The organism is Stenotrophomonas sp. FR010 (assembly GCF_047520755.2).
In the GTDB taxonomy this organism is placed as follows: Bacteria; Pseudomonadota; Gammaproteobacteria; order Xanthomonadales; family Xanthomonadaceae; genus Stenotrophomonas; species Stenotrophomonas sepilia.
Window position 1 is genome coordinate 1 of the sequence record NZ_JAXBQT020000031.1, and the last position, 47,383, is coordinate 47,383.

General features: G+C 62.3%; 48 protein-coding genes. 31 read left to right on the forward strand and 17 right to left on the reverse strand.

The annotated features are described in order from the left end of the window. Positions 1-760: TIR domain-containing protein (locus ACM0PK_RS19925; protein WP_495498539.1), on the forward strand; the 760-nt coding region annotated here is incomplete at its 5' end. 2 nt (positions 761-762) lie between these two features. Beyond that, complete coding sequence (locus ACM0PK_RS19930; protein WP_197621874.1) at positions 763-1,464, forward strand: adenylate/guanylate cyclase domain-containing protein; 702 nt, start codon at positions 763-765, stop codon at positions 1,462-1,464. 168 nt (positions 1,465-1,632) lie between these two features. On the opposite strand, the gene ACM0PK_RS19935 is transcribed toward ACM0PK_RS19930, so the two are convergent. Beyond that, on the reverse strand, positions 1,633-3,597 hold the full coding sequence (locus ACM0PK_RS19935; RefSeq protein WP_024956865.1) for an AAA family ATPase: 1,965 nt from the start codon (positions 3,595-3,597) through the stop codon (positions 1,633-1,635). 101 nt (positions 3,598-3,698) lie between these two features. Then, complete coding sequence (locus tag ACM0PK_RS19940; RefSeq protein ID WP_043033496.1) at positions 3,699-4,775, reverse strand: site-specific integrase; 1,077 nt, start codon at positions 4,773-4,775, stop codon at positions 3,699-3,701. A gap of 104 nt (positions 4,776-4,879) precedes the next feature. Between ACM0PK_RS19940 and ACM0PK_RS19945 the strand changes: the two genes are divergently transcribed. From ACM0PK_RS19945 to ACM0PK_RS19955, 3 genes are all read left to right on the forward strand, one after another. Further along, positions 4,880-5,854, forward strand: coding sequence for a DNA-binding protein (locus ACM0PK_RS19945; RefSeq protein ID WP_049402764.1), 975 nt, complete (start codon positions 4,880-4,882; stop codon positions 5,852-5,854). 148 nt (positions 5,855-6,002) lie between these two features. Beyond that, the gene (locus tag ACM0PK_RS19950) at positions 6,003-6,608 is read left to right on the forward strand and encodes a hypothetical protein (RefSeq protein ID WP_414607774.1); all 606 of its coding nucleotides are present in this window, start codon (positions 6,003-6,005) and stop codon (positions 6,606-6,608) included. 234 nt (positions 6,609-6,842) lie between these two features. After that, positions 6,843-7,871, forward strand: a complete 1,029-nt coding sequence (locus tag ACM0PK_RS19955) for a hypothetical protein (RefSeq protein WP_049402763.1) — start codon at positions 6,843-6,845, stop codon at positions 7,869-7,871. A 589-nt stretch (positions 7,872-8,460) separates the two neighbouring features. Here the strand turns inward: ACM0PK_RS19955 and ACM0PK_RS19960 are convergent. Both ACM0PK_RS19960 and ACM0PK_RS19965 read right to left on the reverse strand, forming a co-directional pair. Next, on the reverse strand, positions 8,461-9,084 hold the full coding sequence (locus tag ACM0PK_RS19960) for a TetR/AcrR family transcriptional regulator (RefSeq protein ID WP_043033616.1): 624 nt from the start codon (positions 9,082-9,084) through the stop codon (positions 8,461-8,463). Between the two features lie 5 nt (positions 9,085-9,089). Next, positions 9,090-9,425, reverse strand: a complete 336-nt coding sequence (locus ACM0PK_RS19965) for a hypothetical protein (protein WP_043033500.1) — start codon at positions 9,423-9,425, stop codon at positions 9,090-9,092. 26 nt (positions 9,426-9,451) lie between these two features. Here ACM0PK_RS19965 and ACM0PK_RS19970 point away from each other — a divergent pair, with 26 nt between their 5' ends. After that, positions 9,452-9,805, forward strand: a complete 354-nt coding sequence (locus tag ACM0PK_RS19970) for a hypothetical protein (RefSeq protein ID WP_043033501.1) — start codon at positions 9,452-9,454, stop codon at positions 9,803-9,805. A 377-nt stretch (positions 9,806-10,182) separates the two neighbouring features. Here ACM0PK_RS19970 and ACM0PK_RS19975 read toward each other — a convergent pair whose 3' ends face one another. The 3 genes from ACM0PK_RS19975 to ACM0PK_RS19985 all read right to left on the reverse strand — a co-directional run bounded on the left by ACM0PK_RS19975 (position 10,183) and on the right by ACM0PK_RS19985 (position 12,406). Then, entirely contained in the window at positions 10,183-11,139 is a 957-nt protein-coding gene (locus ACM0PK_RS19975) for an NADH:flavin oxidoreductase/NADH oxidase (protein ID WP_269213927.1), read from the reverse strand. 52 nt (positions 11,140-11,191) lie between these two features. Further along, the gene (locus ACM0PK_RS19980) at positions 11,192-11,719 is read right to left on the reverse strand and encodes an SRPBCC family protein (protein WP_223224789.1); all 528 of its coding nucleotides are present in this window, start codon (positions 11,717-11,719) and stop codon (positions 11,192-11,194) included. A gap of 177 nt (positions 11,720-11,896) precedes the next feature. Continuing rightward, complete coding sequence (locus ACM0PK_RS19985) at positions 11,897-12,406, reverse strand: lactoylglutathione lyase family protein (protein ID WP_033836000.1); 510 nt, start codon at positions 12,404-12,406, stop codon at positions 11,897-11,899. A 93-nt stretch (positions 12,407-12,499) separates the two neighbouring features. Between ACM0PK_RS19985 and ACM0PK_RS19990 the strand changes: the two genes are divergently transcribed. Further along, positions 12,500-13,408 (forward strand): LysR family transcriptional regulator, encoded by a 909-nt coding sequence (locus ACM0PK_RS19990; protein WP_033835999.1) that lies wholly within the window; start codon positions 12,500-12,502, stop codon positions 13,406-13,408. Here the strand turns inward: ACM0PK_RS19990 and ACM0PK_RS19995 are convergent. Next, the gene (locus ACM0PK_RS19995) at positions 13,368-14,171 is read right to left on the reverse strand and encodes an AraC family transcriptional regulator (RefSeq protein ID WP_043033503.1); all 804 of its coding nucleotides are present in this window, start codon (positions 14,169-14,171) and stop codon (positions 13,368-13,370) included. The two genes, ACM0PK_RS19990 and ACM0PK_RS19995, sit on opposite strands and share 41 nt — an antisense overlap. A gap of 97 nt (positions 14,172-14,268) precedes the next feature. Here ACM0PK_RS19995 and ACM0PK_RS20000 point away from each other — a divergent pair, with 97 nt between their 5' ends. Further along, positions 14,269-15,177 (forward strand): DMT family transporter, encoded by a 909-nt coding sequence (locus ACM0PK_RS20000; RefSeq protein ID WP_414607775.1) that lies wholly within the window; start codon positions 14,269-14,271, stop codon positions 15,175-15,177. A 123-nt stretch (positions 15,178-15,300) separates the two neighbouring features. Here the strand turns inward: ACM0PK_RS20000 and ACM0PK_RS20005 are convergent, their stop codons facing one another. After that, a complete protein-coding gene (locus ACM0PK_RS20005) occupies positions 15,301-15,675 on the reverse strand; it encodes a helix-turn-helix domain-containing protein (RefSeq protein WP_080334755.1) in 375 nt (124 codons plus the stop codon). 470 nt (positions 15,676-16,145) lie between these two features. Then, on the reverse strand, positions 16,146-16,391 hold the full coding sequence (locus tag ACM0PK_RS20010; protein ID WP_043033505.1) for a helix-turn-helix domain-containing protein: 246 nt from the start codon (positions 16,389-16,391) through the stop codon (positions 16,146-16,148). 94 nt (positions 16,392-16,485) lie between these two features. On the opposite strand from ACM0PK_RS20010, the gene ACM0PK_RS20015 reads away from it, so the two are divergent. Further along, positions 16,486-16,764 carry a hypothetical protein gene (locus tag ACM0PK_RS20015; RefSeq protein ID WP_033835997.1) on the forward strand — a complete coding sequence of 93 codons (279 nt, stop codon included), beginning with the start codon at positions 16,486-16,488 and terminating at the stop codon, positions 16,762-16,764. Positions 16,765-16,807: 43 nt separating this feature from the next. On the opposite strand, the gene ACM0PK_RS20020 is transcribed toward ACM0PK_RS20015, so the two are convergent. The 3 genes from ACM0PK_RS20020 to ACM0PK_RS20030 are packed head-to-tail and all read right to left on the reverse strand — an operon-like array spanning position 16,808 to position 21,507. Further along, positions 16,808-19,801 (reverse strand): Tn3 family transposase, encoded by a 2,994-nt coding sequence (locus ACM0PK_RS20020; RefSeq protein ID WP_043033507.1) that lies wholly within the window; start codon positions 19,799-19,801, stop codon positions 16,808-16,810. A 24-nt stretch (positions 19,802-19,825) separates the two neighbouring features. Next, positions 19,826-21,097 carry a site-specific integrase gene (locus ACM0PK_RS20025; RefSeq protein ID WP_414607776.1) on the reverse strand — a complete coding sequence of 424 codons (1,272 nt, stop codon included), beginning with the start codon at positions 21,095-21,097 and terminating at the stop codon, positions 19,826-19,828. Next, positions 21,094-21,507, reverse strand: a complete 414-nt coding sequence (locus ACM0PK_RS20030; protein ID WP_012480230.1) for a MerR family transcriptional regulator — start codon at positions 21,505-21,507, stop codon at positions 21,094-21,096. The genes ACM0PK_RS20025 and ACM0PK_RS20030 overlap by 4 nt, the downstream gene beginning before the upstream one ends. A 90-nt stretch (positions 21,508-21,597) precedes the next feature. On the opposite strand from ACM0PK_RS20030, the gene ACM0PK_RS20035 reads away from it, so the two are divergent. The 7 genes from ACM0PK_RS20035 to ACM0PK_RS20065 are packed head-to-tail and all read left to right on the forward strand — an operon-like array spanning position 21,598 to position 30,303. Next, positions 21,598-23,556 carry a cytochrome c/FTR1 family iron permease gene (locus tag ACM0PK_RS20035; RefSeq protein ID WP_043033508.1) on the forward strand — a complete coding sequence of 653 codons (1,959 nt, stop codon included), beginning with the start codon at positions 21,598-21,600 and terminating at the stop codon, positions 23,554-23,556. A gap of 24 nt (positions 23,557-23,580) precedes the next feature. Beyond that, complete coding sequence (locus ACM0PK_RS20040) at positions 23,581-24,198, forward strand: cation efflux transmembrane domain-containing protein (RefSeq protein ID WP_005413376.1); 618 nt, start codon at positions 23,581-23,583, stop codon at positions 24,196-24,198. Beyond that, on the forward strand, positions 24,195-24,551 hold the full coding sequence (locus ACM0PK_RS20045; RefSeq protein ID WP_012480228.1) for a hypothetical protein: 357 nt from the start codon (positions 24,195-24,197) through the stop codon (positions 24,549-24,551). Before ACM0PK_RS20040 ends, ACM0PK_RS20045 begins: the two co-directional genes overlap by 4 nt. Positions 24,552-24,606: 55 nt before the next feature. After that, positions 24,607-25,884 carry a TolC family protein gene (locus ACM0PK_RS20050; protein WP_043033510.1) on the forward strand — a complete coding sequence of 426 codons (1,278 nt, stop codon included), beginning with the start codon at positions 24,607-24,609 and terminating at the stop codon, positions 25,882-25,884. Next, a complete protein-coding gene (locus ACM0PK_RS20055) occupies positions 25,881-26,831 on the forward strand; it encodes an efflux RND transporter periplasmic adaptor subunit (protein ID WP_021201906.1) in 951 nt (316 codons plus the stop codon). The genes ACM0PK_RS20050 and ACM0PK_RS20055 overlap by 4 nt, the downstream gene beginning before the upstream one ends. An 8-nt stretch (positions 26,832-26,839) precedes the next feature. Continuing rightward, a complete protein-coding gene (locus tag ACM0PK_RS20060; protein ID WP_049402758.1) occupies positions 26,840-30,031 on the forward strand; it encodes an efflux RND transporter permease subunit in 3,192 nt (1,063 codons plus the stop codon). Further along, on the forward strand, positions 30,028-30,303 hold the full coding sequence (locus ACM0PK_RS20065; protein WP_019184735.1) for a hypothetical protein: 276 nt from the start codon (positions 30,028-30,030) through the stop codon (positions 30,301-30,303). Before ACM0PK_RS20060 ends, ACM0PK_RS20065 begins: the two co-directional genes overlap by 4 nt. A 15-nt stretch (positions 30,304-30,318) precedes the next feature. Here the strand turns inward: ACM0PK_RS20065 and ACM0PK_RS20070 are convergent, their stop codons facing one another. After that, positions 30,319-31,416, reverse strand: a complete 1,098-nt coding sequence (locus ACM0PK_RS20070) for a UvrD-helicase domain-containing protein (RefSeq protein WP_043033512.1) — start codon at positions 31,414-31,416, stop codon at positions 30,319-30,321. Beyond that, positions 31,394-32,974: an ATP-dependent nuclease gene (locus ACM0PK_RS20075; RefSeq protein WP_026070029.1), complete on the reverse strand. Its 1,581-nt coding sequence runs from the start codon at positions 32,972-32,974 to the stop codon at positions 31,394-31,396. The genes ACM0PK_RS20070 and ACM0PK_RS20075 overlap by 23 nt, the downstream gene beginning before the upstream one ends. Before the next feature lie 274 nt (positions 32,975-33,248). Here ACM0PK_RS20075 and ACM0PK_RS20080 point away from each other — a divergent pair, with 274 nt between their 5' ends. Continuing rightward, positions 33,249-34,301, forward strand: coding sequence for a DNA-binding protein (locus ACM0PK_RS20080; protein ID WP_021201903.1), 1,053 nt, complete (start codon positions 33,249-33,251; stop codon positions 34,299-34,301). A gap of 20 nt (positions 34,302-34,321) precedes the next feature. Here the strand turns inward: ACM0PK_RS20080 and ACM0PK_RS20085 are convergent, their stop codons facing one another. Further along, a complete protein-coding gene (locus tag ACM0PK_RS20085; protein ID WP_231298593.1) occupies positions 34,322-35,080 on the reverse strand; it encodes a hypothetical protein in 759 nt (252 codons plus the stop codon). Between the two features lie 122 nt (positions 35,081-35,202). Here ACM0PK_RS20085 and ACM0PK_RS20090 point away from each other — a divergent pair, with 122 nt between their 5' ends. The 13 genes from ACM0PK_RS20090 (at position 35,203) to ACM0PK_RS20150 (ending at position 46,481) form a co-directional block, all read left to right on the forward strand. Continuing rightward, on the forward strand, positions 35,203-35,553 hold the full coding sequence (locus ACM0PK_RS20090) for a helix-turn-helix domain-containing protein (protein ID WP_043033515.1): 351 nt from the start codon (positions 35,203-35,205) through the stop codon (positions 35,551-35,553). A gap of 174 nt (positions 35,554-35,727) precedes the next feature. Then, the gene (gene copL / locus ACM0PK_RS20095; protein WP_012480218.1) at positions 35,728-36,147 is read left to right on the forward strand and encodes a transcriptional regulator CopL; all 420 of its coding nucleotides are present in this window, start codon (positions 35,728-35,730) and stop codon (positions 36,145-36,147) included. A gap of 113 nt (positions 36,148-36,260) precedes the next feature. Next, complete coding sequence (locus tag ACM0PK_RS20100) at positions 36,261-38,129, forward strand: copper resistance system multicopper oxidase (protein WP_012480217.1); 1,869 nt, start codon at positions 36,261-36,263, stop codon at positions 38,127-38,129. Then, positions 38,126-39,394 carry a copper-binding protein CopB gene (locus tag ACM0PK_RS20105; protein ID WP_005413421.1) on the forward strand — a complete coding sequence of 423 codons (1,269 nt, stop codon included), beginning with the start codon at positions 38,126-38,128 and terminating at the stop codon, positions 39,392-39,394. Before ACM0PK_RS20100 ends, ACM0PK_RS20105 begins: the two co-directional genes overlap by 4 nt. A gap of 12 nt (positions 39,395-39,406) precedes the next feature. Then, positions 39,407-40,177 (forward strand): c-type cytochrome, encoded by a 771-nt coding sequence (locus ACM0PK_RS20110; RefSeq protein ID WP_005413420.1) that lies wholly within the window; start codon positions 39,407-39,409, stop codon positions 40,175-40,177. Further along, on the forward strand, positions 40,161-40,706 hold the full coding sequence (locus ACM0PK_RS20115; protein ID WP_223224792.1) for a nuclear transport factor 2 family protein: 546 nt from the start codon (positions 40,161-40,163) through the stop codon (positions 40,704-40,706). The genes ACM0PK_RS20110 and ACM0PK_RS20115 overlap by 17 nt, the downstream gene beginning before the upstream one ends. 14 nt (positions 40,707-40,720) lie before the next feature. After that, the gene (locus ACM0PK_RS20120) at positions 40,721-41,245 is read left to right on the forward strand and encodes a DUF411 domain-containing protein (protein WP_012480214.1); all 525 of its coding nucleotides are present in this window, start codon (positions 40,721-40,723) and stop codon (positions 41,243-41,245) included. Between the two features lie 70 nt (positions 41,246-41,315). Further along, positions 41,316-41,666 carry a four-helix bundle copper-binding protein gene (locus ACM0PK_RS20125; RefSeq protein WP_012480213.1) on the forward strand — a complete coding sequence of 117 codons (351 nt, stop codon included), beginning with the start codon at positions 41,316-41,318 and terminating at the stop codon, positions 41,664-41,666. 178 nt (positions 41,667-41,844) lie between these two features. Further along, positions 41,845-42,228, forward strand: a complete 384-nt coding sequence (copC, locus tag ACM0PK_RS20130) for a copper homeostasis periplasmic binding protein CopC (RefSeq protein ID WP_005413416.1) — start codon at positions 41,845-41,847, stop codon at positions 42,226-42,228. 10 nt (positions 42,229-42,238) lie between these two features. Next, positions 42,239-43,168, forward strand: coding sequence for a copper homeostasis membrane protein CopD (gene copD / locus ACM0PK_RS20135; RefSeq protein WP_017354978.1), 930 nt, complete (start codon positions 42,239-42,241; stop codon positions 43,166-43,168). 247 nt (positions 43,169-43,415) lie between these two features. After that, positions 43,416-45,551 carry a copper-transporting P-type ATPase gene (locus ACM0PK_RS20140; RefSeq protein WP_024957401.1) on the forward strand — a complete coding sequence of 712 codons (2,136 nt, stop codon included), beginning with the start codon at positions 43,416-43,418 and terminating at the stop codon, positions 45,549-45,551. Between the two features lie 28 nt (positions 45,552-45,579). Further along, a complete protein-coding gene (locus tag ACM0PK_RS20145; RefSeq protein ID WP_005413412.1) occupies positions 45,580-45,855 on the forward strand; it encodes a hypothetical protein in 276 nt (91 codons plus the stop codon). Positions 45,856-45,929: 74 nt separating this feature from the next. Further along, entirely contained in the window at positions 45,930-46,481 is a 552-nt protein-coding gene (locus tag ACM0PK_RS20150; protein ID WP_031269107.1) for a DUF305 domain-containing protein, read from the forward strand. A gap of 29 nt (positions 46,482-46,510) precedes the next feature. On the opposite strand, the gene ACM0PK_RS20155 is transcribed toward ACM0PK_RS20150, so the two are convergent. After that, positions 46,511-46,717: an arginase family protein gene (locus tag ACM0PK_RS20155; protein ID WP_005413410.1), complete on the reverse strand. Its 207-nt coding sequence runs from the start codon at positions 46,715-46,717 to the stop codon at positions 46,511-46,513. Here ACM0PK_RS20155 and ACM0PK_RS20160 point away from each other — a divergent pair. Beyond that, positions 46,635-47,075, forward strand: a complete 441-nt coding sequence (locus ACM0PK_RS20160) for a TonB-dependent receptor (RefSeq protein ID WP_229298439.1) — start codon at positions 46,635-46,637, stop codon at positions 47,073-47,075. The genes ACM0PK_RS20155 and ACM0PK_RS20160 overlap by 83 nt on opposite strands. Positions 47,076-47,383 lie beyond the last annotated feature (308 nt).

Genomic DNA, 47,383 nt, shown 5'->3' on the forward strand with positions numbered 1-47,383 from the left:
ACTCATCCGTGTACTGCTTGCTGTTGCCCATAAACACCTCGGTCATTGCCATGAATTATGGCGTCCGGATGTCTACGAAAGGCTGGTCGGTCCAGACCACGTCGGCGAAATGGCAGCCATCGAACCGGCGCAACTGCGGGCGGCAACTGTTACTGCACGCGAGCCGACCGTAGTGCTAAAGGTGCCGGAAATCGATTTCAGCAGGATTGCGGATTCACACCCCGTCATCTGGCGGCGGCTGGCCGCGACCCTTTCGCGCCGTCTAAAAGAGCGCAATCACATGATTACCCAACCTCGCGGACAGGTCCGGGTCTTTGTGATGTCGTCGGTGGAGGCGCTCCCTGTCACGCGGTTGCTGGTACAGCACTTCGAGCACGACCCGTTCCTGACGGTGGTATGGGACCACGGGGTGTTCCGCGCCGCCAACTACACACTTGACGAGCTCGAGCGCCAGCTGGAACAGGCAGACTTTGCCATTGCCGTGGCCCACGCGGATGACATGGTCATCAGCCGCGGTGACGAGTGGCCTGTCATGCGCGACAACGTCGTCTTTGAACTGGGTATGTTCATTGGATTCCTGGGGCGTCGGCGCGCCTTCTTGATGGAGCCGCGCGAAGACAAGCTGAAGCTTCCCAGTGATCTCACGGGGCTCACGACCGTCCCCTACCGATACACCCCTGGCCCGGACGCCCGGGCTTTGATTGCACCGGCATGCGAACAAATTCGCTCCCGCATTCTCGAAGCTGGGCCGAGGGACTGACGGTGGCACTGCTGGAAGAGATGACGGCCGCCGTGCAGGCGATAGCACAAACCCGATGGTCTACACGGAGAGGTCAAGTTGTACCCGATCCAGAAGATCTGCGATTGGGCAATGACGCAGTGGAGTTTGATCGTGCCACTGTTTTGTACGCGGACCTGAACGGCTCAACGAATATGGTCGACACCGAAGCCTGGCAGTTGAGTGCAGAGATCTACAAAGCGTTCCTGCACTGTGCAGCGACGATCATCAGGAAAGAGGGCGGCAAGATCACCTCCTACGACGGAGATCGTGTCATGGGCATCTGGGTGGGTGACCGGCAAGCCACGCCGGCGGCTAAGGCCGGGTTGAAAATCAACTATGCGGTCAAGATGATCGTCATGCCAGCGTTGAAAAAGCAGTACCCCGACTGGACAGGTACCGTGAGGCATGTCGTCGGAATCGACAGCAGCCCAATCCGAGCTGCTCGCACGGGTATTCGAGGCGGCAACGACATCGTCTGGGTTGGACGCGCGGCCAATCATGCGGCCAAGCTCACGGACCTGGACCTTGCCCCGTCAACCTGGATTACCGATGAGGTGTTCATCCGGTTGGCTGATGAGTTGAAGTACGGTGGAACGCCGCCGACTCTGATGTGGGAGGCGTTCCGCTGGAACCGGCAGGGTGGTCGCCGCATTCACGGATCAGACTGGGCTTGGCGCGTCTAAAGCGCCCTCTGCGGACCCGGCATTCGCAGGGCCAGCATGGCAGGGAAAGGGCGCACTGTTAGAGGCCGATTTCATGGCGCGGGAGTCAGGCAGCCGAGTCCTGCCCTCCGATGAGTGCGCGCCGGGAGAGGAACCCGCTGCCATTGCGGAGCTCTGGCAGAGGTTCATCTACGCACCGGCCCCTAGCGCCGCATTGATCTCAGCGAAGGCCTTCTCAAAGCGCTCCAGCGTTTCATTGATGGCCGTAGTTTCCGCGGCCAGCACGTGCTGATTCTGGATGAGCCAGTTGGCGGGAGTGAAATGATCCAGGGGCGGAACGGAAGCCCCCATGACATTAAACAGTGCTTCGGCCTGTTTGACCTGGCGCGTCAGGGCACCGTCTTGGCTGAACTGCCGGGCGGAAATTTGCCCTTTTCCCTTCAGACCGTAGGCACCGTTGAGGATGTCGGCGAAGACGGCGGGTGCGAAGAAGTCCTCAATGTCGCTCTCCGCCTTTCCGGTGAAATCCGTGGCTACCAAGACGCCGGAAGTCTTCATGATCTGAGACTCCCTCAGCCGCTGCACCTTGCCTTTATCGCCATTGCCGTAGTCACACAAGGCGACCATGTGGATGCCCTTGCCAGAGAAGAGCGAGGCGAACGATTGCACTTTGTCTATGCCGCCTGTGGGGCAGATCACCCACCGGCTGTCCAAGCCTTGGCGCTTGCGTTGCTTGAGCGCGTGCGATGCCGCCTGAAGATAGAGCACATCCGAAGGTCCTTCGACCAACAGGGTATGCGCTCCCACAAACAGGCTTTGGGTAACCTCGTAACCGAGATGGGCCTGAAGGGGGAACAGCGTGTCCTGATCGACGCTCAGGACGTCCGCGGAGACCTGTGTGCCCTTAACGGTGGGGCGGCGACGCTGGTCGTAGGTGACAACGTCCTCGACGACGCGAACGTCCGCAAGACGATCGGCCGGCACCATAAAGGGCGAGTGGGTGCTGTAGATGACCTGGTGGTCGGGGAGTAGACGCTCAATGATGTAGCGGAGCAGATCAGCTTGCGCCTTTCCATGTAGCGTCAATCCAGGCTCATCCAGAAGGATGATCGCACCGGGGTTCCTCTTTCGCATCTGCTTGAACTGCGACAGGAAGGAGAAGAACCAGACGAATCCGGCGCTGCGCTCAGACAGGGGCACCGAAACCTTGTGGTTGTCATTCCGAATGCGGATTTTGGCAACAGTCCCGCTATTGAAGGGGGCGGGATCCTCGGAGAGGCCTTGGGCAAGCGCTATCTCTACACTGAGCGCGTCGTTCTGACTCCAAAACTCGAAGATCTCATCGGTAATTTCATTGGAGGCGGCTTGGCAACGTGCGTTGAGCTCTTCCAGGCGTGTGCTGGACTGCAATTCGCTGACCGACGTCCCGGCGTACTCGAGGAAGTCGAGGAAAATCTGGTCACCCGGGGAGATCGTCGCGCCGCTTTGGGTGTCACGAGACAGCTTGTCCAGCGATATCTCCCCGGACATGCGATCAAAGTGAGAGGTATAGAAGAACGCCGGCATCCTTTTCTGCAGGATATCGATGGCCGCCAGCACTGGTTTCCCCTTGCGGAAGCCGCTGATGGACCGCTTGACCGCCTGCAATTGGTCAGACGGCTCGGGGTGCGCATCTATCTCGACCACGAGTCGATCCAGCAATATCTTGGAAAACTTCTCCCGCTCTTCGCCTGCCACACCGTGCTGGTCGAGCAGAAACGCGCGCACCACGTTGGGATCGACGTGAATGCTCCAAGTGCTGTGGCCACTGTAATCTGTCGTTACGTCAACGGTCGTACTACTTAACGCGCCGGCACCCAGGACGTCGGCGACCGCCTTTTGGTCTTCGTGGCTGAGCTCCCAGGTCAGGGTGGCAACCGGTGCGGGTTCGTCGTCGTGGCGTTCCTCATACCGCGTGAGGAAGCGGCGGGGGTAATCGCGCACCGTGTCGTAAGCAAACTGGTCGGCGATGGGACGGGTACCAAACAACGCCGTCAGAATTGCAGTCTTGCCCGCCTCGTTCTTACCGACCAAGCAGGTCAGCTCTCCGACATCGAACGTTCCGGAATCCTCTGCAGAACGGAAGTTTCGGATCCGTGCCTTGACTAGCTTCATGCTGCCCCCTGATTCCTGCCGTGGATGGTGCGCGTCTTGTGCAGGATAGGGCCCGAGCGGGGCACATTCAACGCGCACTGCTGGCCGCTCGGGCCGGAGGCTCAGTCCTCATCCATCAGGCGCGCGGCGGGGTTGCTGCCGACGCCGCCCTGCTGGAAATATCCGATCACGCTGGCCACGGAGCGGTGATCGGTCATCGCCATCAGCGCCGGCAGGGCCACCCCACGCCGCGCACCTTCGGTAACAAAGCCCGAGCGCAGGCTGTGGCCGGCAAAGTCCCCGTCCAGACCGGCCAACCGCGCCCGGTCCTTAACGATGGCGGCGACCGCCTTGCCGCTGAGCGCGCCGCCCAATGACCGTGGCCAGACGCGCCGGAACAGGGGGCCGTCGGTAATCTCGGCCACGTCCAGCCAGTCCTGCAGTGCGGTGGCTGCCTCTCCCAGGATGGGCTTGTCGGGGCTGCTGCCAACCACTGGCCCGGACTGCAAGGTTTTTCCGTGATCCAAGCGATAGGTGTAGCCGCCTTCGGGCAGTCGGGTGAGGTGATTCACCGTCGCCTCGGCGACTTCGCTGCGGCGGCGCCCGCCGCTAGCAAAGGCAAAGTAGAGCAGGGCGCGATCGCGCTTCCCCTTGAGCGAGGTGTCGCAGGTGGCCGCCATTGCGCGCAGATCTGCGGCTGACAGCGCGGTCTTCTTGGCCGGGCGCTCGCCTCGTTTGTGAGAAGCCCTGCGCCCCTTGGACAGTAGGGTCCTCACGGCGCGATTCTCGCAAGGGTTGTCTTGGCGGGCCTGCTTGTGGGCCGCCGACAAGACCGCCACCCGGTGGACCAGGCTGGAGAACGCCAGCGGCCCAGGCTTCTTCTTCAGGCCCGCATGCACCAAGGCACTATCCAAGTCTGCAGGCAGATCCCAACGAAGCCCCAAATCGCCTGAGCGCCCCATGTGATCCACGATGAACTGAACCACTGCCGCCGGGGGGACGGGTAGGGCGATGGGCCTGCCATAGCGCCCTTCGAACCAGCCCGCCCAATAGCGCAGGGCGCCGGCGTAGCTGCGAATGGTGTTAGGCGCTTCGGCCTCCTGCAGGATGTCTCGCACCGCTTCTGCGGCGGAAGTGGCCAGCCGCTCCGGAACCAGCCCCGAAACGAGTTCCCCTGACGCAGCAGTGATATTATTCATATGTACTATGTATTGTGCACTATGATTAGGTTGAGCTACATCTGATAAATATGCCTTATCAGACATGGCCTGCCAATTCTCACCGTTCCGCAGAAGGACACCCAATGGCCAAGGGCATCAGCGAACTGGATGTGCACCAGGCAGCGGACGACATCATCGCCGCCGGCGAACGTCCCACCGTCGAGCGAATCCGAGCCCACTTGGGCACCGGCTCGCCCAACACCGTCACGCGTTGGCTGGAGACCTGGTGGCAGACCGTAGGCTTTCGCCTGCGCCAGCGCGCCATTGAGGCGGCGGTTCCAGGCATCCCAGAGCGGGTAGCTCACCTGAGCCAGCGTTTGTGGCAGGCCGCGCTGCAGGATGCCGGCGAGCTCGCTCAGACCCAGCTGGAGTCGACCAGGCACGCACTGGAGGAACGCGAGCGCCTGCTGGAGGAGGACCGGGTGGCCCTGACGCTGGCGATTGAGGCCAGCCAGAAGCGCGAAAGGGAGGCTCAGGTCCAGACTCAGGCCGCCGCCACCACCGCGGAGCAGTTGGCGGCACAGGTCTCCCAGATGACGGCACAAGTACAAGACCTGCTGCGCCAACGCGATGGAGCCTATGGACGGGCGGAGCGACTCGAGCAGGAACTGGATGCCGTACGCCGCAGTCTGGGCGAGGCCGCGGCCGCTCACGAAGAAGAGAGGAGGGCGCTCCAGGCGCACGTCAGGGCAGTGGAGGATCGTGCCCATACGGAGGTTGACCGGCATCGCCAGGCGTTGCGGTCAGCCGAGCAGGAGTGGGGGCGGGAGCGCATGGCCTTGGCCACCTCATTGCGAGAGAGCGAGCAACAAGCCATTGCTGCTGCCAACCGCGAGCAACAGGCATTGCGCCGACTGGAAGGCGTGAACGCGCGGGCTGATGGCTTGGAGGCGCAGCTGACGTCACTGAAGGAAACCACTCGGCAAGTTACCGAGGCACTCCGACAAGGGAGAGCGAACACGGCAACGCCAAGCAGGCAAAGCAAGCCACGCCGCACCGCGCCCAGAAGAGTGGGCGAGCCGACACAAGAACCCAATAGCAGGAAATCTAAGACTTGAGGCCATCCATTCGATCAAGGCTTCTTTCCCCGAAAGACTTGGAGGACGTACACGCCCCCCCCAAAGTTCATCCTCGACCGCGCCCGAGAGCACGGCGCGACAGGCCCCGTACGAACGGTAGAAACCAGCACGCCGGAGGAGGAACGCCATGAAGCAGGGAAGAACTGACAGAGATTGGGCGGTGGTCGCTGTGATGACCTTTGCCGCAGGAGCCGTCTTGACTTGGGCACTCATGAGCAAGCCGAGTCCCAAATCCGCCACGTTAGCGCTTGACTGGCCGGCGTGGGTGCAAGCGATCGGCAGCATCGCAGCCATCATCGCCGCGGGACTGATCCCCCTTTGGCACGCCAGAGTCAGGAGACGGGAGGTCACACAGTCCCTCATAGAGCTGATTTCCTATGCGCGATTTCCAGCGACACTGATGCTGGCGCAGTTCGAGGGAGGATTCGGCGGCCCCCGGCTGATCTTGGCAGATCTGACCCAGCTTCATAAGGCTTTCGATTCAGTCAACTATGTTGACGTGCCGAACCGATCCTTGGCGATTGCGCTGCAGCAATCAGCAACGGCTGTGAGTGCACTTAAGGAGATCCAGGAACTCTTTCTGAGAAAAGAAGAGATGAAAAAGGGGCGGGGGAGCGAGATCGTTAAAAAGTACCTGCTCATGCTCGATAGAGCCGTCGAAGAAGCAATCAAGGCAACCGGTCAGCGGCCTCGAGACTTCAACTACGACACAATCGTGCTGCCTAATGAATAGCCCATGCAAATGCTGTTCGTTACAACTACGCGGTAATAGTCACAAACCTCTCTCTAGTAATCCACTGCCGAGGGCTATCCGGCAAATCGTGCGGAGTCGGAGGGAGTAGCTGGCGTCTGAACGGGGGAACTCGCCTGGCGATGTAGCAGGGGCCTGGTGCACTGGACTGTAACAGAGCAGTTTCACTGTCACCGCGCCTTGTTACGGTAAAGAACCTCCGTTACATTCGCTGCTATGAACGACCTCGACGCCGCAGCCCGCTATCTTCAGGGTCTACTACCCGACATGGTCGGTGAGCTCGAGCCCTGGCCCAGCTCCAAGACGCGCGGCTTACCCCACTTCCTCGCCACCCTATTCGGCCTGGCCGAGCTTGACCTGCTCGGCCACAGGGTGCTGCTGGCCACCGTCCCGGCGCAGACGGAACCGTTGCCACCTTTGCGGCTGATCGCGCAGGTGCATCGATTGGCGGAAAAGGCCGGCTTGAGGGTCATTCTCGTGCTCTCCGGCGTTTCGCCCTACATTCGCTCCAAGCTCATCGAGTCTCGGGTGGATTTCGTTGTGCCTGGTAGCCAACTGTTCGCTCCGAGCTTCCTGATGAGCTTACGCGAGCGCGATTCGTCTCCAAGGGTGCTCACATCCGCTGGGGAGCGGTTGAGCCATCCGGCACAAGCGGTTCTGATCGCGGCCCTGTTGCGGCCCGACTTGGAGGAGCGCGGCATCCCTGGCAGCGTCCCGTGGGTGCCGCTCGACCTGGCGCGCGAGGCAGGCTACTCACGCATGACTGCCTCGCGGGTCGCCCGTGAACTGGTGGCGGCTAACCTCGTCAGCGCCCAGCGCGAGGGGCGGGAGACGAAGCTACGGTTCTTGAAAGCGCGCCGCTCCTTGTGGGCGGTCGCGCTGCCGCGGCTGCGCTCGCCGGTGCTGCGCACCACTTGCATCGGCAAAAGTGGCTTGGACATGCTGCTGGCCGATCATTGTCGTGCTGCGGGAGAAACCGGCCTGTCCGTTCTCACCGAACTGGCGGCGCCATCGCGTCCGATCGCTGCGATCGGACGAGACTGCTTCCGTCGGCATCCGGAGCCGGAATGGTTTCCCGTGGCCGGCGAGGGCTATGCAGACGTGCAGCATTGGGCGTACTCCACCCGCCTGGGTGGCGCGGGCACCGTCGTGGACCCGTTGTCGCTGTACCTGTCCTTGCAGGGACAGGGCGACCCGAGGCTGAACGGCGCGCTGCGGGACCTGCTCGATGAGGTCTTCGTCTGATCGCAGGCGCGCGGGAGCTCGGCGAGTGGTGCCTGAACTCCGGTACCAGTCCGCGGTCATCGGGGCCGTTGCGCTGGCCGTCGTAACGCAGGAAGCGAAGCGGCAAGTGGGGCCACGAAGGATCTGGAACGTGGTGCTGAGCGTGGAGGCGCTGACGCTTGCGTTCGGCCAGCGGTTCTCGGGGGGATATCGAGGCAGCGGCTACGAGGTGCGCCAGCCCTCGGACCGACACTCAACGTTCTATCGCTTCCGGCGGCCTGCGCCCAGAAACTGCAGGAGTGGCCGACGGGTCGTTTCGACCTGATCGTCTGCAGCGGGATGGACGACTAACCCGGGCCGGATGCCCTGCTCGAACTGCGTGACGGTGCGCATGGGGCGACGAAGGACGGTAGCCTGCTGGTGGCTTGCCAATGGCTGCCCATCCTTCAAGTAGCAATGCCTTGGGCGCATGCGCTGGCTAGGATTGTGCCGCGCTGAATCTGCTTCTGGCCGGCAGACGATCACCCTCGAAGTCGCAGGGCTAGGACAACTGATCTCAATCATGGAGGGATAGATGTGGCCTAACCCTTAACAACTCCGTGAGGGCGGCTTACATCGCATCCACAGTGATGCCATGAAGGATCATTGAAGCATGCTGGGACGCAAGTTTGTCCAGCGCAGGTGCATGCGGACTCGAGGTCCCGAACAGCTCGTGGAACAGCACACCCATTACGATCGGAGCCATGATTGAAAAGGCCATGAGATTTGAGTCGCCGGCGCGGACGGTCCCCTTGGCCTGCGCCCGCTCGACAGCGCTTGCCACCAGCCGGATCATGCGAGATGCAACTTCGTCATGCCAGATCCTCGCAAGCTCAGGAAACATTCGGCTCTCCGATAGCACCATTCGCAATGCTGCAGACAAGCGGGCATCGCCACCTGATGAGACCGCTCGCTGGAGGAGCGTCGGGATTAGCTCCTCAATCGACCCGTCGAAGGTCGCCTGTGCCGTCTCAAGGCCTTCCAGATTTGTGGAGATCAACTGGCGCGCTGCGGCTCGAAACAGCTCTTCCTTGGTTTCAAAGTAGAGGTAGATCGTGCCCTTCGCGACTCGTGCGCGCTTCGCGATATCAGAGAGCTTTGCGGCAGCAAAGCCGTTCTCAAGGAAAACATCTACCGCAGCGTCTACAATCTCGAGCGGCCGCGCCTCCTTGCGACGACTCCACTTAGGTTGCATCTCGCTCACGTGCTCAATCTCTTGCCCATGCGGGAATCCCAATAGCGCTGCAGCTCGTCTAGGGACTGCGTTGGCTGTGCCAATCCCACCCAAGTGTCAGGCCGCAGAACGTAGACAGCGTCCTGCTGACGTCCAGCGCGGCCATGTTCTTCGTGCCAGGTAAACTCGCGAAGAGCCATGCCGCGGCTGTCGCACCAGCCCTTTAGTTCAGTACTGGCTCGTCCATAGACATGGACCTGCCAGCCGATTTGCTCTGAGATCGCGTAGTTGTCCTCACCACGCGTCTTCACCCAGGGCAGGCGATCGCCGCCTTCAATCTTTCCAGCCTTGCCCTGGCTCAAGGGGCTATGCGATCTACAGCATCATCATGATCAACGTTGTCTTCCACGTGATCCCGCTGATTCTCGGGGTCGGCTACGGCGCGGGAACGCTAACTGCGATCATCATCTTCATCCCCCTCTGCGCCTGGATGATCTACACATCCTTTGGCGCGGGTCGTATGAGCTATCGAGCACTAGCCCTTTTGGTTGGTGCGGGAGTGTTGTTCCATGCCCTACTCACTATTCCGATGATTCTCCTGCTGCAAGGTGCAATCTCAGAGACGTCCGTAGTCATGATTCAGGTAGCCAACCCCTTTGTGCTGATGGTCATCTTGTCGGCGGCGGAGCGCTCGCGCTTGAGCATGCCGGCAAGGCAGCGTCGGCCAAGTGCCTCTCGCTAGCTCGAGTCTTCTTCGGCGCCTAGTCAGACCTCCCATCCCGTCTCGCTCACGCAGCCGCTTCGGTGACCCCTGGCGGACAAGGCGGAGCAACTTTAATGGTGCCTGTCCCCGCCTGTGTTGAGGCGGGGTAGCAGCTTGCAATGGCGTTAGGGATTCTCGATGGGAGCCAGATCATTTGCCCCTATTGCTCGATGGAGGAGGGGGCTGGCTCGCTCCTATTGAGCCGACGCCTTGCCCGGGCCTTTGTATCTGCTCAGCCAATAGCTGTAAGGCGTGGGTAGCACGCTGGCTGGGAGCTCCTGGCCAAGCGCAATGGCCATTTGGTACGGATAGTGCGGATTGGATAGGTGGGCCCGCCCGATCATCACTAGGTCAACCTAACAGTCCGCTACAACGCGCTCGGCAGTCTGTGGATCATCGATGCACCAACCTGTGGCCACCGGAAGCCCAGTTTCATTAGCAAATCGCTCAGCAAGGGGTGCCAGGAACGCCTGTGTACCCCATGGGACGCGGCCACCAAGAGCACTGAAGCCAATGCTCACGTTGAGCAGATCAAGCCCCAACTCTCGCATTTCTTTGCCAATCTCAATGGAGTCGACCAGTGCTTGGCCATCGCGCGAGTTGTACTCCACAACTCCAAAGCGCGCGGTCAGCGGCAGATGCTCGGGCCAAACCTTACGGACGGCCGCCAATGTCTCCAGCAGGAAGCGTGCTCTGTTCTCCGCACTGCCACCGTAGCGATCCTCCCGCTTGTTGCTGTCGGGGCTGAAGAAGCTCTGCGCCAGATAGCCATGAGCGAAGTGAAGCTCCAGCCATTCAAATCCTGCAGCAAGCGCACGCTTGGCTGCAGCGACGAAATCCGCTTGAACGCGATGAATGTCCTCAACCGTCATCTCGTTGGGAACTCTATCGAGCGAGCCGCCAAAGGCGATCGGCGAGGGACCAAGGATCGCCCATCCTGCGGGATCATCGGCTGCGATGTGGTCATCGCCTTGCCATGGCCGATTTGCACTAGCCTTGCGCCCTGCGTGGCCGATCTGGATGCCAGCTACGGCACCGCCTTGCTTGATGGCAGAAGCGATGGCTGCCATTCCTGGAATTTGCTCATCACCCCACAGGCCAGCACATCCCGGGGTGATGCGTCCTTCCGGAGACACGGCGGTAGCCTCGACAATCACGAGCCCAGCGCCTCCGCGCGCAAGCGCGGCATAGTGGCTGAGATGCCAATCGTTGATACGGCCGTCCTCCGCACTGTACTGGCACATGGGCGGCACCGCGATACGATTCTTAAGAGTGACACCTTTGAGCTCGAATGGGCTAAACAGGGCAGACATAAACGGGGCTTTGGGGAGAGCAAGAGGAGCAAGCACGGGGATTTACTCCGGCTTAGGACGTTGACTTGGCGGCTCGAGCTGCTTCCACCAGGCCGTCCAGCCAATCCTGGTGACCATTGATCATTGGATTCGGCTTGGCCAGACGCAGGGCTTCTGCAGGCTGTCCCTTCTGCGTCTCCTGCGTGAGGATCCGCACTCGGCCACCATCAAGGTCTTCGACAATCCACGCATGATGAACGTCAAGTCGATCGGCAGACCCGGGCTCACCGGCCCAGCCATGCCAAGCGATCCGGCCCGGACCCTCGGAGGTAGGAGCCTCATGCTCGACGCATTGAGCCTCCACGGGGAAGCCAAAGGTTTCAAAGTAGAATCGATCCCCGTTTCGCAACAGAGGGCCGGCGCCATCGTGGAAGCGCACATTGGCTGAATTTCCGTAGTAGGTCGGCCACAGACGTGGCTCTTCAAGCAACGGCCAAACATCAGCTGCGGCAAGGCCGAGGACGATCAGCTCATTCGAGACAAAGTTTTCGGTGTAACCAGGAAGGTAGCCTTCCGGCCAACGAATGCCGTTCATTTTCATCATATGCTCCTTAGGGCTAGCGGCGCGGCTCGCCGATGAATCGTTAAAATTACGTTCGCCAGCTTCTAACTTGCAGACCTCTGACTTCTACAGCCGAGACACTTGCTCCGTACCGTCGTGTCTCAGTTTGGCGAGGACTGCCTGGCAGTCGAAAGCTGGCTGAGGGTGTGCGTGGAGCTAGACGTACGCGCCAGCTGAATACGTAAGCTCGTAGCTGTGGCTGTAGATCTCCAGGATGTTGCCCAGCGGATCCTCCATGTAAACCATCCGATAGGGCTTCTCCCCTGGGAAGTACTCTCGAACCGGCATTCGCTGCTTTCCACCAGCTGCCACAATCCGAGCGGCCAGGCCTTCAACGTCCGGATCCTGAATACAGAAGTGGAAGACGCCCGACTTCCAGTACTCGAAGTTGTTCGCGGGACGCTCGGCGTTATTGAACTGGAAGATTTCGACTCCAACCCGGTCACCAGTGGATAGATGTGCAATGCGGAAGCTGCCCCATCCAGGCCCAAACACATCCGTGCACATCACGCCAATTGCGCTTTCGTCTTCAGCAATCCTGGTCGGCGGCATGACGAGGTACCAGCCCAAGACTTCTGTATAGAAGGAAACCGCGGCATCGAGATCGGTAACAGACAGGCCGATGTGGGAGAAGGCGCGAGGGTAGGGAGGGGGTAGGGCAGGCACGGCACACCACTGAAGAGAGGGGTAGCCGCAAGATTAGACCCTGCAACTCAACCATGATCTGATCCATTTTTATCAGATTGATAAAATATTCTTATGCTGAATGAGCATTGGCTCCGATCCTTTCGGGCTATCGCAGAGGTCGGGAGCTTTACCAGGGCCGCAGGCCAGCTGCAGCTCACCCAGGCTGCGGTCAGTCAGCATGTACGTCATCTTGAGCAACAGCTGGGTGCCCTGTTTCTGCGCAGACCACGATTTATTGAGCTGACGCCGGCGGGAATGGCTCTATTGCAGTACTGCCAAGAGATGGATTCGGCCGATCGCCGGCTTCAAGCCAAGCTCGCGAGCGCGGACAGCGATCAGGGGGAGTTTGCGCTGATAACCCCCGGGAGTGTTGGCCTTGCTCTTTACCCGGTGTTGCTGGACTTCCAGCGCACCCATCCCGGCTTGATCATTCGTCATCGCTTCTCGCCGGACCCAGAAATCCTATCGGCGGTACTGGAGAAGAAGTACGAGGTGGGTCTACTTGCACTTCGGCCGGATGACCCTCGGCTGCGGGCTGAGCCCTTCACCGAGGAGGCGCTTGAGCTGGTAGTTCCGAGAGGTGCCTGCGCGGACAGCTGGGCGGATCTTCAAAAGTTGGGTTTCGTTGATCATCCAGATGGCCAGGCTATGGCCACCCGCCTTCTCGCCCGCAAGTTCCCAGGAAATCCAGGCGTACGCGCGCTTCCTATACACGGCTTCACCAATCAGGTTGCGCTCATCCTTGAGCCGGTATCGCTCGGGCTGGGATTCACTGTCATTCCGCGACACGCCCGTGAATCCTTCGCTCGGCAAGACGCAATTGAGGTGGTTGACTGTGGATCTCCGGTGGTTGACACCCTCTGGATGATCCATCGATCCGAATGGCCACTGTCTGGGCCAGCTAAATGGTTGACCCAACAGCTTCGAGGCCTGCCTCGATTCAGCGGGAGGAGGGCTCCACCTCTCGCTGGAGCGGACTGAGGCCCCTTCTATACTGGTCTGGGGTCCGGCCAGAGTGTCGCTTGAACATCTCACTGAAAGACGTTGAGTTTGCATAGCCCAGATCGTCTGCAATCTGCGTAATTGATCGGTCTGAACCCAAGGCATCAATTGCCCTCAGAAAACGAAGCCGACTGCGCCACTCTCCGAACCCCATCCCTAGCTCGCGCTTTGCCAAGCGCTCAAGTGATCGAACACTAATGTGGTGGCGCTCTGCGACCTCAAGTGCCGACGGAGAGTCCTGAAGGGAGGTCTCGGCATAGCTCAGAATCCGCTTTAGCACGTCACCGCTGGCCAGCGGCAGGAAGCTCGACATCACCGGCGCGGCCAGAATCAGGTCAAGGGCGACCGCGGAGAGTCGCCGGTCTTCTGGCTTAACGGCCTCGCCGATGTCACGACGGGCCAGTTCGTCCAAGATCTCCCTAAGCAACGAGCTAACCGCTAACGCAGTCGGAATGCTGGGCATCTGCGCCGACGCGCCGACCGAAAGGTATGCGGATCGATAAGCAACCGCACCACGGTTTCGGGATGAGTGGTGAACACCAGGCGGAATCCATATCGCATAGTGGGTAGGGGACACCATCCAGTCCTCGCCTACCTGTAACTCCATGACACCCTGCGCAACATAGTTGAACTGCCCCCACGGATGCACACGAGCATCCCAGTCGGAGGGAGGCAAAGTCCCTTGCCGAACGTAGATGTCTCCAGGGATGGAGCTGAACGAGGGGACGGGGTCCATTGCCATGTCGCATTCAAGATGAAGATTGGCGCAAATTATGGATGTAACGAAATTCCGCCAAGTCTACGCTACTGGCTGTTGATATCCAGTATCTGAGGATGCCATGTACTACCTGCTCCCCCTCCTGGCCTGCCTTCTCTGGGGCGCCAACACCATCGTTACAAAGCTCGCTGCAGGGACCGTCGGCCCGGTCGATATTAGCTTCTGGCGATGGCTTGCTGCGGCCATCATCTTGCTCCCATTCGCCCTGCCGCGCCTGAAGTCGAACCTAGCGGTCCTGAAAGCCAATTGGGCACGCTTCCTCGTGCTCGGTGCTTTGGGCGGTGTCATGTTCCAATGCCTGGCGTACTACGCCGCACATTTCACTTCTGCGACCAACATGGGCGTTATCCAGGCACTCATCCCGTTGATCGCTCTTGCCTTGTCGCGCATCTTCATGGGTCACGCAGTCCGCGGTGGCGCAGTGATTGGTTCGATCATCTCCTTGGTTGGGGTGATAGCGGTAGTGTCCCATGATGACTTTGAAGCCTTGGTTTCCCATGGAATCAACAAAGGTGACGCCCTGATGCTGCTGGGCGCTTTGGCTTTTGCCACCTACAATTTGCTGATGCACAAGTGGCGCATTCCCGTAACGCTGATCGAATCCCTGTTTCTTCAAGCCATGTCTGCAACGATCCTGCTGCTACCTCTTTTCCTTGTCGCAGGCACTGGCGTCCAGGGTGGCGCAGCCATCGGCTGCATTGCATTCGCAGCAATCGGCGCTTCGATCATGGCACCGTTGGCATGGATGACCGGCCTGCATCGGCTGGGCTCTGCTCGCGTGGCCGGGTTCTTCAATCTCGTCCCGATCGTCACTGCATTGCTTGCGGTGGTGGTCCTCAAAGAGTCTCTGAGCACCTGGGTCGTGGGTGGCGGTTTGATGGCAGTATTTGGTGTGGTACTGGCGGAGTACGCAGCTCGCAAGAAGCCTGACGAGGTCATGGTCGTGGATGACACCTCGACCAAGCGCTGAAAGACAATTGCATAGCTGCAGTTCAAATGAAAACGGGCCGCTTGAGGCCCGTTCTCCTTGTTCGGGGAACGCTTCTTCGGCTAGCCAGGTTCAAAGGGCCCTCTCCTCAAGGTGAAGTTGCATCTAGACAGCGCTCTTCAGCTGAGTTGGGCACATGCCGGTTAGTCGGCGAAACATTGCAATAAAAGGGGAGGGGCCGCTATAGCCCAGCCGCTTGGCAACATCACCAACTTTGCAGTCGCTCTGGAGGAGAGGGAGGGACGCAGCAAGCTTCAGCCTCTGGCGCCACTCACAACATCCCAGGCCAGTAGCGGCAACCCAGCGTCTTGCAGGAGTCCGAGAGGATACGCCAGCAACTTCTGCCCATTGAACTAGTGACTGGCCACTTCCTGGATCGGCTTGTAGCGCATCGATGATGGGGGCTAACAAGCGCGAAAACGCCAAGAATGCGCGGCCAAAGCTTCTGTTCCGGTAACTCAGCGAATGACCGGGGATCACCCCAAAGCGGAAAGGCTAACAGTAGGAACCGGGGATGCTTCGCGGCCCAGCTGCGCATCTTGCGCTGCCGCCGCCAAGCGATAGCCTTTGCGTCTCGAAGCTTGTGTAGGGCGCAATCCTCCACGTCAGACAGTCGCGCCGAAAGGGTATAGGCCCCGCGACAAGCCCATCGGAGGCATTTAGGGGTTCGCTTTAGCGACCTGTGGAGCTGCTGTGGAGTGGGCCGGAGAAATGTCTTCACATCAACAACTGTAAAGACGTCGCTTCACCCGGATCTACACGAGGGTTCAGACCCCACGGTTCCACAAAACAGCCTAAAGTTTCGACCCGGCACGCCGAGGCCGATCTACGTCACGGATTTCCGGCAGGGCGTGCCCCTTCCATCCGGTTGGCCGTCTGTCACTGGCGTGTGCGCCTGGTCCCGACCGGCCGGCAAGAAGCGCGAACCTACCGCTACACCCTAAGGGGCTTTAGTCTTTGATTCGCTTCTCAAAGTTTGTGATCAACTTGCCCAGCGAAAGGCCTGTCAGGCGGGCGATATCTCTCAGCTCCACCACATCAACCCTTCTCTTGCCTGTTTCGACGTCGCTGATGAATGACTGGCTGCGGCCCAGCATGCTGGACACCTGGGCCTGGGTCAGACCGGCAGCTAGCCGCGCCTCGCGAACAGCCTCAATGAGGGCAGCGTACTCTTTTCGATGGATGGACTTCGACACGACCGCGCCTTGGCTGAGCGGCCTAGAAAGCTATATCCAGTTCTCCGATATCTAAAAACCAGATATTCTGTCTTCTTCATTGACAGGGGGACGCATGAGCGAACAGCCATACCGCTTCATCACCGCGGCCAGAAGCAGAGCAACACTGATCCTGGCAGCATCAGCACTGCTAGCTGCCTGCAGCGGTCCGACAGACAAGAAGATGGTTACGAATGGAACCCAGCAGCAATACCGGCAGTCAATTGACGCTATCGACGCGGAACTCAATGCCCACGAAAGAGCGGCCTTCAACTGGGCAGTCGCTGGGATGAACCTTGAAGAGGGTCGGCAGGGAATCATTACGTACAGGGCCAAAAGCTGCCTAAGCGACTGAATTTCAAAGTTGATTGCTCGTCTCTCGATCAGGTTCTCCCCATCTATGGGGTCTGTTCAAGCACCTTGGCTGTGTAGCTCAGCGGCGCCACTTCCCTTTCAAGATCCAGGTGGTAGTCGCCGAAGCGATTGATGTGGCTGGTCCGATAAGGCGACAGGCCGGCCAGGATCTCGGGCGTCAGTTCAATCCCCTCCTTCCTCATCTCGGCCAAGGTCCGGCTCATGCCTTCCACGTTGTGGAGGATGATCATGTTGGCCACCAGCTGGCTGTACTTGATGATCTTGCGCTGCTCGTGTTGGACGTTCTCAGCAATGATCCCCTGGCTGCCAAAGAACACCCATTTCACGAAGCCGTTGTATTCCTCGCTCTTGTTGGTGGCAGCATGGATCGTTTTGCGGATCTCATTGTCATCAATGTAGCGCAGCAAGAACAGCGTTCGAACGGCCTTGCCAAGTTCCCGGAAGGCGAAGTACAGCTTGTTCTTCCGGCTGTAGGTGCCCAGCCGGCGCAGGATCGAGGACGCGGTGATCTTGCCCAATCGGATTGAGATCACCACCCGCAGCATGTCGTGGAGATGGGTGGCGATCAGTTGCCAGTCGATGCTGTCCCCGAACAGTGCCTGGATGTTCTTATAAGCCCTACCCGGTTCGGGCCGAAAGAATGTCAGGTCCTTGATGTTCCGGATCCGGGGCATCAGCTGGATGCCCAGCATGTGGGCCAGGCCGAAGACCGGATAGCTTTGGGCCTGCGTGTCGCCATGGACGATCTCAGGCTGGATGTCGGAAGTGTTGGCCAACAGACCGTCGAGGATGTAGATGCCCTCGTGCACGCCACAGGGAATGAAGTGGCTGAACGGCGCTACGTATTTGTCGGACACGTGGCAGTAGCCGATGCCACCGTAGCCGCCGTAGCGGATGTGATACTCCGACAGCAGGTTGTCCTCGTAGACGCTCCACTTCGTGCCATCAGCTGATGCGCTCTTGCCGCTGCCCCAATAGCCAGGCAGGTCGAATCTGTTGTAGGTATTGATGACCTCCACGATGGCCTTCTCAAGCACATCCTCGGTCACGTATTTCAGGTTGAGCCAAGCGACTTGGCGCCGGCTGAAGCCCTTGATCGACCGCGCCGTCTGCGTCGGCCCCAGGTTGCAGCCATAGCAGAATAGCGTGGTGATCACACGTCGGGGCAGATCTTCGACCTGGCTCTCGGTGCCGGCGATCGGGCGGAAGAAACGGTGCAGATCCAGCCATTGGCTGGCATCGATCAGGACATCGACGATGCTGGATTCTGGAAGCCGTTCGGCGATGAGGCGATCCACCGTGGTAATCGCGCTGGAGACTTCGGCGCGTTGCCCCTTCCGCAGCACCAGGCGCCCATCCAGGATGTCCGCATGTACGTTCTCCGGGAAACGCGCGTCGACCTCATCGGCCAGGGAGGTCAGTTGTGCACGTAATCCCGCCACGAAAGACTCGGCGTCGGTGGGCAGGCCTGACACCTGGCCGTAGGCTTCCAGTTCCTGGGCCAAGGTGGCTTCATCGACCAGCTGCTCACGGTAGTCATCAAACCGTTCGCTGCTGGGAATGAAGAGATCTCCGGACTTCAGTTCGTCCTTGACCTGCACCAGCACGGCCAGCTCGAAGTACTTACGGTGCATCCAGCCGGCGCCGGCTGCACTGGCCCGCTTGCCGAACACGTGCTGACACCAGAGCTTGGACATCCAGTCAAAGTCCTTTTCCGGGTCCAAACCGAGGGAGGCGACCTCGATCAGCTCACGGCGCTGGTTGCGCAGCGAGAGCACCGCTGCGATCAGCGGCTCCATGCCGGCGTCGTGGCTGGTCGCCCGAAGTTTCATCAGCTCCAGCCCATTGAACAGCAGCGGCCTGACCGCGCCATAGGGCTGCAGCATGAAAGGCAGGTAGTTCTTCCCGGCGTAGGCCATATGTTCTTCGCATTCGGCCAGCAAGGTCGACACTTCCGCTTCCAGGCTGTTGTCGATGGCATCCACGCGCTGACTATCGCTGCCGTCTAGCTGATAGGCCTGCAGGATTTCCTTGAGCTGGCCGATGAGGAAGTCGGCCCGTTTGGCATGTTCGAGCTGGTAGGCCAGCAATTTCTGCTGGGCCGTGTTCTCCAGCCCGCGCACCTGCTTGATGAACAACTCGGCTGCATCATCCAGTGTCTTGGCATGCTGGGCGCGAATGAAGATGGTGGCCAGCGCATAGCGCTTGTCCGGAGCCAGTTCGGCCAGCTCGCTGGCGTCATAGGCCCGAGCCATTGCACGGAACTGCTTGAGCTTGGGCACCGGCACATCGATGGGAGGCAGCTGGTCGGCCAACTGCTGCAGCATGCGGATGTGCTGCAGGTAGAACCGAACTTCCTTGTTGGTGGGCCGGCCGGGCTCGCGCTTGAGTGATTGCCAGCCGGTGAACCTGGACCCTTCCGGTGCGCGCAGCAGTTCGTCGATGAGCGTGCGCGTGGCAGGCGTCAGCGCGTGGCTGATGCTGCGGTAGTAGCCCAGATTGACCCGCTCACGGGCGCCGATGGCGGCCAGCTCCAGAGTGCGGAAACCGGGCAGTTCGTAGCGATGGTGCACCAGCTCTTCGAGCAGGACGTTCACGATGTCCGGGATGGTGTGCTTGGTCTGGGCTGCTCCGGTGGCCACTGTGTCCAGCCAAGCCAAGCCCGATTTATCCAGGGGACGTACCCCGATGAATTGCCGAAGCTGCGGCATATGCCGGCGCTGGCTGCCGGAAGCGTCGTAGCGTTCGAGCTGGTCGGTGTCCAATACGCGCCCGAGTCGGGCGGCCTTGGCGATGTGCTTCCGGATCCGCTCGGGTACGTCGGCCAACAGCGTGAAGTAGCCCAAGCGTTGGAAGAGCTTGAGATGAATCAGTACCGCCAGCTGCGGACCCGGCTGGGTGGTCAGCTGCTTGGCGAATGCAATCTCAGCGGCGGTCGGGGTATAGATCTCCTCCAGTTCCTTGGCGGTGGGATCAGGCTTCAGTCGCGGGTAGGCGGTCTCGTGAAGGGTAGCCATTGGATCCGGAGGGTGTGAGGGGGATCAGTCCCAGTGCCGGCCGTCGTCTGTACTGAGCGACGCTTCCAGGAAGCACTGGTGCGTATCGGCCATGCGGTGCATGTCATCGAGCAACGTGGCCAGGATTTCATCCAGATCCCTTTCGGGATCGGTGGGAGCAGTCAACTGGTACTCGCTGCTGGCGGTGTTCAGGCGCACAGCCTGGAACGGGGCCAAGCAGATCTCTTCAATTCGGCCTCGGGCCTTGGCCGCGCCGCGGCCCGTGCGGGCAAACGGGGTCAGCACCATGCGCAGGCGCAGCTGCAGGGCCGATTTGCCCTCCGGCGCCGGCAGTGCCATCGCCGGTACCGGCACGGTTGGACTGGGCAGGCTTGCTTCAATGCGGTCCCGGGCAAACGGGTCACGCCCGTCCAGGTAACGCATGGCCGACTGCACATCGCGCCAGCCCACGTACTCCATCAAGGCCTTCATGTCCCAGCCTTGGTCGTTGGCCCAGCTGGCAAAGCCGCGGCGCAACGAATGGCTGCTGTGGAGCCCCGCATCGGCAAAGCCTGCACTGGTCAGCAACTCGCGCAGCAGGCGCACCAAGCTGTTGGGATGCAGGCCTTCGGCGCTCACCTGGCCCCATTGGTTGACTGCCCGAAACACCGGCCCTTCTTGCAGGTCGGCCGCCTGCAGCCACGCCTGGGTCGCCTCCACCGGACATAACCGCGACAGCGCCGGCACCTCGTAGGTGACGCCGGCTGCTTGGCGATCACCCTTGCTGCGTGGCAAGAAGCAGGTCATCCCCTGTCCCGGCACCAGCGTGAGATGGGCCACGTCCAGACGCAGCAGTTCATCGCCACGGAATCCCCGCCAGAACCCGAGCAGCACCAGCGCTCGGTCTCGTTGATGGCGCAGCGCCGCCGGCCCATCGCCCCGGGCATGTGCCGCAGCGATCGCCGCGGCCAGCCAGTCATCGAGCTCGACCAGCCGCCGAATCTGGAGCGGCGCGGCTTGCTTGACCTGGCCCGGGTGCAGGGTCTGGATGCCTTTGAGCACCTTGCGCACCAGCGGCGATCGGGTCGGGTCGACAAAGCCGTGGTCGCGGTGCCAAGAGGCGATGGCCGCCAGACGTTGGCGGAGGGTGCTGGTCGCCAAGGTCTGCGCATAAGCGGCCAGGTACCGGGCCACGCTGTCAGGTGTCGCTGGGAGGTGGCCTTGCCATTCAACCTCGAAGTGCCGCAGCGCCGACGCATAGCTGCGCACCGTGTTCTGGCGCGTGGCCGCATCGAGGTAGCGGTCCAGTTCGGTCACTGGCGCGTGGCCTCCACCGAGGTCGTCTGGCGCAGCGTCGACAGGATGGTGCATTCCGCCCGCTGCCCGCCATGGCAACTGGCAATCACCCGTTCCAGCTCGCTGGCCATGCGCTGCAGGTCGGCCATGCGGGCGCGCACGTCGGCCAGATGGCTGCGGGCCAACCGGTCCACGTCCCCGCACGAAAGCTCCTCATCGCCGGCCAGCTGCAGCAGGCTGCGGACCTCCTCCAGGCTGAAGCCCAGGTCCCGGCCACGCGCAATGAAGCGCAGCCGCTCGATGTCGGCCGGGCCATAGACCCGGTAGCCGTTGCCCGTGCGCCCCGGGCGCGGCAGCAACCCGATCCGCTCGTAATAGCGAATCGTCTCCAAGTGGCATCCGCTGGCGTCGGCAGCCTCACTGATTTTCATTCGTAGTACGCTTGACTCCGTAGTAGCTACGGACTTTACGCTGAACCCGTATCCGCCGCCACTCCGGCCGCGGCGCTGCATGTGACGACCATGCCACTGCCCATCGCCTTGATTCGCTACTGCCTGATTGCCTTGCTGATCGGCTGGGTTCTGCCCGCTTCTGCTCAGGCGGAGCCTGCCGCAGCAGACCTGCGCCAAACCTGGCAGATGCTCGATTACATCGCGGTCGACTACCCCGGCGCGGTCCAGGCCGGTCGCGTAATTGCCCCCAACGAATACGCCGAAATGAGCGAGTTTGCCGGCGCCGTGCGCAGTCAGCTGGCAGCATTGCCCAGTGGCCAGAACCAGCAGGAGCTGACGGCCCAGGCCGACCGCCTGGTCCAGGCGGTGGCAGAGAAGGCCGACCCGGCGCAAGTGGCAACGTTGGCGCGCGGGCTCGGCACGACGCTGTTGGCCCGCTACCCGATCGGCGCTGTTCCGGCGAGCGCGCCGAAGACCTCCCAGGCCGCGTCCATCTACAGCCAGCAGTGCGCGGCCTGTCACGGCCCCACAGGTCACGGTGATGGCCCCGCCGCGCAAGCGTTAAGTCCGCCGCCGATCGCGTTCACCGATGCCACTCGCGCCGCGCAGCGAACGCCGCTGTCGTTGTACGAGGTCATTTCCCAGGGTGTGCCGGGTACCGGCATGGTCAGCTTCTCTGGGCTGTCAGAAAGTGATCGCTGGGCGTTGGCATTCTATGTGGGCAGCTTGGGGTACTCCTCGCAAGCCAAGGCTCAAGGTGAGGCGTTATGGCGCACCAGTGCCGAGGCCCATACGCACATTCCCTCGCTCGAAGCGCTGACACGCACGCGAGAGGCCGATCTTGCCACCACGATGCCCGCCGATCAGGCAAACGCGATCATCGCCTACCTGCGTTCGCAGCCACAGGTAGTAAACGAAGCGGTACCAGGAGCCGATCGCTTTGCGGTGGCGCGGCAGCGACTGGCCGCCAGCCAGCGCGCTTACGCTGATGAGGACCTGGCTCAAGCCAAAAAGCTTGCGCTCTCGTCCTATCTGGATGGTGTAGAGCCGCTTGAACCCACGCTGGCCACGCGCAATCCGTCATTGCTGCGAGAGATCGAGACGGCCATGGCAGGCTACCGCGCGCAGCTGGATCAGCATGCGCCCGCGGCTGACGTTGCCGGGCAGGCAGCGCAAATTGCCCAGCTGTTTGATCGCGCGGACGTGGCGCTGCAGGACACCCGAATAGGCGCCAGCACCGCGTTTCTAGGCAGCTTTACCATCTTGGTACGCGAAGGACTGGAAGCGCTGCTGATCGTGATTGGTATCGTGGCGTTCTTGCGTAAAGCCGAGCGGTCTGATGTGTTGCCGTATGTGCATGCGGGTTGGATCTGCGCGTTGTTGGCAGGCGCAGCTACCTGGGCGGTGGCCACTTACTTTGTTGATATCAGCGGTGCGAACCGGGAAGTCACTGAGGGCGTCTCGGCCTTGTTCGCTGCCGCTGTCCTGCTCAGCGTAGGCATCTGGATGCACCAAAAGAGCCTTGCAGGGCGGTGGCAGGAGTACCTGCACGCCAAGCTGACGACTGCGCTGACACGGCGCTCGGCTGTTTTCCTGTTCATGCTGGCCTTTGTCGCGGTGTACCGCGAGGTGTTTGAGACGATCTTGTTCTACATCGCGATGTGGAGCGATCAGGCGTCCACCGCCATCCTCGCAGGCCTGGCGGCGGGAATCGCGGTGTTGGCTGCGGTGGCGTACTGGATGCTGCGCATGAGCAGGCGGCTGCCGATTGGCCGGTTCTTTTCGATCAGCTCGATTCTCATCGCGGTGATGGCGGTCATCCTGATCGGTAAAGGCGTGGCCGCGTTGCAGGAAGCGGGCTGGATCTCTCAAACACCGCTCGCGTTGCCGCGCATCGAGTGGATCGGCCTGTATCCCACCTGGCAGTCGCTGCTGGCGCAGGTATTGGTAGGCACCGCCGCCATCGTGGGGTTCCTCGCCAATGCCCGTTCCGGTGTGCGTAGACAGCCAGGCGCAAACAAGCAATGAAACAACACAGCAGAGGACCAAGACATGAGTGATTGCGGGTGCCACCACGAAGCCAAGAACAAGGAGGAGCGACGCATCCTCTGGATCGCCTTGGTCCTGAATGCAGCGATGGCCGTGATCGGCGGCATTGCCGGCTGGATTGCCCATTCCACCGGGCTGCTGGCTGACGCGCTGGACATGCTGTCTGACGCCACCGCCTATGCCATTGGCCTGGTCGCTATCGGGCGCACGGCGCGCTTCAAGGCCAACGCCGCGTGGGTCAGTGGCAGCGTGCTGCTGGTGCTGGGCGTAGGCGTGCTGGTCGAAGTCGGCCGCCGGGTGATGTACGGCGCCGAGCCGGTCAGCGGTTGGATGATCGGTACCGCTCTGGTCTCGCTGGCCGTGAACCTGAAGGTGCTCCGTATGCTCGCCCCCTTGAAGTCTGGCGAAGTGCATCTGCGAGCGACCTGGCTGTTTACCCGCGCCGATGTGGTGGCCAACGTTGGGGTGATTCTGGCCGGCCTGTTGGTGTGGTGGCTGGCCAGCCCCTACCCGGATTTCGTGATCGGCGCCCTGATCGGCCTGTATGTGATCAAGGAGGCTTTCGAGATCTTGGGTGATGCTCGCCGGGCGCGTGCCGACGCGCGCAAAACGCCTGCATGACAGCGCTTGGCCGGCTGAGCTGTGGCCTGCGCTGGCTGCTGCTGGCGCACTTGGCCGTGGGCCTTGTGACGCAGCCGGTGCTGGCAGTGGTTGGCGAGCTCCATGCTCAAACCCATCTGGCCGCGGCCGACCATGACCCGGCAGTGGCATCACCAGCTTCCGAGCGTGGCGTAGACGCCGCGCTGCACCGGCTACAGCAGCTGGTGCTGTGCTGTAGCCAGGCCGCGCCGGCTCCAGAAATAGTGTTGGCCATTGCTCATATCGGCCGGCATTGGCCGTCGGCGACAGCCCATGCGGACAGATATCGGCATGAGCACCTGCTCGCGCCGTTCCGGCCGCCGATCGCAGGGTGATGCGCGCCGGCGTGCGCCGGATCCCTGTTGGCTATCGAAAATTCTGGAGTACTTCATGCATGTGCGATTGGCGGCCCTGGCCGCGTGGCTACTGTTGAGCGCGGCGGCAACGCCGGCGACAGCAGAAGAGCTGATGACCTTGGACGACGCGTTTGCACGCGTGGCCCAAACCCACCCCGAGCTGCGCCTGGTCGATGCGCGAGCCACGGTGCTCGCTGCCGAGCGCGACCAGGCCGTGCAGCGGCCACCGTGGACGTTGGGGGCGGAGGTTGAAAATGCGCTGGGCACGGGCGCGGCCCGTGGCCTGGACAGCGCGGAGTTGACCTTGAGCCTGAGCTCGGTCCTGGAGCGCGGCGGCAAGCTCGACGCCCGCCGCACCTTGGCCCAAAGCCGGATTGATGCACTGGCCGTGCAGCGCGAGACCAGGCGGCTGGACCTGCTCGCCGAGACGGCGCAGCGCTATTTGGCCGTTGTCGGTGCCGACCGGCAACGCAGCCTGACGAACATGGATGTCGGCCAGCGCCAGCGGACCGTCGCCGCTGCCCGGCAGCGCCTGCAGGCTGGCGCGTCTCCCGAATCGGTGATGCTCACCGCACAAGCAGCACTGGCGAGAGCAGAGTTGACCCGTGATCGGGCCGAGCAGCAGCGCATTGCCGCCCGGCAGCACCTTGCTGCCCTCTGGGGCGAACGTGCTCCGAGCTTCGAGGTGGCCGCGGCGGATCCCATGACCCTGCCGGCGATCGCGTCCATGCAGTCGCTGGCCGAGGAATTGGAGCGCACTCCCGAGTTGGCGCAGTTTGCCGATGCCCGCCGGATCGCGCAGGCACGACTGCAGCTGGCGCGTTCGGCGGCCTCGCCGGACTTGTCGTGGCAGCTGGGCGTGCGCCGCCTGCAGGAGACTGACGACACCGCGCTGGTGGCCAGCCTGTCCATGCCACTGGGCAGCCGCAGCCGCGCGCAGCCGGAGATCCGCGCCGGCGAAGCCGAGCTGGAGGTTCTGACGATCGAGCGCGAGGCCAAGGGCCTGTCGCTGTATTCCACGCTGGTCGAAGCCCATGGTCGCTACACCGTGGCGCAGGCCGAGGTGGCACGGCTGCAAGGCGAGGTGCTGCCGAAGTTGGCCCGGGCTGAGAAGGCCGCCGAGCGCGCCTATCGCGCCGGCGCGATCAGCTACCTGGAATGGGCACAGCTGCAGTCCGAACGCACGGCCATGGCCCAGCAGCAGCTGGACGTGGCGCTCGATGCGCAGCGCGCCCTGATCGAAATTCAACGCCTGACCGGCCAAGCGCTTGTCGCGCCGCCGGCGGCTGCTTCCACCGGAGAGACCCCATGAATCGCTTTTCTTGGACCGCACTGGGCATGGCCCTGATGATGCTGGCCGCCTGCAACGCGTCGGCCCCCAACGAAGCGTCCGAAGGCGGCGCCGCCGCTGAGGGCGAAGAGCACGGCGAGCACGAGGAAGCGCCGCTGGAAACCAAGATTGCCGCCAAAGCTGCGCAGGCAGCGGGTATCCAGGTCGCACCGGCAGGCCCCGGTGAGATTGCTGACGAGCATGAGGTGCAAGGGCTGTTGACCCCGATTGACGGTCGCATCGCGCAGGTCACGGCACGCTTCCCCGGACCGGTCCGCTCCGTGCGTGCGGGCGTGGGTGATCAGGTACGGGCCGGCCAGGCACTGGCCACGGTAGAGAGCAACCTGAGCCTGACCACCTATACCGTCACCGCGCCGATCAGTGGCGTGGTCATGGCGCGCACGGCCGCCGTAGGCATGGCCGCCGCTGAGGGCGCGCCGCTGTTTGAGGTCGCCGACCTGTCCACGCTGTGGGTGGACCTGCACATCTTCGGCGCCGACGCCCAGCACATCGGTGCTGGCGTGCCGGTGACGGTTACCCGCTTGAGCGATGGCGTCACCGCACAGACCACCTTGGAGCGCGTCCTGCCCGGCACCGCCACCGCCAGCCAAAGCACCATTGCGCGCGGCACGGTGGCCAACACCGATGGCCTGTGGCGGCCGGGGTCGGCGGTCAAGGCGCGGGTCACCGTGGATCGCCAATCGGCAGCGTTGGTGGTGCCGATCACGGCGCTGCAGACCGCAGAAGACCAGGACGTGGTCTACGTGCAGCAGGGCGAAACCTACCACACCCGGCCGGTGAAGCTGGGGCGCCGCGACGCCGAACGCGCCGAAGTGCTGGAAGGCCTCAAGGCCGGTGAACAGGTGGTGGTGGCCCAAAGCTTCCTGATCAAGGCCGACATCGAAAAGTCCACCGTGGAAGAAGAATGAGGCCCGCCATGCTCGAACGCCTCATTGGGCTGTCCATCCGCCATCGCTGGCTGACGCTAGTGCTCACCGCTGCGCTGGTTGCGCTGGGCGTGTGGAGCTACCGTCACCTTTCCATTGACGCCACACCCGACATCACCAACGTCCAGGTCCAGATCAACACCCAGGCCCCGGGTTACTCGCCGCTGGAGGCCGAACAACGGGTCACCTTTGCCATCGAAACGGCCATGGCCGGTCTGCCCAAGCTGGACTACAGCCGCTCGCTGTCGCGCTACGGGCTTTCGCAGGTCACCGTCGTCTTCAAGGACGGCACCGACCTGTACTTTGCCCGCCAGCAGGTCGCCGAGCGCCTGCAGCAGATCGCCTCCCAGCTTCCCGAAGGGTTGGACCCGGAAATGGGGCCGATCTCCACCGGGTTGGGCGAGATCTTCATGTACACCGTGGAGGCCGAGCCCAACGCTCGCAAGCCCGACGGCACCCCGTACACGGCCACGGACCTGCGCACCCTGCAGGACTGGGTGATCCGGCCGCAGCTGCGCACCACGCCCGGCGTCACCGAGGTCAACACCATCGGCGGCTTCGAGCGGCAGATCCACATCACTCCCGATCCAGCTCAGTTGGTGGCGCTGGGCTTCACGTTGAACGACGTGGTCGCCGCGGTCATGCGCAACAACCAGAACATCGGCGCCGGCTACATCGAGCGCAACGGACAGCAGTTCCTGGTGCGCGTGCCGGGCCAGCTAGCCAATCTGGAGGCAATCGGCAACATCGTGCTGGACCGGCGCGATGGCGTGCCCATTCGGGTGCGCGACGTCGCTAGCGTGGGCGAAGGCAAGGAGCTGCGCACGGGCGCGGCCACCCAGAATGGCCACGAGGTCGTGGTCGGTACCGCCTTCATGTTGTTCGGCGCCAACAGCCGGGAAGTCTCCCAGGCGGCCGCGGCCAAGCTGGATGCCGCCAACGCCAGCCTGCCTGCCGGCGTCCATGCCAAGGCCGTCTATGACCGCACCGCGCTGGTGGATCGCACCATCGGCACGGTGTCCAAGAACCTGATCGAGGGCGCGCTGCTGGTGGTGGTGGTGCTGTTCCTGCTGCTGGGCAATGTGCGCGCCTCGTTGATCACCGCGGCGGTGATCCCGTTGGCGATGCTGTTCACCATCATCGGCATGGTGCGTGGCGGCGTGTCGGGCAACCTGATGAGCCTGGGCGCGCTGGACTTCGGCCTGATCGTGGACGGGGCGGTGATCATCATCGAGAACTGTCTGCGCCGGTTCGGCGAGGCGCAGCACGCGCTAGGCCGCCAGCTCAACGATGAAGAGCGCTATGACCTGACCGCCTCGGCCACCGCCGAGGTGATCCGTCCCAGCCTGTTTGGCCTGGGCATCATCGCCGCGGTCTACCTGCCGATCTTCTCGCTGTCCGGGGTAGAAGGAAAAATGTTCCACCCGATGGCGATCACGGTGGTGCTGGCCCTGACCGGCGCCATGGTGTTGTCGCTGACCTTCGTGCCGGCGGCGATCGCCAGCTTCCTGCGCGGCCGTGTGGCTGAGCACGACAACCGCCTGATGCGCTGGTCGCGTGCCCGTTATACGCCGCTGCTGGATTGGGCCCTGCGTCGGCGCGTGGTGGTGCTGGCCGGCGCGGCCGTGCTGGTGGTGGGCTGTGGCGTGCTGGCCACCCGCTTGGGTTCGGAGTTCGTGCCGAGCCTGGATGAGGGCGACATCACCTTGCAGCCCATGCGTATTCCCGGCACCAGCTTGGAGCAGTCGGTGGCCATGCAGGAAACGCTGGAGAAGCGCCTGGCCCAGTTCCCGGAGGTGGCCAACATCTTCTCAAAGATCGGCACCGCCGAGGTGGCCACCGATCCTATGCCGCCGTCGATGGCCGACACCTTCCTGATGCTCAAGCCCCGCGACCAGTGGCCCGACCCGCGCAAGCCCAAGGCCGAGCTGGTGGAAGAGCTGGAGGCGGCGGCCAAGGAAATCCCGGGCAGCAACTACGAGTTCACCCAGCCCATCCAGATGCGCACCAACGAGTTGATCTCCGGCGTCCGTTCGGACGTGGCGGTCAAGGTCTACGGCGACAACCTTGACCAGTTGACGCGCCTGGCCAGCCGGGTCGAGCGGGTCATGCGTAGCGTCCCCGGCGCCGAAGACGTCAAGGCCGAGCAGGTCTCCGGCCTGCCGCTGCTGACCATCACGCCAGATCCGGCGGCATTGGCACGGTATGGCCTGAACCCGGGCGATGTGCAGGAAACGGTGGCCACCGCCATTGGGGGCAGTGTTGCCGGCCAGTTGATCGAGGGCGACCGCCGCTTCGACCTGGTCGTGCGCCTGCCCGAAGCGCAGCGCCAAGACCCCGCTGTGCTGGCAGATCTGCCCATTCCGCTGCCGGCAAGCACCAGTGTCGATGAGTCCAGCCGTCTGGCCGCCGGCGCCAATGGGGGGCCTCGCACGGTGCCGCTGCGGGAAGTGGCGAAGATCCAGGTAGAGCGCGGGCCCAATCAGATCAACCGCGAGAACGGCAAGCGCCGCGTGGTGATCACCGCCAACGTGCGCGAGCGCGATCTGGGCGGGTTCGTCGGCGAGTTGCGCACACGCATCGGCCAGGATGTCGCGCTTCCAGAGGGCTACTGGATCGATTACGGCGGCACCTTCGAGCAGCTGATCTCGGCCACCCAACGCCTGGGCGTGGTCGTTCCGGTGACACTGGCGTTGATCTTCGCTCTGCTATTCATGGCCTTCGGCTCGGCCAAGGATGCGGCCATTGTGTTCAGTGGCGTGCCGCTGGCGCTGACCGGCGGTGTGCTGGCACTGGCTCTGCGCGGGATTCCGTTGTCGATCTCTGCCGGCGTGGGCTTCATCGCGCTGTCGGGCGTGGCCGTACTCAACGGGCTGGTCATGATCGCCTTCATCCGCCGTCTGCGCGAACAGGGCGATCCGCTAGACGACGCTGTGCGCGACGGCGCCCTTGGACGCCTGCGACCGGTGTTGATGACCGCCCTGGTAGCCTCGCTGGGCTTCCTACCCATGGCCTTGAATGTCGGTGCTGGCTCGGAAGTGCAGCGGCCGCTGGCCACTGTCGTCATCGGCGGCATCGTCTCATCCACCGCATTGACCTTGTTGGTGCTGCCGGTGCTCTATCGTTGGCTGCATCGCGACCGAGCTCCCCGCGCCGGTAGCACTGCTTTGGAGTCCCCATGAACGAGCTCAACCTGGAACAGGTCCGTGCGGCGATGTTTACCGACCCGGGCGTGAAAGCGGTGGACGACCTGCGCCTGGTCGCCGGTGAGCATGGCCGTGCGATCGCGGCCACCATCACGGTCGCGGCGCCCTCGGTCGACCTGGACCTGGTGCATGCTGTGATTGCCCAGGTCCTGGCCGATCAATTCGGCATCGATCAGATCATGCTGTGTTTCAACGACCCGGGCCCGGTACCGCCGCCGCCCACCGCGGCGCCGTTAAAGAAGATGTGATCGCAGCCCCTGGCTCTATGCGTCTGCGCTGGCAGGCGCATAGAGCTGATGACCCGGCAACGCGCACGCGCCGGCATACACAAAGGCCACGCTTTGCCGCGCCCGGGTGAAGGCCACGTAGTATTTCGGCGGCGCGGTGATACGCGCTGCATCGGCCGTGCGCAGGTACTGCGTCAACGGCCCGTTCGGAAAGATGAGGACCCGACTGTAGGTGCGGCCCTTGCACTGCCCAAAGTTCACCGCCGGCAGTCCGTCGCACGCCTGCCGCCGGTCATGCCGGAGCACGGTGGGGGCGAACTCCTGCATGTACGCGGCCACATCCCCTGGAGCGACGAGGTAGATGCCATCGTGTCCGGTGACCTCGCCATTGCCTGATTGGGTCCGCGGCATCTGCGGATAGAGCGTGTCAGCCATATCGCACAGGGCCTGGACGCAGCGCAGACTGGTGAGGCGGTGATCCAGCCGGCATAAGCCGTCGGCCTCCCAAATCTGAAACAGCGCTGCCAGATTCGGACCACGGTATTGGCTGTACCTTTGCGCATAGTTGGTCGCATACGTGGCTTGGCGCGTATCGCCTACCAACGTGATGGCAATCTCGCTCTTCAACAGCCGTTCGACCAGATCCAGATCAAAGCCGGCCAGATCCTGGACTTCGTCGATGTAGAGCTCGTCGTACATCGCCGCCAATCGCGCCACGACCTGGCCTTGGGTCAGCTCATCGCAGCGCACAGCGAAATCGGCCGCTCGGTCCGAATACATCCGGTTGCCCGCCAGGTAGTGGCGCGCCACCTGGGTGCGTGGGGCGCGGTTGTTGGTGACACCTTCTACGAACAGGATGGTCTCGATGCGAGGCTCAGGGCAAAGCGCAGCCTGGTACGGGCGAATGCACTGGCGCAGCAGAAAGCCATACCAGCTGTGCAAGGTGACATGCGCGGGGACCGCGCCTGCGTGGGCCTCAAACGAGCGCCGGATCTCTTCCAGGTTTTCCAGCGTGTAGGTGACAATCGCGATGCGGCGCTCAGGTCGCTCCAAGGCCTGCCGGACCAGCAACGTGGTCTTGCCCGAGCCGGCTGCCGAGAGCAGGACCCGGTTAGGTGATGGCACGCTGGACATAGTCCGGGAACCTGATCGAGTGCGGGCTATTGAAAATCGCCAAGGCCGTATCGGTCTTATGGCCCTTCATGTACTTGAGCAGCGCCACCTCATCGGCAAAGGCCTTGCCCAGCACGGTATTGAGTTCGGCCAGCGAGTTGGCTTTGATCAGCTGCTCTTCCAGCGAAGGGGCGCTCTCGTCGGAATCGTAATAGATCGCGTTGATGTGCTCGGCATAGCGCTCTTGCACAACTGCGATATCACCGTCGTTGTCGGTGATCACCTTGGCCTGAATCCTCAGTCGATCGGCAATCTGCAAGAAGCGTTTGAATGCCAACGACTTGACCGAAATGATGTCTACGCCGTGAGCCATCGGCGCCACGCCGTGATGGTCACTGTAGGCACGCTGCACGATCAGTTCGTCGGAAGGGCCTTCCACCAGGATCGCCTGCTTGGCCAGGATCAACCGCAGCGTGTCGTGGCCCGGCAGCTTCATGAAATAGTCGTGGGTATCGCTGGGCAGCTGGTCCAGCTTCATCTGGCCTTGCGCGCTGAACAGGATCACGTTGTCCACGCCCAGCTTGTTCAACACGAAGCTGCTGTGGGTGGCGATGATCACCTGCTGGGCGGTGGAGAGGGCCGCAATCTTGTCGATCAGCTGGGTCATGCTGGAATAGGACAGATGGTTCTCCGGCTCCTCGATCAGCAGCACGTGAGCCGCGCCGGCCGCGTGCATCGCCAGCTTCATCTTCACCGCGCTTTGCTCGCCCTTGCCGGCCTGGGTGAACGGGAGCTCATCCAGGTAGGGTGACAGGCTGGTTTCCCACGTTGAGCGCGGCGATGTGTCCACGCCTACCGTCAATGCCCTGTGGCTGATGTCCCCGGTGTGCTCGGTCAAGTAGGCATTGATCGCTGCCACATCCGCTTCTTCGGAAAAGCTCTGCCGCATGCGGCGGAAGCTCAGCGACAGCGAGACGCGCTGCGCAGGCGTCAGTGCCTGCTCGATGATGCCGGCGATATAGCGATCGGCACCGGACAAGGTCTTGATGCCGTGCGTGTCGATGATGGTCGAGTCGAACGGAATACTACGGGCGGTGACGCCATTGTTGGCGAAGGAGTACCAGCGCACCGTGTAGTACTCCACCGGCAGGCTGACCGCGCCCTGGTGCTGCTGCAGGTAGGCGTTGAACTCCTCGCGGTAGTCGTCGTTGAGCTCGACCAGCAGCCGGATGCCGGCGGTATCCAGACGCAGGGAGTTGTTGGTGCCGCGTAACGACGCCAGCGCGGCGTCGGCGCCCAGATAGGCTTCGATGGAGATCCGTGGCGGCGAGGCCGGCGTGCCCGTGGCAAGCGCTCCCAAGTACTCCTGCACCGTGGGCTGGTGGAACAGGTAGGGCGTGAGCTCGTAGGCAAGATTGCGCCCATGCAGCTGGCCGGTGACCACCGCGTGGATGGCCTCCAGCAGGGTGGATTTACCGACCTCGTTGTCGCCCACCACCAGGTTCATGTGGGCATTGAGGGGCAGGTCCAGATGGCGAAACGACTTGAAGTTGTCGATGACGATACGTTCGATCGGCATGCACAGTCCTATGATGGCCAACGGGCTCGGTGGCGGAGCCTGCCTGCACCCTGGCTGGCCTCCTTTCCGCTCTGGGCCATACTACCCAGCGATCGCCGGCCCTGGGCGGTTTCGTACTGCTTGGGACGCCGGGAAGGGTCAGAATCCGCCTTACGCGGGATAATTCAATATTATCCCGTATAACTATTTTCGCCGACGAGCGGTCGTCTACCTGCTTTAATAGTATGTAATTACATGGTATGTAATACATTACGAAATAAAGTGAGGTGGCACGATGGCGCGCGCAGGACTCTATAAGAGTGACGTCCAGAAGGCGCGCGACGCGCTGCTGGCCCAACGCAAGAAGCCGTCAGTCGACGCGGTGCGAGTGGCCTTGGGCAACACGGGCTCCAAGACCACGATCCACCGCTACTTGCGTGAACTGGAAGGAGAGGAAGGCGGCGGTCCGGCGAGGACGGTAGCCGTTAGTGATGCTTTGCAGGACTTGGTTGCGCGCTTGGCCTCGCGGCTCCAGGAGGAAGCAGAGGCCATCCTCACCCAGGAGCGTGAGCGCCATCAGGCTGAGCTCCACAGTCGGCAACAGGCGCTTTCCGGTGCCCAAGAGGAGGCTGCCGCCTTGAGCAGTCGGCTGCAGCGCACCGAAGCAAGCCTGCACCAAGAGCAAGCTGCTCACGCCCTCCTTCAACAGAATCTAGGTGACAGGATCGCGGAAATCGCCCAGTTGAACGAGCGCATCGCTGGCATGACGGTGCGGCTGGCTGATCATGAGGCGCATACGCGTTCTCTGGAGGACAAGCATGCCCATGCCCGGGAAGCGCTTGAGCACTACCGCACTTCAACCAAAGAGCAGCGTGAGCAAGAGCTTCGCCGTCACGAGCATCAGGTCCAAGAGCTGCAAGTAGCCTTACGTCAGGCCAATGAAGCCTTGGGCGCGAAGAATCAGGAGCTGTTGGTGCTGAACCGCGACAATGGTCAATGGCTGGAGCGCCACGGGCGGATTGAGCGTGAGCTTGCCCAGCTACGACAGGCCCACGAAGGCCAACACAGCGAGGTCGTGGCGTTGCGCCAGACCGCGACGGACTATTTGGCACTGCAGGAGCGCTGGAAGACTGACGCCAAGACCTTGGATACCATGCGCAACGAGCTAGCTCAAGTTCAAGACACCCTTGCGCGGGAGCGTGAGCGCCGCGAGAGCGCTGAAGCCGATGCGTTGCGTGCCAATGCACGTCTTGAAGCGCTAGAGCCTCTACTGAATCAACTGACGCCAGCACAAAATGCGGTGAAGAAAACTCGGCGCGGCCATGCGCAAGATGGGGGAGCCGACTGACGAGGCTGCTCGTTTGTCTGCTAGCGGCTGGGGTGGCGCTCACCTGTCCAGTACGCCCATTCCATAGGGACGACCCAATCTACAAACAGTTTGGCTACTGAGGACTCCGGTGCCAAATGATAGGGCTTGAACATGCCTTGCTCGGGCGAACTGGTCATCAGGTAGCGCAGGCGCTTCTGGACCTCCTGAAAGATGGCTTCCCGCACATGGGCGCTGTCGTGCACGCCAAGACGCATCGCCACCGAGGCACCTTGGCGTACCGCCGCCCAGCAGCAGTAACGCCACCGCGCGATCGGCAAGCCCCGCGGTCCGGATTGAAAGACGAACCCCACATCACGTGCCCAGCCTGGGTCGAAGTGATGTTTGAGCAATTGCTGCTCCAGAAACTGCTCGGTCTCCCAGAGTGCAAGTTCATCCCACAGCTCCAGTTTCGCGTCCGCCAAGTCTACATCGTGTGCCATATCGCCGAGTTGGTCTTCCAGCACCGGGAGCAGGTGCCTGCGCTCGTGGGTAGACCAGGCGAAAGCACATTGCGGATCTTCGATGGGCGTGACCTCGGCATCGGGGCGGATCTGCCATCGATCCGCTGGCCAGGGAACTTGGATCAAGGCCAAGTCTCGCAGCGTGTCCAGCACCAGCAAGGTGGAGCGGCGTGTGGGCGCCACCGGTAGGCGTCGTAGCTGCGCGGCTAACAGTGCGGCTAGGAAAAGGGTGCCACGAAGGCCCAACTCCTCGATGCTGGCGACCCCAGATGGCGTCATTGACGAGGTTCCGGGCATGCGGTTTCCGGGGATGAGGGAGCGGCGTGGCTCCTGGGGGGGGGGCGGCGCTACCGGTGTCGCCGGTTGCCTCAAAGCTAAGAATATCTTAGTATGCAAGGCTGGGTACATCCGCCATCCTTATGGGGTCTCCATGGGGTGCGCGCGTGACTTTGTCCGTCGACTCAACACCGACCTTCGCTCGACGCCTCAAACAAGCCCGCCTGCACACGGGTTTGTCGCAGAAGGAGTTGGGCATCCGGGCCGGTCTGGATCCTCACGTGGCCAGCCCCCGAATCAACCAGTACGAGCGTGGCAAGCACGAGCCCATGCTGGAGATTGCTGAGCGGTTGGCCCAAGCGTTGGGGATCCCCGCCGCCTTCCTTTACACCGACGATGATCTGCTGGCCAAGTTGCTCCTGCGCTGGGGCTCGCTAAGCAAGCAGCAGAAGCGCGAGTTGGTGAAGCTGATCGAGGCCACGCCCGAGAAGTAAACCGAACAAGCGCTCGCCCTATGGGCAACTCTTCGCCTCAACCCGCCCTTTGGGCGCTTCTGGAGGGAGCTGCAGTGTCCGCGGCTAGTGCGACTGACAAGTCGCGACATCTCAGGCTTACTTGAGATTTTGTTCACGACCGATACACACGCGCCTTGTCTAAAGTGATATACCATGTCGCCCGTGTCAGCCTCCTCACTTCTACTGCGACTGTTCCTGATCGCCATGCTCGTGCTTAACGGCGCGTGGTCGGCGTTTGCGTCCGTCAGTATGAACCCGGTCATGGAAGAGCAGGCCAGCGAAGTGGCTGCCGCGGTGCAAGTCGACGAAGACTGCTTCGCCCATCACAGTGCTGAGCATCATCCCGATGCCACATCGATTGAAAAGGCTGGCACTGGGCATGGCGACCATGCCGGTCCCGACTGTTGCAAGTCTTCTGCGTGCCGGTGCGCCTGCGTACACGCTTGCGCGAGCGCACTTCCTGCGCGCCTGCATGTTTCGGTGCAACTGGCCTTGGGCCTGGATGTCATGCCGCTGCCCCTAGGGCATGCGGCACCTGCCTTGCCTCATCTGATCCGACCACCGATCGGCTAAGCGTCCCTAGGCGCCGCAATGGCGCCGTTGGTGTGGCTTGCATGCCTGTTTAGGCCAGCCGCCCGCTCTGTACCACCGCCCGCCGGTGGCAACACGACGCTTGGAGCATTTTCATGTCGCATGATGATTTTCGTGGTCCACGCGGTGGACCGCTGCTGCCTTCGCGGCGGCGATTTGTCCAAGGCTTGGCCTTGGGAGGCGCAGTCGCAGGATTAGGTTTCTGGCCCAAAGCCAGTTGGGCGCTCAAGGGGCCGGGACAACCCAACGTACTATCGGGCACTGAGTTTGACCTGACCATTGGCGAGACGCCGATGAACTTCACCGGCAAGACCCGCACCGCGATCACGGTCAACGGGTCCGTTCCGGCGCCGTTGCTGCGGTGGCGGGAAGGCACCACGGTCAACTTGCGCGTCTCTAATGCATTGCCCGCTAACTCCATCCATGGCGCGGACACCTCCATCCATTGGCACGGCATCATTTTGCCGGCCAACATGGACGGCGTGCCGGGTCTGAGCTTTGACGGTATCGGACGTGGTGAGACCTACCACTACCGGTTCACCCTGCATCAGGGCGGAACCTACTGGTACCACAGCCACTCAGGGTTCCAGGAACAAGCCGGGCTCTATGGCCCGATCGTCATCGACCCATTGGAGCCGGAGCCCTTCAGTTTCGATCGCGACTACGTCGTGATGCTGAGCGATTGGACAGACCTGGACCCGACGGCCCTGTTCGATCGTTTGAAGAAGATGCCGGGCCATGACAATTACTACAAGCGCACGGTCGGCGATTTTGCGCGCGATGTGAAGCGCAACGGCCTGTCGGCCACGTTGGAAGATCGCAAGATGTGGGGCGTGATGCGGATGACGCCCACGGACCTGTCCGACGTCAACGCCAACACCTACACCTACCTGATGAACGGCACGACCTCACTGGGCAACTGGACCGGTTTGTTCCGCAGTGGCGAGAAGGTGCGCCTGCGTTTCATCAATGGCTCTGCCATGACGTACTTCGATGTGCGTATTCCGGGGCTGAAGATGACCGTGGTGGCGGCAGATGGCTTGTATGTCCATCCGGTTTCCGTCGACGAGTTCCGCATCGCGGTAGCAGAAACCTTCGATGTGATCGTGGAGCCCTCCGGGCAGGACGCATTCACCATCTTTGCCCAAGACTCCGGTCGCACCGGCTACATCAGCGGCACGCTCGCTGTGCGCGAAGGATTACGCGCGCCCGTTCCGTCTGTGGATCCCCGGCCGCTGCTGACGATGGCAGACATGGGCATGGATCATGGGTCGATGGATATGTCTGGCGGCAGCAAGGGCATGGAAGGCGGCTGTGGTGCGGCCATGGGCATGCCTGGCATGACCCCACCTGTCAGCGGTAACGCGACCTCGGCCCATGCAGGCCATGCGATGCCCGCCGCCGGCGATGGTGCCATGGCAGGCATGCAGCACGGGGGCATGCAATCACACCCTGCTAGCGAGACCAACAATCCCCTGTTGGACAACCAAGCCATGAGCGTGAGTTCGCGCTTGGATGATCCGGGCAATGGCCTGCGCGATAACGGCCGTCATGTGCTGACGTATTCCATGCTCAAGAGCACCTTTGAAGACCCTGACGGACGCGACCCCGGTCGCGAGATCGAGCTGCATCTGACCGGACACATGGAGAAATTCTCCTGGGGCTTCAACGGTCAGAAGTTTTCCGATGTCGAGCCGCTGCGGCTGAACTACGGCGAGCGTATGCGCATCGTATTGGTTAACGACACGATGATGACCCATCCCATCCATTTGCACGGCATGTGGAGTGACGTGGAGGACGACAACGGCAACTTCATGGTGCGCAAGCACACGGTGGATATGCCGCCAGGTAGCCGACGCACGTATCGCGTGCGTGCCGATGCGTTGGGCAGCTGGGCGTTCCATTGCCACCTGCTTTATCACATGGAAGCCGGAATGATGCGCACGGTGAGGGTCGACGAATGAACATCAATAGACGCGATACCACCCTGACTGCGCTGACGGCTATCTCGCTGGCCCTGGCCAATGCGGCCAGCGCCCAATCTATGCAGCACGGCTCCATGCAGATGGAGCAGGGCGCGCAGACCCAGACTCAGGATCACTCTGCACATCAGGCACCGACATCAAAACCTGCGCCAGCCCAAAAGCCTGCAACACCGGCCAAGACGAGCGAAGCGACGATCGATCATGCGGCGATGGGCCACGCCGAGCCGCAGGCTAACGCAGCCGAGCCTGCCATGCAGGGCATGGACCATTCGCAGATGGGGCACGGCTCGCCCGCGAGCACACCTGCGGCGCCCACAGCGCAGGCGCAGTCGATGCAGGGCATGGATCACAGTCAGATGGCACAGCCCGCTGCAGCCGACACCTCCGGCACGGCCACGCCTGCGATGCAGGGGATGGACCATTCGCAGATGGGCCATGATTCGCCCGCGCCCGCTACACCAGAAGCGGGAATGCAATCGATGGAGGGCATGGACCACAGTCAGATGGGACACGGGCCTGCAGCGCCAACGCAGCCGCGCACCCCGATTCCCGCGGTGACGGACGCGGATCGCAAGGCGGCCATCGCGCCGGAACACGCGCATCCGGTGCATGACAACTCGATCAAGAGCTACGTGCTGCTCAATCGCCTGGAAACCTGGGATGCCGATCCGGGCACCGGGCTGGGCTGGGAGGGCCAGGGCTGGATCGGTACGGACCTCAATCGCGTCTGGCTCCGCAGTGAAGGCGAACGCACGGATGGTCAGACCGAGTCGGCTGATCTGGAAGTGCTTTACGGCCGCAGTATCTCCACGTGGTGGGATGTGGTGGCCGGTGTGCGTCATGACTTCAAGCCTGGGGCATCGCAGAACTTCGCCGCTATCGGTGTACAGGGCTTGGCGCCGATGAAGTTCGAAGTGTCCGCCACAGCCTATCTCGGCGAAGGGGGCCAGACTGCCGCCAATGTCGAGGCCGAGTACGAATTGCTGCTAACCAACCGGCTGATCTTGCAGCCGCTGGTGGAAGTCACCGCCTATGGCAAGAACGATCCATTGCGCGGGATAGGTTCGGGTCTGAGTGCCGCTGAGGCGGGGCTACGACTTCGCTATGAGTTCACCCGAAAGTTCGCTCCCTACATCGGCGTGGTGTACGAGCGCGCGTTTGGCAATACCGCAGACATGCGACGCGAGCATGGCGAGTCCTTTGAAGACACGCGCTTGGTCATCGGCCTTCGTACCTGGTTCTAAGGGGAACTGACAATGAAATCCAACAAAAAGATGTGGGTATGGCTCGGTGCCGGCGTGGCATTGGTTGCGGTGGTCGCAACCGCCACGCTCTCTCTGGGCGTGTACAACGTGGCCGCCGACGATCCGCATAGTCGCCCGGTGTATGCGCTACTTGAAACGGCGCGCGAGCGTTCCATTGAGGTGCGCGCCGCCAAGCTTCAGCTACCCACGAACCTTGATGATCCTGAGCGTATCCGCCAGGGTGCGGGCAACTACAACGCCATGTGCGTGACCTGCCATCTTTCACCAGACGCGGCGGCCACCGAGATGAGCAAGGGCCTGTACCCCGCGCCACCGAACCTAAGCAAACAGCCGGTCGCTCCAGCTGAGGCGTTCTGGGTGATCAAGCACGGCATCAAGGCCAGCGGCATGCCCGCTTGGGGCGGCAGCATGGACGATGAGTTCATATGGAACATGTCGGCCTTCCTGCAGAAGTTGCCCACGCTGGACGCGACTGCGTACAAGGAACTTGTCGACAGCAGCGAGGGCCATTCGCATGGCGGCGGCGAGACGCAAGGCCACCATGACGACGAAAAGGCCGAGGATCACCCTGCCTTATTCGAGCCGGGCAACAACTCCATGCCGCATGCGCACCCGCCGGGCGTGGACGACGATCACCACGGCCCGACACCCAGCGACACGGAAGTCGGGTTGGTGAGCCACGGCCATCCCGACGGCAAGGTGGAGTCGCACCCTGCACCACACACGCCCGTGGCCGATGACGGCCATGCGCACCCCCATTGATCTTCTTGGAGCCCACGCAATGAACGCAACAGCAATCTCGTTCACCCTCGCACTGGCACTGGCCGTCGTGTCCCCCGCAATGGCGCAGGCGACACAGCCGCACGCACATCACCCCGCTGCCGCGGCATCTGCGGACGTCGACGTCCCAGTCACTGCAGAGGCCGCGGTCGCCGTAGCGGAGCGTTTCAACAGGGCCCTGTCTAGCGGCGATCTGGCCACGGTCGAAGCCCTGCTCGCTGCCGACGTTCTCATCCTCGAGTCCGGGGGCGCCGAACGCAGCCGCGAGGAATACATGGGCCATCACGCAGTCAGCGATGCTGCGTTCCTCAAGGGCGCCCATCGCCAGCTGCTCCGTCAGCGCGCACGAGCCGCTGGCGAGTTCGCGTGGGTCGGAACCGAAAGCGAGTTGCATGCCCAGAAGGACGGCCAGCCACTGACCGTCCAGAGCGACGAGACGATGGTGCTGAAGGAGACCGCGGACGGCTGGCGGATCGTCCACATCCACTGGTCCTCGCGGACCAAGCGCTGAGTCGAGAGATTGAAATGACTACGCTCACATTGCACCGTCTGACTTTTGTGGTCCTTGCCGTGGCTGGTCTGGGTGCTTGCACCCAGGATGCTTCATCCGCGCAACCCACAACCTCGCCCTCCGCACAGGTTGTCGTCCAATCAGCCGACGCGACTCCAGCAGCCCTGCCACGCATGACCGTCCACAAGACCCCGACCTGCGGGTGCTGCGGTGTCTGGATCGACCACGTGCAGAAGGCGGGATTCACCGTGGATGTGCACGACATGGATGACCTGGGTCTGGTCAAGGAGCGGTTGGGTGTCCCCTATGCAAAGGGCTCCTGCCACACGGCCGAGATCGGCGGATACGTCATCGAAGGCCACGTTCCGGCCGCGGACATCAAGCGTCTCCTCGAAGAAAAGCCGAACGCACGCGGCCTGGTCCTCCCAGGGATGCCGCTTGGTTCTCCGGGCATGGAGGTCCCGGAGGGACGCCAGCAGCCGTTCACGGTCGAGCTGATACATCGCGACGGAACCACTGAACCGTTCGCACAGCACTGATCCGTCGCAGCAACAGGGGACGGTGTTGCGGGCGCGCCGATTCTCGCCCGCGAGGAAGAAGGAGAACTACATGACTCACCATTCCGCAGCACACCGGCCCCAGGCCATGAACGAGTGCATCGACAACTGCACGCAATGCCATGCGATCTGCCTGGAGACCATCAACTACTGCCTGACCAAAGGAGGTGTTCACGCGGCCCCGGAGCACATCGCGCTGTTGGCGACGTGTGCCGATACCTGCGCAACCAGTGCCGACGCGATGCTGCGCGGTGCCAGCGTTCACGACGTGGTTTGCGGTGCCTGCGCGGAGATCTGCCGCCAGTGCGCCGATGCATGCGACGCCATGAACGACCCTGAGATGACGCGCTGCGCCGAAGTTTGTCGCCGCTGCGCGGAAAGCTGCAGCGCCATGGCAGCGTAATGCGTCGAGGATCCCGCCTGAGCCGGTGGGATCCTCGTCTCGCGAAAGCGGAAGTATCAAGAAAATCCGACAAATCGTGGTTTCAGTGACAGTCCGACATCTAACGCTTGTCGCGTCGAACACAGCGCGGCCCCTCCCGAACGGGCTTTGCATCACATTCCAATGAGGATTTATCCATATGAAGTCGTCCAACGTCATTCGCTCCTTCGCGCTCGTCCTCGCAATCGCGGCCGGGCAGTTTTCGCTGCAGGTCGCGCACGCCCACGCCGCGCTGCAGCAGTCCACACCGGCGGCAAATGCGGTGGTGGCCTCGCCAGGCCAGATCGATCTCGTGTTCAACGAGACATTGATTCCGCGGGCGTCGCGTCTCAAGTTGCTCATGAAGCACGGCAGTTCCACCATGCCGATCGAGAATTTCACGACCGAGATCGTCAACAACGGCAAGACCCTGCGTGCCAAGTTGCCTGGACCGCTGGCTCCGGGCGTCTATACCGTGGAATACCGCGCCGTCGGTGGTGACAACCACCCCATGCCGGGCAGCTTCAGCTTCACGGTGCGCTGAGGAGTCGCGAATGTTCGACCTGTCGGCTTATGCACTGAGATTCTTGGAATACCTTGTCATCATGGTTCTTTTCGGGGTTCCACTCTTCGGTTGGTACGGGTCGCGTCGATCGGCACTCGCCGACGCCTTGGCCGGGTGGTCACTCATGGGCGTTCTATTGGCGGGTGCCGTAGCCGGTCTCGTGCTCACCGGGCTCGATGTCGTCTTCAAGACCGCGGGCATCATGGGAATGCCGCTTGCCGAGGTTGATCGCGCATCGCTTGGCTGGTATCTGCTCGAGACGTCCGCGGGCCGGGCAGCCATGGCGAGAGGCGCGCTGCTGGTCGCCCTGATGTTCGTGCTCGGATGGCATCGTCGCCGCGGGAAGGTGGAGACCGCCTTCCCGCTGGGGGCGATGCTGGCGGGCGGCGCACTCGCTTCGCTGGCATGGAACGGCCACGCCGCCGCTGGCGAGGGCTTGGCAGGCGCGGTCCGGCTTGCTGCAGGCATCGTCCATCTTCTCGCGGCAGGCGGCTGGATCGCAGCGGTCCTGATGTTCCTTGCCATGCTGCTGCGCGGCAAAGAGACGAACGGCAGCGGGCGTCTGCGATCAACGCATGACTTTCTGCATGGTTTTTCGACGCTGGGAACGATCTTCGTTGGTGCGCTCATCGTGTCCGGCATCGCGCACTACGGGGATCTCACCGCGTGGTCGTTTTCGGCCCTGTTCCAGAGCACCTACGGGAAGTTGCTGCTTTTCAAACTGGCCCTGTTCGCTGGAATGCTGGGTTTGGGAGCGCTGCACCGATGGACGCTGGTGCCGCGCTTGGAACGAGCGCTGACCAGCGGAGATCCCGCGCAGGAGGTGCGGGCTTTGCGGCAGAGTGTTACGGCTGAGGCCGCGCTGGCCATCTTGATCCTGATTGTTGTTTCAGTGCTCGGGACGCTCAGCCCCGAATAGCTGTGTAACCCGCAATGGCACACTGCCTTGGCAGTCCATCCCCACTAAAGCGAGCATCGGCATGAACTCACCGTCGTCCCATGACCATCACCATTCTGCAGGCGCAGCCCCTGTCGAGGCTGCGGATGGACGGGTCATCACCAATCCCGTCCGCTATACGGACGATGCTCCCCAGCAAGTTGAAGTGACCGCCCCAGCAGCGGTGGCCCAACCCAGCGGTACCCACGCCACGGTCTACACCTGCCCGATGCATCCGCAGATTCGTCAGCCAGGTCCCGGCACCTGTCCGATCTGCGGCATGGCGCTGGAGCCGGAGATGCCCTCGCTGGAGGAGGACGACAATCCAGAGTTACGCGATTTCACCCGAAGGTTCTGGTGGACGTTGCCTTTGACGTTGATCGTCCTGGTCTTGGCCATGCTGGGACACCGTCTGCCCGGCTTGTCCACGCAGGCGCGCACCTGGATTGAGCTCGTGCTGAGCGCCCCGGTGGTGCTCTGGGCGGGGTGGCCTTTCTTTGAGCGCTGCCTACAGTCCATCGGCAATCGCAGCCCCAACATGTGGACGCTGATCGGCATCGGCGTGGCCGCCGCGTTTGGCTACAGCGTGGTGGCCACCGTGGCACCGGACCTGTTTCCGGACTCTTTCCGCGAGCATGGACGGGTAGGGGTCTACTTCGAGGCGGCAGCGGTCATCGTCTCGCTCACCCTGCTCGGACAGCTGCTGGAACTGCGGGCGCGTTCCAAAACCTCGGCGGCCATCAAGTCCCTGCTGGGATTGGCGCCCAAGACGGCTCGCCGCGTCAAACCCGATGGGGGCGAAGAGGACGTTGCGCTGGATCACGTGCACGTGGGTGATCTGCTTCGCGTACGACCGGGCGAGAAGGTGCCGGTCGATGGGGAAGTCATCGAAGGCCGCGCCAGTGTCGATGAGTCGATGCTGACCGGTGAACCCATTCCGGTGGAGAAGGCTGTCGGTGATCACGTTATAGGCGCCACGCTCAACGGGACGGGCGCCTTAGTCATCCGGGCGGACAAAGTCGGATCCGGGACGGTACTGGCGCAGATTGTGCAGTTGGTAGCCCAAGCCCAGCGCTCCCGCGCGCCGATGCAGCGTATGGCGGACAAGGTGGCGTACTGGTTTGTCCTGGCCGTGCTGGCCACGGCGGTGCTCACGTTCTTCGGATGGGGTCTGTTTGGACCCGAACCGTCCTGGACCTTTGCCGTCCTCAATGCCGTATCGGTTCTGATCATTGCTTGCCCGTGTGCCTTGGGTTTGGCTACCCCCATGTCGATCATGGTCGCCACTGGCCGCGCTGCGCAGGTCGGGGTCCTGTTCCGCGATGCTCAGGCGATCGAGCAGCTACGTCTGATCGACACGTTGATCGTGGACAAGACCGGTACGTTGACCGAGGGGCGTCCAGCCTTTCGCGACACGCTCTCCAACGCCGGCTTCGACGCCGATCAGATCCTTTGTTTGGCCGGCAGCTTGGAGCAGGGCAGTGAGCACCCCTTGGCCGAGGCCATCGTGGCTGAAGCCCAGCGACGTGGCTTGAACCTGGTGGCCGCCCAAGATTTTGATTCGCTCACCGGCCAAGGCGTCCGCGGGCGCGTGTCCGATCAGGATGTCGTGCTCGGCAACCAAAGCCTGATGGCGTCGGTTGGCGCCGATGTAGCACCTTTGCAAAGCAGCGCCGAGCGTCTTCGGAAAGAAGGCGCTAGCGTGATGTTCCTGGCGGTCAATGGTCGGTTGGCCGGCGCCATTGCGGTGGCTGATCCCATCAAAGCCACGACCTTGCCTGCCTTGAACCTGCTACGTGCCGATGGCCTGCACGTGGTGATGGCCTCCGGTGACGCACAGGCGACGGCCGAGGCCGTGGGGCGCACGCTGGGCATCGAGGATGTGCGTGGTGGCGTCAAGCCGCAGGACAAGGCCGACCTGGTCCAGCAACTCAAAGCCCAGGGTCGTCGCGTGGCCATGGCTGGCGATGGCATCAACGATGCGCCGGCCCTGGCGGCAGCCGATGTGGGCATCGCGATGGGGACGGGCACGGATGTGGCCATGTCCAGCGCCCAGCTCACCCTGGTCAAGGGTGATTTGAGGCGCATCGTGCAAGCCCGTGCCATCTCGTCTTTGACGGTGGCCAATATGAAGCAGAACCTGGGCTTCGCCTTCGTCTACAACGCCATCGGCGTGCCTATCGCCGCCGGCTTGCTGTATCCCAGCTTCGGCCTTTTGCTCAGTCCGATGATGGCGGCCCTGGCCATGAGCCTGAGCTCGGTTTCGGTGGTCACCAATGCCCTGCGTTTGTCCGGCTCCACCGTTGTTGCCACCCCCCACCCTGACCGCGCCGATGAGCCTGCGCGCGGCCATTCCTGTCACTGATGGCTCATATCCCACAAGGAGTACTGCAATGAAGCGTTATGCCTCCCTCTCGATGATGGCCTTGTTCCTGATGGCGGGCGCGGCCTTCGCCGGCGGCCAGACCACCACGCCCACCACCGACCACGGTCAGCACAAGCCGGCGGCGGCCGATGCCGATTTCACCAAGCTCGATGCCAACAAGGACGGCTCGCTGTCCAAGGAAGAACTGGCCAAGCACAAGCTGGCGCCGCACTTTGGCATGCTCGATAGCAACAAAGATGGCAAGCTGAGCCCGCAGGAATTCGCTGCCGGCAAGGGTATGTAAGTGTTCTCAGCCCGGGAGCTGTTCCAACAGTTCGCGGGTTCTTCCGCCGTTCTGCCATTCCCACGGAGATTGTTATGTCCTCTTCGCACGGTACGCACGAAAACGCGCAAGACCCGCAGTCCCAGCACGCAAAACCGCACGCCTCACACCAACCTGCCCACCAGGCACAACAAGGGCATCAAGGCCATTACGGCCGCCTGTTGTTGATGATGGGCCTGTCTTTCGTGGCCATGTACGCATTGATGTACGCAATGGTCGATCAGTGGGCTAACGTCTATAACAACGTGAACCAGTTCTACATGGCGGGCCTGATGGCCGCTCCCATGCTGCTGATCGAGCTGTGGCTAATGTCCAGCATGTACCCCGATCGCCGACGCAATCTGATTCTGGCTGGTCTGACGGTGGCGTTCATGCTGTTCTGCTGGTGGGGCATTCGCACTCAAGCAGCGGTCACTGACAAACAGTTCATCCGTTCGATGATTCCCCACCACGCTGGCGCCATCCTGATGTGTGAGGAGAATCGTCTGAAGGATCCTGAGTTGGTGAAGCTCTGCCAGGACATTATTACCTCGCAGACACAGGAGATCGCGCAAATGAAGCAGTTGCTGGCTGAGCGTTCCCATTAGCTCACTGCCTTTTGCCAGCCGATATCACTTCACTGAGCCTGCGCACTGACCATTCGGTGGATCAAACGCGCGGCCACACGTGCGGTGGCTTGATCCGGATCCAGGGGCGGACACAGTTCCGCCACGTCGACCACACGTACCTTGCCCGAGGCCATGACCAGATCCAGCAGGGCTTCCAGGACCTCCAGACTCACCCCGCGTGGGTTGGGGGCGCTCACGCCCGGGGCCACCACCATTGAGTACGCCGGCAAGATCACCAGCGGCTTGGGTAGCTACACCCAGTGGCGTGGCTTGGGCTCACTGCGTATGGGCAAGAACCGTTGGACCGGCGTCTATTCGGCGCAGTACATCGGCAGCGCGGACGACATCATCGCCGTGCCCGACACGATCGGCTCGCATGTGTCCAGCGTGGTGTACCACAGCCTGCAACTGAGCTACGGCATCAAGAAGAAGTGGGATATCTCCGCCGGCGTTGAAAAAGTGCTCGATAAGAAGGCGCCGTTCGTGAAGAACAACCCCAACACCGACACCGACACCATGACGTACGACTTGCTGGGTCGTCGCTGGAATGTCCGCTTTGGTTACCACTGGTAAGCCACGATCACGAGGAGCTACACATCATGAGAAACACGCAACTATCCGCCACACTACTGCTGTTCGCTGTGGCCGGCAGTGCCGGTGCGCACGACCTGTTTGTCGCTTTCTCCAAGCCTGGCACCGCAGCGGGCGAGGCGAACACAGCGTTGGTGAACAATGGCACCTTCGATGAAAGTGCAGGTGCAGTCACCCGAGCGCGTCTACAGGACGTTGGACCGACCAGAGTTCCATAGACACTCAGTCGCCGCTCTGCGCGTAGCGCTTTTCGAACTCTACCGGTGACATGCCGCCAGCGGAACCATGCC

Bases quoted from the DNA above. Each gene is read 5' to 3' on its own strand.
- ACM0PK_RS20080 (WP_021201903.1), top strand. From the start codon at position 33,249: ATGGCGCGCGCAGGACTCTATAAGAGTGACGTCCAGAAGGCGCGCGAC.
- ACM0PK_RS20035 (WP_043033508.1), top strand. From the start codon at position 21,598: ATGCCACTGCCCATCGCCTTGATTCGCTACTGCCTGATTGCCTTGCTG.
- ACM0PK_RS20070 (WP_043033512.1), bottom strand. From the start codon at position 31,416: ATGTCCAGCGTGCCATCACCTAACCGGGTCCTGCTCTCGGCAGCCGGC.
- copD (WP_017354978.1), top strand. From the start codon at position 42,239: ATGTTCGACCTGTCGGCTTATGCACTGAGATTCTTGGAATACCTTGTC.
- ACM0PK_RS20020 (WP_043033507.1), bottom strand. From the start codon at position 19,801: ATGGCTACCCTTCACGAGACCGCCTACCCGCGACTGAAGCCTGATCCC.
- ACM0PK_RS20125 (WP_012480213.1), top strand. From the start codon at position 41,316: ATGACTCACCATTCCGCAGCACACCGGCCCCAGGCCATGAACGAGTGC.
- ACM0PK_RS20075 (WP_026070029.1), bottom strand. From the start codon at position 32,974: ATGCCGATCGAACGTATCGTCATCGACAACTTCAAGTCGTTTCGCCAT.
- ACM0PK_RS20120 (WP_012480214.1), top strand. From the start codon at position 40,721: ATGACTACGCTCACATTGCACCGTCTGACTTTTGTGGTCCTTGCCGTG.
- ACM0PK_RS20000 (WP_414607775.1), top strand. From the start codon at position 14,269: ATGTACTACCTGCTCCCCCTCCTGGCCTGCCTTCTCTGGGGCGCCAAC.
- ACM0PK_RS19950 (WP_414607774.1), top strand. From the start codon at position 6,003: ATGAAGCAGGGAAGAACTGACAGAGATTGGGCGGTGGTCGCTGTGATG.
- ACM0PK_RS19990 (WP_033835999.1), top strand. From the start codon at position 12,500: ATGCTGAATGAGCATTGGCTCCGATCCTTTCGGGCTATCGCAGAGGTC.
- ACM0PK_RS19995 (WP_043033503.1), bottom strand. From the start codon at position 14,171: ATGGCAATGGACCCCGTCCCCTCGTTCAGCTCCATCCCTGGAGACATC.
- ACM0PK_RS19945 (WP_049402764.1), top strand. From the start codon at position 4,880: ATGGCCAAGGGCATCAGCGAACTGGATGTGCACCAGGCAGCGGACGAC.
- ACM0PK_RS19955 (WP_049402763.1), top strand. From the start codon at position 6,843: ATGAACGACCTCGACGCCGCAGCCCGCTATCTTCAGGGTCTACTACCC.
- ACM0PK_RS19960 (WP_043033616.1), bottom strand. From the start codon at position 9,084: ATGCAACCTAAGTGGAGTCGTCGCAAGGAGGCGCGGCCGCTCGAGATT.
- ACM0PK_RS20140 (WP_024957401.1), top strand. From the start codon at position 43,416: ATGCATCCGCAGATTCGTCAGCCAGGTCCCGGCACCTGTCCGATCTGC.
- ACM0PK_RS20055 (WP_021201906.1), top strand. From the start codon at position 25,881: ATGAATCGCTTTTCTTGGACCGCACTGGGCATGGCCCTGATGATGCTG.
- copL (WP_012480218.1), top strand. From the start codon at position 35,728: ATGTCGCCCGTGTCAGCCTCCTCACTTCTACTGCGACTGTTCCTGATC.
- ACM0PK_RS20090 (WP_043033515.1), top strand. From the start codon at position 35,203: ATGGGGTCTCCATGGGGTGCGCGCGTGACTTTGTCCGTCGACTCAACA.
- ACM0PK_RS20030 (WP_012480230.1), bottom strand. From the start codon at position 21,507: ATGAAAATCAGTGAGGCTGCCGACGCCAGCGGATGCCACTTGGAGACG.
- ACM0PK_RS20050 (WP_043033510.1), top strand. From the start codon at position 24,607: ATGCATGTGCGATTGGCGGCCCTGGCCGCGTGGCTACTGTTGAGCGCG.
- ACM0PK_RS20105 (WP_005413421.1), top strand. From the start codon at position 38,126: ATGAACATCAATAGACGCGATACCACCCTGACTGCGCTGACGGCTATC.
- ACM0PK_RS20040 (WP_005413376.1), top strand. From the start codon at position 23,581: ATGAGTGATTGCGGGTGCCACCACGAAGCCAAGAACAAGGAGGAGCGA.
- ACM0PK_RS20115 (WP_223224792.1), top strand. From the start codon at position 40,161: ATGCGCACCCCCATTGATCTTCTTGGAGCCCACGCAATGAACGCAACA.
- ACM0PK_RS20065 (WP_019184735.1), top strand. From the start codon at position 30,028: ATGAACGAGCTCAACCTGGAACAGGTCCGTGCGGCGATGTTTACCGAC.
- ACM0PK_RS20160 (WP_229298439.1), top strand. From the start codon at position 46,635: ATGACCAGATCCAGCAGGGCTTCCAGGACCTCCAGACTCACCCCGCGT.
- ACM0PK_RS19975 (WP_269213927.1), bottom strand. From the start codon at position 11,139: ATGTCTGCCCTGTTTAGCCCATTCGAGCTCAAAGGTGTCACTCTTAAG.
- copC (WP_005413416.1), top strand. From the start codon at position 41,845: ATGAAGTCGTCCAACGTCATTCGCTCCTTCGCGCTCGTCCTCGCAATC.
- ACM0PK_RS19970 (WP_043033501.1), top strand. From the start codon at position 9,452: ATGATCAACGTTGTCTTCCACGTGATCCCGCTGATTCTCGGGGTCGGC.
- ACM0PK_RS20100 (WP_012480217.1), top strand. From the start codon at position 36,261: ATGTCGCATGATGATTTTCGTGGTCCACGCGGTGGACCGCTGCTGCCT.
- ACM0PK_RS19935 (WP_024956865.1), bottom strand. From the start codon at position 3,597: ATGAAGCTAGTCAAGGCACGGATCCGAAACTTCCGTTCTGCAGAGGAT.
- ACM0PK_RS19940 (WP_043033496.1), bottom strand. From the start codon at position 4,775: ATGAATAATATCACTGCTGCGTCAGGGGAACTCGTTTCGGGGCTGGTT.
- ACM0PK_RS19980 (WP_223224789.1), bottom strand. From the start codon at position 11,719: ATGAAAATGAACGGCATTCGTTGGCCGGAAGGCTACCTTCCTGGTTAC.
- ACM0PK_RS20060 (WP_049402758.1), top strand. From the start codon at position 26,840: ATGCTCGAACGCCTCATTGGGCTGTCCATCCGCCATCGCTGGCTGACG.
- ACM0PK_RS20150 (WP_031269107.1), top strand. From the start codon at position 45,930: ATGTCCTCTTCGCACGGTACGCACGAAAACGCGCAAGACCCGCAGTCC.
- ACM0PK_RS20110 (WP_005413420.1), top strand. From the start codon at position 39,407: ATGAAATCCAACAAAAAGATGTGGGTATGGCTCGGTGCCGGCGTGGCA.
- ACM0PK_RS20045 (WP_012480228.1), top strand. From the start codon at position 24,195: ATGACAGCGCTTGGCCGGCTGAGCTGTGGCCTGCGCTGGCTGCTGCTG.
- ACM0PK_RS20015 (WP_033835997.1), top strand. From the start codon at position 16,486: ATGAGCGAACAGCCATACCGCTTCATCACCGCGGCCAGAAGCAGAGCA.
- ACM0PK_RS20085 (WP_231298593.1), bottom strand. From the start codon at position 35,080: ATGCCCGGAACCTCGTCAATGACGCCATCTGGGGTCGCCAGCATCGAG.
- ACM0PK_RS20155 (WP_005413410.1), bottom strand. From the start codon at position 46,717: ATGGTGGTGGCCCCGGGCGTGAGCGCCCCCAACCCACGCGGGGTGAGT.
- ACM0PK_RS20145 (WP_005413412.1), top strand. From the start codon at position 45,580: ATGAAGCGTTATGCCTCCCTCTCGATGATGGCCTTGTTCCTGATGGCG.